Origin of the sequence: Streptomyces sp. B3I8 (assembly GCF_030816915.1) — a bacterium.
In the GTDB taxonomy this organism is placed as follows: domain Bacteria; phylum Actinomycetota; class Actinomycetes; order Streptomycetales; family Streptomycetaceae; genus Streptomyces.
The window spans coordinates 5,376,467-5,434,137 of sequence record NZ_JAUSYN010000002.1 but is presented as its reverse complement, the minus strand read 5'-3'; the positions used below and the strand labels follow the sequence as shown (position 1 = coordinate 5,434,137).

General features: G+C 72.8%; 45 protein-coding genes, 1 pseudogene and 1 riboswitch (1 of these 47 cut by a window edge). Of the genes and pseudogenes, 18 read left to right on the top strand and 28 right to left on the bottom strand.

Translation table 11 applies throughout. From position 1 onward, the window contains the following. The 8 genes from QFZ64_RS26250 to QFZ64_RS26215 form a co-directional block, all read left to right on the top strand. On the top strand, positions 1 to 4,217 hold the 3' portion of the coding sequence (locus tag QFZ64_RS26250) for a non-ribosomal peptide synthetase (RefSeq protein WP_307069774.1). The gene continues 3,016 nt to the left of window position 1, outside the view; only the last 4,217 of its 7,233 coding nucleotides appear in the window; the start codon falls outside the window, past its left edge; it ends in the stop codon at positions 4,215 to 4,217. A 5-nt stretch (positions 4,218 to 4,222) separates the two neighbouring features. Further along, complete coding sequence (locus tag QFZ64_RS26245; RefSeq protein ID WP_307069772.1) at positions 4,223 to 5,926, top strand: thioester reductase domain-containing protein; 1,704 nt, start codon at positions 4,223 to 4,225, stop codon at positions 5,924 to 5,926. After that, positions 5,923 to 7,680 carry a fatty acyl-AMP ligase gene (locus QFZ64_RS26240; protein ID WP_307069770.1) on the top strand — a complete coding sequence of 586 codons (1,758 nt, stop codon included), beginning with the start codon at positions 5,923 to 5,925 and terminating at the stop codon, positions 7,678 to 7,680. Before QFZ64_RS26245 ends, QFZ64_RS26240 begins: the two co-directional genes overlap by 4 nt. Beyond that, positions 7,677 to 9,359, top strand: coding sequence for an acyl-CoA dehydrogenase family protein (locus QFZ64_RS26235; protein ID WP_307069768.1), 1,683 nt, complete (start codon positions 7,677 to 7,679; stop codon positions 9,357 to 9,359). The genes QFZ64_RS26240 and QFZ64_RS26235 overlap by 4 nt, the downstream gene beginning before the upstream one ends. Beyond that, positions 9,356 to 11,110: an acyl-CoA dehydrogenase family protein gene (locus QFZ64_RS26230; protein WP_307069766.1), complete on the top strand. Its 1,755-nt coding sequence runs from the start codon at positions 9,356 to 9,358 to the stop codon at positions 11,108 to 11,110. The genes QFZ64_RS26235 and QFZ64_RS26230 overlap by 4 nt, the downstream gene beginning before the upstream one ends. Before the next feature lie 20 nt (positions 11,111 to 11,130). After that, on the top strand, positions 11,131 to 11,406 hold the full coding sequence (locus QFZ64_RS26225) for an acyl carrier protein (RefSeq protein ID WP_307069764.1): 276 nt from the start codon (positions 11,131 to 11,133) through the stop codon (positions 11,404 to 11,406). Between the two features lie 45 nt (positions 11,407 to 11,451). Next, positions 11,452 to 12,645: a cytochrome P450 gene (locus QFZ64_RS26220; protein ID WP_307069762.1), complete on the top strand. Its 1,194-nt coding sequence runs from the start codon at positions 11,452 to 11,454 to the stop codon at positions 12,643 to 12,645. 321 nt (positions 12,646 to 12,966) lie between these two features. Continuing rightward, a complete protein-coding gene (locus QFZ64_RS26215; RefSeq protein WP_307069759.1) occupies positions 12,967 to 13,521 on the top strand; it encodes an NADPH-dependent FMN reductase in 555 nt (184 codons plus the stop codon). Positions 13,522 to 14,062: 541 nt separating this feature from the next. Here the strand turns inward: QFZ64_RS26215 and QFZ64_RS26210 are convergent. From QFZ64_RS26210 to QFZ64_RS26200, 3 genes are all read right to left on the bottom strand, one after another. After that, entirely contained in the window at positions 14,063 to 15,391 is a 1,329-nt protein-coding gene (locus QFZ64_RS26210) for a class I SAM-dependent RNA methyltransferase (protein WP_307069757.1), read from the bottom strand. A 157-nt stretch (positions 15,392 to 15,548) separates the two neighbouring features. Continuing rightward, positions 15,549 to 17,615, bottom strand: a complete 2,067-nt coding sequence (locus QFZ64_RS26205; RefSeq protein WP_307069754.1) for an APC family permease — start codon at positions 17,613 to 17,615, stop codon at positions 15,549 to 15,551. Between the two features lie 190 nt (positions 17,616 to 17,805). Continuing rightward, entirely contained in the window at positions 17,806 to 18,720 is a 915-nt protein-coding gene (locus tag QFZ64_RS26200; RefSeq protein ID WP_307069752.1) for a lysophospholipid acyltransferase family protein, read from the bottom strand. A gap of 468 nt (positions 18,721 to 19,188) precedes the next feature. Here QFZ64_RS26200 and QFZ64_RS26195 point away from each other — a divergent pair, with 468 nt between their 5' ends. Beyond that, complete coding sequence (locus tag QFZ64_RS26195; protein WP_307069750.1) at positions 19,189 to 19,860, top strand: TrkA family potassium uptake protein; 672 nt, start codon at positions 19,189 to 19,191, stop codon at positions 19,858 to 19,860. Next, complete coding sequence (locus QFZ64_RS26190; protein ID WP_307069749.1) at positions 19,860 to 20,537, top strand: TrkA family potassium uptake protein; 678 nt, start codon at positions 19,860 to 19,862, stop codon at positions 20,535 to 20,537. The genes QFZ64_RS26195 and QFZ64_RS26190 overlap by 1 nt, the downstream gene beginning before the upstream one ends. A 131-nt stretch (positions 20,538 to 20,668) precedes the next feature. On the opposite strand, the gene QFZ64_RS26185 is transcribed toward QFZ64_RS26190, so the two are convergent. From QFZ64_RS26185 to dut, 7 genes are all read right to left on the bottom strand, one after another. Further along, a complete protein-coding gene (locus tag QFZ64_RS26185) occupies positions 20,669 to 21,382 on the bottom strand; it encodes a DUF3159 domain-containing protein (protein ID WP_307069747.1) in 714 nt (237 codons plus the stop codon). A 3-nt stretch (positions 21,383 to 21,385) separates the two neighbouring features. After that, on the bottom strand, positions 21,386 to 21,784 hold the full coding sequence (locus tag QFZ64_RS26180; RefSeq protein ID WP_307069746.1) for an OB-fold nucleic acid binding domain-containing protein: 399 nt from the start codon (positions 21,782 to 21,784) through the stop codon (positions 21,386 to 21,388). A gap of 73 nt (positions 21,785 to 21,857) precedes the next feature. After that, the gene (locus tag QFZ64_RS26175) at positions 21,858 to 22,541 is read right to left on the bottom strand and encodes a response regulator (RefSeq protein ID WP_307069744.1); all 684 of its coding nucleotides are present in this window, start codon (positions 22,539 to 22,541) and stop codon (positions 21,858 to 21,860) included. Beyond that, positions 22,538 to 25,147, bottom strand: coding sequence for an ATP-binding protein (locus QFZ64_RS26170; protein ID WP_307069742.1), 2,610 nt, complete (start codon positions 25,145 to 25,147; stop codon positions 22,538 to 22,540). The genes QFZ64_RS26175 and QFZ64_RS26170 overlap by 4 nt, the downstream gene beginning before the upstream one ends. Positions 25,148 to 25,311: 164 nt before the next feature. After that, positions 25,312 to 26,028, bottom strand: coding sequence for an ABC transporter ATP-binding protein (locus QFZ64_RS26165; protein WP_307069740.1), 717 nt, complete (start codon positions 26,026 to 26,028; stop codon positions 25,312 to 25,314). Positions 26,029 to 26,243: 215 nt separating this feature from the next. Continuing rightward, positions 26,244 to 27,023, bottom strand: a complete 780-nt coding sequence (locus tag QFZ64_RS26160) for a DUF3710 domain-containing protein (RefSeq protein WP_307069738.1) — start codon at positions 27,021 to 27,023, stop codon at positions 26,244 to 26,246. A gap of 1 nt (position 27,024) precedes the next feature. Beyond that, entirely contained in the window at positions 27,025 to 27,519 is a 495-nt protein-coding gene (gene dut / locus QFZ64_RS26155) for a dUTP diphosphatase (RefSeq protein WP_307069736.1), read from the bottom strand. Between the two features lie 135 nt (positions 27,520 to 27,654). Here dut and QFZ64_RS26150 point away from each other — a divergent pair, with 135 nt between their 5' ends. Continuing rightward, on the top strand, positions 27,655 to 28,113 hold the full coding sequence (locus QFZ64_RS26150) for a DUF3093 domain-containing protein (RefSeq protein ID WP_307069735.1): 459 nt from the start codon (positions 27,655 to 27,657) through the stop codon (positions 28,111 to 28,113). 30 nt (positions 28,114 to 28,143) lie between these two features. On the opposite strand, the gene QFZ64_RS26145 is transcribed toward QFZ64_RS26150, so the two are convergent. The 4 genes from QFZ64_RS26145 to QFZ64_RS26130 form a co-directional block, all read right to left on the bottom strand. After that, the gene (locus tag QFZ64_RS26145) at positions 28,144 to 29,076 is read right to left on the bottom strand and encodes a hypothetical protein (RefSeq protein ID WP_307069733.1); all 933 of its coding nucleotides are present in this window, start codon (positions 29,074 to 29,076) and stop codon (positions 28,144 to 28,146) included. Between the two features lie 214 nt (positions 29,077 to 29,290). Next, positions 29,291 to 29,587, bottom strand: coding sequence for a DUF4193 domain-containing protein (locus QFZ64_RS26140; protein WP_005481602.1), 297 nt, complete (start codon positions 29,585 to 29,587; stop codon positions 29,291 to 29,293). Between the two features lie 405 nt (positions 29,588 to 29,992). Continuing rightward, positions 29,993 to 31,237 carry a HAMP domain-containing sensor histidine kinase gene (locus QFZ64_RS26135; RefSeq protein WP_307069731.1) on the bottom strand — a complete coding sequence of 415 codons (1,245 nt, stop codon included), beginning with the start codon at positions 31,235 to 31,237 and terminating at the stop codon, positions 29,993 to 29,995. 5 nt (positions 31,238 to 31,242) lie between these two features. Next, positions 31,243 to 31,896: a response regulator transcription factor gene (locus tag QFZ64_RS26130; protein WP_004982445.1), complete on the bottom strand. Its 654-nt coding sequence runs from the start codon at positions 31,894 to 31,896 to the stop codon at positions 31,243 to 31,245. 475 nt (positions 31,897 to 32,371) lie between these two features. Between QFZ64_RS26130 and QFZ64_RS26125 the strand changes: the two genes are divergently transcribed. Further along, positions 32,372 to 32,545: a hypothetical protein gene (locus QFZ64_RS26125; RefSeq protein WP_307069728.1), complete on the top strand. Its 174-nt coding sequence runs from the start codon at positions 32,372 to 32,374 to the stop codon at positions 32,543 to 32,545. 359 nt (positions 32,546 to 32,904) lie between these two features. Here the strand turns inward: QFZ64_RS26125 and QFZ64_RS26120 are convergent, their stop codons facing one another. Together QFZ64_RS26120 and QFZ64_RS26115 are read right to left on the bottom strand one after the other, a co-directional pair. Beyond that, entirely contained in the window at positions 32,905 to 33,681 is a 777-nt protein-coding gene (locus tag QFZ64_RS26120; protein ID WP_307071870.1) for an inositol monophosphatase family protein, read from the bottom strand. Positions 33,682 to 33,791: 110 nt separating this feature from the next. Beyond that, entirely contained in the window at positions 33,792 to 34,919 is a 1,128-nt protein-coding gene (locus QFZ64_RS26115) for a ferrochelatase (protein WP_307069726.1), read from the bottom strand. Between the two features lie 115 nt (positions 34,920 to 35,034). On the opposite strand from QFZ64_RS26115, the gene QFZ64_RS26110 reads away from it, so the two are divergent. From QFZ64_RS26110 to sepH, 3 genes are all read left to right on the top strand, one after another. Then, on the top strand, positions 35,035 to 36,324 hold the full coding sequence (locus tag QFZ64_RS26110) for an MFS transporter (RefSeq protein ID WP_307069724.1): 1,290 nt from the start codon (positions 35,035 to 35,037) through the stop codon (positions 36,322 to 36,324). After that, positions 36,233 to 37,603 carry a D-arabinono-1,4-lactone oxidase gene (locus QFZ64_RS26105; RefSeq protein WP_307069722.1) on the top strand — a complete coding sequence of 457 codons (1,371 nt, stop codon included), beginning with the start codon at positions 36,233 to 36,235 and terminating at the stop codon, positions 37,601 to 37,603. The genes QFZ64_RS26110 and QFZ64_RS26105 overlap by 92 nt, the downstream gene beginning before the upstream one ends. 375 nt (positions 37,604 to 37,978) lie before the next feature. After that, a complete protein-coding gene (gene sepH, locus QFZ64_RS26100; protein WP_307069718.1) occupies positions 37,979 to 39,016 on the top strand; it encodes a septation protein SepH in 1,038 nt (345 codons plus the stop codon). A gap of 237 nt (positions 39,017 to 39,253) precedes the next feature. Here sepH and QFZ64_RS26095 read toward each other — a convergent pair whose 3' ends face one another. Beyond that, complete coding sequence (locus QFZ64_RS26095; RefSeq protein ID WP_307069716.1) at positions 39,254 to 40,123, bottom strand: sulfurtransferase; 870 nt, start codon at positions 40,121 to 40,123, stop codon at positions 39,254 to 39,256. A 320-nt stretch (positions 40,124 to 40,443) separates the two neighbouring features. On the opposite strand from QFZ64_RS26095, the gene QFZ64_RS26090 reads away from it, so the two are divergent. Then, positions 40,444 to 41,289 (top strand): VOC family protein, encoded by an 846-nt coding sequence (locus QFZ64_RS26090; RefSeq protein WP_307069714.1) that lies wholly within the window; start codon positions 40,444 to 40,446, stop codon positions 41,287 to 41,289. A 294-nt stretch (positions 41,290 to 41,583) separates the two neighbouring features. On the opposite strand, the gene QFZ64_RS26085 is transcribed toward QFZ64_RS26090, so the two are convergent. The 6 genes and pseudogenes from QFZ64_RS26085 to QFZ64_RS26065 form a co-directional block, all read right to left on the bottom strand. Further along, complete coding sequence (locus tag QFZ64_RS26085; protein ID WP_373430667.1) at positions 41,584 to 41,820, bottom strand: hypothetical protein; 237 nt, start codon at positions 41,818 to 41,820, stop codon at positions 41,584 to 41,586. A 109-nt stretch (positions 41,821 to 41,929) separates the two neighbouring features. After that, positions 41,930 to 42,250 (bottom strand): annotated as a pseudogene (locus tag QFZ64_RS35410) (response regulator); the annotation flags it as partial. 194 nt (positions 42,251 to 42,444) lie between these two features. Next, entirely contained in the window at positions 42,445 to 43,095 is a 651-nt protein-coding gene (locus QFZ64_RS26080; RefSeq protein ID WP_307069710.1) for a thymidine kinase, read from the bottom strand. Positions 43,096 to 43,168: 73 nt separating this feature from the next. Further along, on the bottom strand, positions 43,169 to 44,356 hold the full coding sequence (locus QFZ64_RS26075) for an alkaline phosphatase family protein (protein WP_307069708.1): 1,188 nt from the start codon (positions 44,354 to 44,356) through the stop codon (positions 43,169 to 43,171). Beyond that, positions 44,356 to 44,952, bottom strand: coding sequence for a DUF5998 family protein (locus QFZ64_RS26070; RefSeq protein ID WP_307069706.1), 597 nt, complete (start codon positions 44,950 to 44,952; stop codon positions 44,356 to 44,358). Before QFZ64_RS26070 ends, QFZ64_RS26075 begins: the two co-directional genes overlap by 1 nt. Before the next feature lie 76 nt (positions 44,953 to 45,028). Further along, a complete protein-coding gene (locus QFZ64_RS26065; RefSeq protein WP_307069704.1) occupies positions 45,029 to 47,935 on the bottom strand; it encodes a bifunctional GNAT family N-acetyltransferase/acetate--CoA ligase family protein in 2,907 nt (968 codons plus the stop codon). A 229-nt stretch (positions 47,936 to 48,164) separates the two neighbouring features. Here QFZ64_RS26065 and QFZ64_RS26060 point away from each other — a divergent pair, with 229 nt between their 5' ends. Then, entirely contained in the window at positions 48,165 to 48,446 is a 282-nt protein-coding gene (locus QFZ64_RS26060) for an HPr family phosphocarrier protein (protein ID WP_307071869.1), read from the top strand. Between the two features lie 238 nt (positions 48,447 to 48,684). Here QFZ64_RS26060 and QFZ64_RS26055 read toward each other — a convergent pair whose 3' ends face one another. From QFZ64_RS26055 to QFZ64_RS26040, 4 genes are all read right to left on the bottom strand, one after another. Continuing rightward, a complete protein-coding gene (locus tag QFZ64_RS26055) occupies positions 48,685 to 49,371 on the bottom strand; it encodes a GntR family transcriptional regulator (protein ID WP_307069702.1) in 687 nt (228 codons plus the stop codon). 227 nt (positions 49,372 to 49,598) lie between these two features. After that, complete coding sequence (locus QFZ64_RS26050) at positions 49,599 to 50,357, bottom strand: M23 family metallopeptidase (protein WP_307069700.1); 759 nt, start codon at positions 50,355 to 50,357, stop codon at positions 49,599 to 49,601. Between the two features lie 12 nt (positions 50,358 to 50,369). Then, positions 50,370 to 50,524: riboswitch (cyclic di-AMP (ydaO/yuaA leader) on the bottom strand. A 233-nt stretch (positions 50,525 to 50,757) separates the two neighbouring features. Next, entirely contained in the window at positions 50,758 to 52,146 is a 1,389-nt protein-coding gene (locus QFZ64_RS26045) for a pitrilysin family protein (RefSeq protein WP_307069697.1), read from the bottom strand. Further along, a complete protein-coding gene (locus tag QFZ64_RS26040; protein WP_307069695.1) occupies positions 52,143 to 53,519 on the bottom strand; it encodes a pitrilysin family protein in 1,377 nt (458 codons plus the stop codon). Before QFZ64_RS26040 ends, QFZ64_RS26045 begins: the two co-directional genes overlap by 4 nt. A 347-nt stretch (positions 53,520 to 53,866) precedes the next feature. Here QFZ64_RS26040 and QFZ64_RS26035 point away from each other — a divergent pair, with 347 nt between their 5' ends. Further along, positions 53,867 to 56,320 (top strand): DNA topoisomerase (ATP-hydrolyzing) subunit A, encoded by a 2,454-nt coding sequence (locus QFZ64_RS26035; RefSeq protein WP_307069694.1) that lies wholly within the window; start codon positions 53,867 to 53,869, stop codon positions 56,318 to 56,320. Between the two features lie 23 nt (positions 56,321 to 56,343). On the opposite strand, the gene QFZ64_RS26030 is transcribed toward QFZ64_RS26035, so the two are convergent. Next, complete coding sequence (locus QFZ64_RS26030) at positions 56,344 to 57,504, bottom strand: GTP-binding protein (RefSeq protein ID WP_373430666.1); 1,161 nt, start codon at positions 57,502 to 57,504, stop codon at positions 56,344 to 56,346. Positions 57,505 to 57,671 lie beyond the last annotated feature (167 nt).

Genomic DNA, 57,671 nt, shown 5'->3' with positions numbered 1-57,671 from the left:
TCAGCATCCGGCTGCGGACCGCCCTGGAACGCACCGGGCACACCTTCGACCTGCCGGACCTGTACGACGCGCCGACCGTCCGCGCCCTGGCCCGCCGCATCCGGCCGTACACCCCGGCCGCGCCGGACACCCGGCCCTTCTCCTCGCTGTCCGCGGCCGACCGGGACCTGCTGCCCGGGGGGCTGGACGACGCCCATCCGCTCAGCAGCATGCAGTCCGGCATGGTGTTCCACGCCGAGTACGAGCAGGACTCGTCCGTCTACCGGGTGGTCACCAGCATCCGCGTCGGGCTGCCCTTCGACGAGCGGCCGCTGCGTGCCGCGCTGGACGCCACTGTCCGGCGCCACCCGGCGCTGCGCAGCTCCTTCCACCTGACCGGCTTCAGTGAACCGCTCCAGCTGGTGCACCGGGACGTGTCCGTCCCCTTCGCTGTCGACGAGGCGCTGCGCGGCGCGGCCGCCGGGGAGCGCGACGCCCGGCTCGCCGAGTGGGCCGACGCGGCCAAGCACCACGGCTTCGACCTGACCGCGGCCCCGCTGCTGGCCTTCACCGCCCACCCGCTGGACGAGGACACGTTTCAGTTGAGCGTGGTCGAACACCATGTGGTGCTGGACGGCTGGAGCGACGCGGCGATGCTCGACGAGATCGTCGCCCGCTATCGGGCCGCGCTCTCGCACGAGGACCTGTTCCTGCCCGAGATCCCTTCCACCTTCCGGGATTTCGTCGCCGCGGAACGGCAGGCGGCACAGCGGCCGGAGCACCGCGTCTTCTGGGAGCGGGAGCTGGCGGGAGCCGAGCCGACGCCGCTGCCCACCCGCACCGCGGGCCGCCCGGCCGGGGCCCGGCACCGACGGTTCGACGTCCCGCTGGAGCAGACGACCGGGGCCCGGGTCGTCGAGGCGGCACGGGCCGCCGGGCTTCCCCCGAAGTCTCTGCTGGCCGCCGCCCACGCCGTCGTGCTGCACGCGGTGGCGCCGGGGGACGAGGTGCTCACCGGTGTCGTCACGCACGGGCGTCTGGAGGACGACGGCGGGGACCGGGCGATCGGCGTGTTCCTCAACACGCTGCCACTGCGGCTGGCCGTGGCCGGCGGTTCCTGGCTGGATCTGGCACACCGGATCCACGCGCACGAGCAGCGCACGCTGCCGCACCGCCGCTACCCGTTCGCCCGCGTCCTGCGCGACCACCCGGACCTCGCTCTGGACTCGTACGTCAACTTCATGGACTTCCATCAGCAGTGGGGCTCCGACGCGGCGATCCAGGACGGCTTCGGCATCGCGGAGACCAACTTCCCGCTCGCCGTGAACTTCCTGGTCGACCCGGTGGGCGGCCGGCTGCGGCTCTGGCTGGACTGCGACACCTCCCTGCTGGAAGCCGACTTCTGCGACCGCCTGGCCGGTTACTACGCGCGCGCCCTGGACGCACTCGCCACCGACCCCGCCGCGATCCCGGTCGCCGAGCTGCGCGGCGCGGACGAACGGGGTCTGCTGGACGCCTGGAACGACACGGCGGTGCCCTACGACACCGGCGCGACCGTCAGCGGGCTGATCGACCGGCAGATCGCCGCCACCCCGCGAGCCGTCGCGCTCGTCGCCGGACACGAACGCCTCAGCTACGCCGAGCTCGACGAGCGGGCCGCCCGGCTCGCCCACCGTCTGCGGGCGAACGGCGCCCGGCGCGGCGGTCGGATCGGCGTGAGCGTACGGCGCTCGGCCGACCTCGTCGTCACCCTGCTCGCCATCGCCCGCACGGGCGCCGCGTACGTCCCCATGGACCCCGGGTTCCCGGCCGACCGGCTCCGCCACATGGCCGAGGACGCCGCCCTGGACTGCCTGGTGACCGAGGCCGGCGGACCGGAGGGCCTGACCGCGGGCGCCGTCGTACGGCTCGGCCGGGATGCGCGGCGGATCGCCGGGCATCCCGCCGGGGCGCTGGACGACGGCCCGCGCGCCGACGACCCGGTGTACGTCATCTACACCTCCGGCTCCACCGGCCGCCCCAAGGGGACGGTGCTGCTGCACCGCAATGTCGCCAACTTCTTCGCCGGCATGGACCGGCGGATCGGGCTCGGCGCCGACGATGTCGTGCTCGCGCTCACCAGCGTCTCGTTCGACATCTCGGTGCTCGAACTGCTGTGGCCGCTGACCCGGGGGGCGACCGTCGTCGTGGGCGGCGAGCGGATGATCGAGCGGCTCACCCCGGCCGACGGCGAGGACTCCCTGCGGGATCTCCTCGGCCGCCACCTCGTCACCCTGGTGCAGGCCACCCCGTCGTTCCTCGCGGCGGTGGCCGCCCGGCCGGAGGCGCTCGACGCGCTGCGGCCGCTGCGGGCCCTGCTGGTGGGTGGCGAGGCCTTCCCCTCCGGGCTGGCCCGGCGGCTGCTGACGGCGCTGCCGTCGGTGCGGGTGTTCAACATGTACGGTCCGACCGAGACGACCATCTGGTCGACCGTCCACGAACTCGACCGCGAACGGGACGTCCACGCCGCGGCCCTGCCGATCGGCCGGCCGATCGCCAATACGGCCGTGCGGGTCGTCACCGGAAACGGCCGCGAGGCGCCCATCGGCGTCGCCGGTGAGCTGTGGATCGGCGGCGACGGTGTCGCGGAGGGATACCTGGACCGGCCCGAGCTGACGGCCGAGCGGTTCGTCGCGACGGCCGGAGGCCGCTGGTACCGCACCGGGGACCGGGTGCGGTGGCGGGCCGACGGGCTGCTGGAGTTCCTCGGCCGGATCGACCGCCAGGTGAAGATCCTCGGCCACCGGGTGGAACCCGACGAGGTGGAGAGCGTCCTCTCCCGGCACCCCGAGGCCGCCTCCGTCGCCGTCGTCGCCGCGCGGCGCGCGGGCGGCGGGGCGGAACTCGTCGCCTATGTGGCTCCGGCGGCGCCGAACGGGAACACCGACGGCGAGCGTGCTCACGTCGACCGCTGGCGGGACGTCTGGGAGGGGGCGTACGGCCCCGGTACGGACGGTCCCACCGGCACCGAGGACCCGGCGGCCTCCGGGACCGTCGCCGTCCCCGGGACCCCGATCGCCGCGCAGAGTCCCACCGGACCGGTCCCGGCCGGCTCCTCGGCGCAGGAGACGCGGGACTTCGCCGGATGGCTCAGCAGCTACACCAAGCGGCCCATCCCGGCGCACGAGATGCGGGAGTGGCTCGGGCACACCGTCGACCGCATCCGCCGGATCGGCGGGGCGAGCGGGACCGGTGGGGCCAGGATCGTGGACGTCGGTGTCGGCGTCGGCCTGTACCTGCGCCGGCTCGCCCCCGGGGCCGGCTCCTACCTGGGGCTCGACCTCTCCCCGGCGGCTCTGGCCACCGCCGCCGCGTCGGTCGCCGAGGGCGGCGCGCTGCCCCCACACATCACACTTCGCCAGGCCGAGGCCACAGCCCTCGCCGAGCTGCCCGAGGCCGGCGCCGACCTGGTGCTGTTCAACTCCGTCGTGCAGTACTTCCCCGGCCCGGACTACCTGCGCCGCGTCCTCACCGAGGCGGTGCGTGTGGCCGGCCCCGAGGGCGCCGTCTTCGTCGGTGACGTCCGGGACCTGGCGCTGCTGCCCGCCTTCCACGCGGACACCCAGCTGCGCCGGGCACCCGCGCTGACCCCGGCCCCGGAGGTGGCCGCCGCCTCGGCCCGGGCCCTCGCCGAGGAACGCGAACTGTGCCTGACCACCGGCTTCTTCGAGGACTTCGCCGAGGACGCCGGGCTCGGGCTGCGCATCGAGCTCAAGCGCGGCCGCACGGCCAACGAGCTGACCCGGTTCCGCTGGGACGTGACCCTGTACGGTCCCGGCCGGGCCCCGGACGACGCGGACGGCAAACAACTGCCCTGGACCGACCTGTCCGGCCTCGACGCCCTCGCGGAACTGCTGGAGGGCACCGCCCCGGACCGGGCCCTGACCGTCACCGGCCTGCCCGACGCACGTCTGGTACGTCCCCTTTCCGCACTGGACCTGCTGCACGGCGAGCAGGCCGGCGGCCGAAGCGCGTGGGAGCTGGAGCGCGCGTTGTGGGAGGCCTCGGCCGACCGGGGCGTCGCCCCCGAGGACCTCGCGGAACTGGCGGGCCGGCACGGCCGTGCCGCCCGGCTGCTGCCGTCGCGGTCCGGCGGCACCGGGGAGTTCGACGTCGTCCTCGAGCCCCGGCCCGGCACGCGGCCCGCGGCACGACGGACCGGATCCGAACCGGTGGCCCGGCCGCCGAGGAAGCAGTGAGGACCGTGAACACATCCACCCCGCCCCTGGCCAACGATCCACTGGCCCAGACGGCCTGGGCCGCCTTCCGCACCCGGCTGCGGGAGTTCGCCGCCGACCAGCTGCCGGAGGCGATGGTCCCCTCCCGTTTCGTCGTCCTGCCCGAGCTGCCCAAGCTGCCCAACGGCAAAGTGGACCGCGGCCGGCTGCCCGCGGTGCCCGACGGTGACGGTGCCGGCACCGCCTACGTGGCGCCGCGGACGCCCCTGGAGATCGAGCTCGCCGGCATCTGGGCAGATCTGCTCGGCGTCGGCCAGGTCGGCCTGAAGGACAATTTCTTCGAACTGGGCGGCGACTCCCTCGCGGCGGCGCAGATGGCGGCCCGGCTGCGTGCGGCGACCGGCCTCCAGGTGAGCCTGCGCGGCCTGTTCGACCACCCGACCCCGGAACGCCTGGCCCGCCACCTCGGCGCTCAGGACGGCCCGGCGCCCACCGCGGACAGCGGCCGGCACCCGCGGTCGATCGCCGGCGCGGACCTGGCGGCGGAGGCCGTGCTGCCCGCCGACATCGAACCGGCGGACGGCGCACTCCCGCCGGCGCCGACGCCGTACACCACCGTCCTGCTCACCGGAGGCACCGGATACACCGGGGCGTTCCTGATGCGTGAGCTGCTCGACCGGTCCGACGCCCATCTGTACGTCCTGGTGCGCTCGGACACGCCCCGGCAGGCCGCGGACCGGGTCCGGGCGGCGATGGAGCTGTACGGGGTGTGGCGGGACGGCGACGGTGAACGGTTCACCGGGGTGCCCGGCGACCTCGCCCGGCCCTACTTCGGGCTCGACCACGGCACCTACCGACGGCTCGCCCGCGACGTGCAGATGATCGTCCACAACGGTGCCTGGTCCAGCTACGCGCTGCCGTACCGGCGGCTCAAGCCGGTCAACGTGCTCGGCACCCAGGAGGTGCTGCGGCTCGCCGCACGGCACCGGATCAAGCCGGTGCACTACATCTCCTCCCTCGCGGTCTATCCGGGCCGGCCCGGGGAGCAGCGCTGGGCGGAGGACGCGGCGGCCGGCCCCGAGGGAGTGGTCGGCGGGTACCGGCAGACCAAGTGGGTCGGCGACCGCATGATGGCGCAGGCCCACGAACGGGGCCTGCCCACCTGCGTCTACCGGCCCGGTCAGATCACCGGAGCCCAGACCACGGGCGCCTGCGCCGAGGACACGTTCCTCAACGCCACCCTCAAAGGCTGCGTCCAGCTCGGCGCGGCCCTGGAGTTCGACGTGTTCCTGGAGATGACCCCGGTCGACTTCTGCGCCGCGGCGGTCGCCCACATCGCCCTCGGGGGACGGGGCCACGGCACCGCCTTCAACCTGCCGGGCGGCCATCCGCTCGCCTGGGACCGGCTGGTCGAGCTGCTCGGCGAGTGCGGTTACCCGCTGCGCGGGCTCTCGTACGCCGACTGGTACGCCGAGCTGACCCGGGCCGTCGAACGGGGCGAGGAGAACGAACTCGCGCGCTTCCTGCCCCTGTTCGACTCCGACCGGCCTGCCGAGGACCTCGGTTACCGGGGCAGCCGGCCCGTCTTCGACACCACCAACCTGCGGGCGGCGCTGGCCGGTTCGGGCATCGTCTGCCTGCCACCCGAGCGTGAGCTGGTCGGCCGCTACCTCGACCACTTCGAAGCCACCCGCTTCCTGCCCGCGCGCGCCGAGAGGACAGCCCCATGACCGACTCCTCGCTGCTGGACGGGCCCAGCGCCCTGCACCTGCTGCGCCGCCACGCCGCCGAACGGCCCGGCCGGGCGGCGGTCACCTTCGTCCACGACCACGACGCGCCCGACGGCGCCCGCACCCTCGACTACGCGGCACTCGACGCGGAGGCCCGGCGCGTGGCCTCCTGGCTCCAGGAGCGCTGCGCGCCCGGCGACCGTGTCCTGCTGCTGCACCCGCCGGGTCTGCCCTTCGTCACCGCGTTCCTGGGCTGCCTGTACGCGGGCACGATCGCGGTGCCCTCGCCGATGCCCGGACAGTTCCGGTACCAGCAGCGCCGGGTCACCGGCATCGCGCTGGACGCCGGGGTGAGCGTGGCGCTCACCGACACCGGACAGCTCGACGAGGCACGCCGCTGGATCGACGCCGAGGGCCTCGGCTTCACCGTGGCGGCCAGCGACAGTGCGGACTTCGGCGCCGCCGGCAGCTGGCGCGACCCCTCGGCCGCGGCCCGCGACCTGGTCCTGCTCCAGTACACCTCCGGGTCCACCGGCGACCCCAAGGGCGTCATGGTCGACCATGGCAATCTGCTGCACAACGCCGACAGCCTGCGCCGCGCCCTCGGGCTGCGCGAGGACACCAATTTCGGCGGCTGGATCCCGCTGTACCACGACATGGGCCTGATGGGGCAGCTGCTGCCCGGCCTGTTCCTCGGCAGCAGCTGCGCACTCATGTCTCCGATGGCGTTCCTCAAGCGCCCCCACCAGTGGCTCGGCCTCATCGACCGCTACGACATCGGATACTCGGCCGCGCCCGACTTCGCCTACGAGCTGTGCGTGCGCCGGGTGACCGACGCTCAGCTGGAGCGGCTCGACCTGTCCCGGTGGCGGTTCGCGGCCGACGGCTCCGAACCGATCCAGGCCTCCACCCTGCGCGACTTCGCCGAGCGCTTCGCCCCTGCCGGATTCCGCGCCGAGGCCCTCGCCCCCTGCTACGGGATGGCCGAGGCCACCGTCTTCGTGTCCGGCCTGGCCGGCCGGCCGCCCCGGATCACCCCCGTCGACTCCGACGCCCTGGAGAAGCACGTCCTGCAGCCCCCACCGCCCGGGGGACCGGTCCGCGAACTGGTGGGCTGCGGGAACGTGCCGGACCTCGACGTGCGGATCGTGGACCCGGACGACGGCACGGTACTGCCCGACGGCACCACGGGGGAGATCTGGCTGCGCGGTCCCAGCGTGGCCACGGGCTACTGGGGCCGGCCGGACGCCACCGAGCAGACCTTCGGCGCCCGTACCGCCGAAGGCGAAGGACCGTTCCTGCGTACGGGCGACCTGGGCGCCTTGCAGGACGGTGAGATCTATGTGACCGGACGCAGCAAGGACCTGCTGATCGTGCACGGCCGCAACCTCTACCCGCAGGACATCGAGCACGAACTGCGGCTCCGGCACCCCGCGCTCGCCACGCTGGCCGGCACCGCGTTCACCGTGTCCGTGCCGCGGGAGGAGATCGTCGTGCTGCACGAGGTCCGCGGCCGGTTCACCGAGGAGCAGTACGAGGAGCTGGCCCGGGACATGCGCACCACGGTCTACCAGGAGTTCGGGGTGCGTACGGCCGGCCTGGTCCTGCTCAGGCCCGGGTCGGTCCGCAAGACCACCAGCGGCAAGGTGCAGCGCGGCGAGATGCGCCGGCTGTTCCTCGACGGCGTCCTCACCCCCGTCCACGCCCACCTGGAACCGGTGGTGGACGCGCTGGTGAACGGGGAACCCGCGTGAGCGGCGGCGCGGCGGACTGGCCGACCGGTCTGCCCGGCATCCTGGAGACCGCCATGGACGCCGCGGCGGACGGGCCGTTCCACCCGGCGACCAGTGCCCGGCTGGACGCCCGGGAGGAATTCCCCGCCGAGGCCTGCGCGGTCCTGGACGCCTGCGGCATCGCCCGTGCCTACGTGCCGGCCGCACTGGGCGGCGCACCCGGCGGCCTGCCCGAGCTGGTCGCGGCGCTGCGCGCGGTGGCCCGCCGGGACGTGACCGTCGCCGTCGCGCACGGCAAGACCTTCCTGGGCTCGGTTCCGACCTGGGTGGCCGGCCGGGACGACCAGCGTCGGGATCTCGCCGCCGAGATCCTCGACGGCGCGGTGGTGTCCTGGGGGCTGACCGAACCCGGGCACGGCAGCGACCTGCTGGCCGGCGAGCTGACCGCCGTGCCCGCGCCGGACGGGGGCTGGCGGCTCGACGGCGTCAAGTGGCCCGTCAACAACGCCACCCGGGGTCGCCTCGTCTCGGTGCTGGCCCGTACCGCGTCCGAGGGCGGACCGCGCGGGTTCAGCCTGTTCCTCGTCGACAAGCAGGGGCTGGCGCCGGGCAGTTGGCGCCCCCTGCCCAAGGAGCCCACGCACGGCGTCCGGGGCGCCGACATCAGCGGCGTCCGCTTCGAGGGCGCGCGGGTCCCCGAGGACGCCCTGACCGGCCGGGCCGGCGACGGCCTGGAGATCGTCCTGCGCTCCCTCCAGCTGACCAGGACCGTCTGCACCTCCCTGTCGCTGGGCGCCGGGGAACACGCGCTGCGGCTGGCCCACGGGTTCGCGGCCGGGCGCGCCCTGCACGGCACCGTCCTGTCACGGCTCCCGCTGGCCCGCCGGGTGCTCGGACGGGCGGCGGCCTCGCTCGCGCTCGCCGACGCCGCCTCGCTGCTGTCGGCGCGCTCGGCCCACTGCCTGACCGGGGAGATGAGCGTGGTGTCGGCGGTCGTCAAGGCCGGTGTGCCGGACCTCGTCCAGTCGGCCATCGACGACCTCGCCGAACTCATCGGCGCGCGTGGCTTCCTGACCGACCACTACGAGCACGGCCGCTTCCAGAAACTCGAACGCGACCACCGTGTCGTCGCCATCTTCGACGGCAGCACCGCGGTGAACCGCTCCGCGCTGATCAGCCAGTTCCCCCTGCTTGCCCGCCGGATGACCACCGGCGGGCACGACAACGCGGGTCTCGCCACCGCCGTTTCCGCGGGACCGCTCCCGCCGCTCGACTTCGGGGCGTTGCGCCTGACGAGCCGTACCGGCTGCAGCGTGGTGCAGGCGCTGCCCGCCGCCGCCGGCCGGCTCTCCGCGCTCGCCGCCGCCGGCACCGTACCGGAGCGGGTCCACGACCTGGCCGGGGCCCTGGCCGAGGAGTCGGCCGCGGTCGCGGACGCCATGGCGGGCCCGTACCCGGCCGGCCGCGACACACCCCCCGAGGCGTTCGAGACCGCCCGTCGCTACGAACGCTGCTACGCGGGCGCCGCGGCCGCCCACCTGCTGCTCGCGGACCCCGGCGACCCAGAGCGCGTCACCCTCCTCACAGCCGCCCTCGAAAGGGCCCTGGAACTGCTGCGCCCGGGCCACGAGGCACCGCAGGAGGCGTACGAGCCGACAGCGGCGACGCTCTCGCGACCGGCGAAGGAGCTGATGGCATGACCTCGGCGAGCAGGGTGCACGAGCCCGGCCCGTGGCCGGTGGACAGGCCTGCCACCGATGAGGCCACCGACCACCTGGAGAGGCTCTTCGCGGACGCCGGTGACCCGGCGAACCCGGTCGGCCGCGCCGCAGTCCTCGCCGCCGACGACAGCGGCGAGATGCTTCCTGCCGGAGAGGAGCTGTTGACCTCTTACGGACTGAATGCCCACTTCGTCCCCACGGAGCTGGGCGGCCGTCTCAGCCGGCTCGACGACCTCGTCCGCGTCATGCGGGCCGTCTACCGGCGCGACCCCTGCCTGGGTCTCGGCTACGGCGCCGGCTCCTTCATGGCCGCCGTCAACGTGTGGACGGCGGGCAGCGCCGAGCAACGCGCCCTTCTCGCCCGGCGACTGCTGTCCGGCGGCCGGGCGTCCTGCGCCTACCACGAGCTCGACCACGGCAACGACTTCACCCGGGCCGGTCTCACCGCCCTGCCCGGAGCCGACGGCCGGCTCCGTCTCAACGGCCGCAAGGAGGTCGTGGCCAACCTGCGGCGGGCCGAGACCATGGTCCTCTTCGCCCGCACCGATCCGGCCCGGGGCAGCCGCAGCCACTCCCAGCTGCTCCTGGACACCGAGGACCTGCCCGCCGGGGCCGTACGGCACCTCGACCGGTTCACCACCGTGGGCATGCGCGGCGTGCAGCTCGGAGGCATCGAGTTCACCGACTGCCCGGTACCCGACGGCAGCGTCGTCGGCCGCCCGGGACAGGGCGTGGAGACCGCCCTGCGCTCCTTCCAGCTCACCCGCATCGCCCTGCCCGGCATGACCATCGGCCTGCTCGACACCGCCCTGCGCACCGCCCTGCGCGGCGTACGCGGACGCACCCTCTACGGCGGCCCCGCGGCCGATCTGCCGCTGTCCCGGTCGATCCTCACGGAGGTTTTCGCCGACCTGCTGCTCGCGGACACCTTCACCATGGTCGCCGCCCGGGCCGCACACACGGCGCCGGCGCAGACGGGCGTCTACGCGAGCGCCGTCAAGGCCTTCGTACCGACAGTTCTGATCCGTGCCGTGAGCCGTCTGTCGGAGCTGCTCGGCTCGCAGTTCTACCTGCGCGACGGCGAGCAGCCGCTCTTCCAGAAACTGCTGCGGGACGTCCAGCCGTCGGCTTTCGGGCATGCCTCCCGGGTCTCCTGCCAGTCCGCACTGCTCCCGCAGCTGCCGCTCACCGCGCGCCGCGGCTGGCGGGCCGACGCCGCAGCCCCGCTGCCCGCGGACACCTTCCGCACCGGCCGGCCGCTGCCCGGGCTGCGCTTCGCCGACCTCACCGTCTCGGCCGCCGGGCGCGATCCGCTGGCCCGCTCGCTCGTCACCGCCACCGAGGCCGCGGACACCGACGACCCCCTCACGGCGTCCGGCCGCGCCTGGTGCGCGGAACTGGCGGCGCTGACCGTGGACGCGGCCGGCCTCGCCCCCGCCCTCATCGGGCCCGACGCTCCCCCGTACGCCTTCGGCCTCACCACCCGCTGGACCGGCGTACTGGCCGCGTCGGCGTGCCTGAACACCTGGTGGTGCCGCCCGGACGGGACCACGCCCGGCGCCGCGGACCCGGCCGTCCCGCTCGCCCTTCTGCACCGGCTCGGCACTCACCTCGACCACCACCGCGAGCCCCTGCCGCGTCACCTCGCCGAGCCGCTGCACGCCGAACTCCTCCGGCGCTTCGACGCCGGCCTCACCTTCGATCTCGACAGCCGCCCCACCGGGGCCTGAACCGCCGCCAGGAGAGAACCATGTCCGACATCACCGCCGAGACCCCGCAGTCGGCTGCCACCGAGCTCGTCGAGTGGCTGCGCGGCCGGGTGGCGGCCCAGACCGGCCGCCCGGCCGAGGAGATCGCCCCCGACGTCCCGCTCAGCGAGTACGGCCTGGACTCGGTGTACGTGCTCGGCATGTGCGCCGAGATCGAGGACCGCTACGGCATCGAGGTGGAGCCGACCGTCATGTGGGACAACACCTCCCTCGCCCCGCTCGCCGACGCCCTGCTGCCGCTGATCGCCACGCGCTGAACCGTCCGCCCCCCACGTCCCGCCACCACACCCGGAGCCACCGCGATGACCGCCGTCCTGCCCGAATTCCCGATGCCGCGCGAGCACCCGCTCGACCCACCGCCCCAGTACCGCGCTCTCAGCGCCGAACGCCCGGTCTTCCAGGTGCGTACGCCTCGCGGGGACACCGCCTGGATCGTCACCCGCCACGAGGACGTGCGGGCCGTGCTCACCCACCGTGCCTTCAGCTCGGACCCCCGCACGCCCGGATTCCCCACCTATGTCACCGGAGACGTGCCCCCGCCGGCGGGCTTCTTCATGCAGGCCGACCCTCCGGACCACGGACGGCTGCGCCGCACGGTGACGCGGGAGTTCCTGATCAACCAGATGGAGGCGCTGCGGCCCACGATGCGCCGCGTCCTCGACGGACTGGTCGACCGCATGAGTGCCGACGGCCGCAGATCGGGCGATCTGGTCCGTGAGTTCGCGCTGCCCATGGCCGCCATGACCATCTGCGAGATCCTCGGCGTCCCCTTCGAGGACCACGTCCTGTTCGTGTCGCTCACCGACACCGTCCTGGACCGCACGAGCACCCCCGAACAGGCGGTGCGGGCGGCCGGCGAGCTCATGGGCTACTTCGACCGGCTGGTCACCGCCAAGGAGGAGAAGCCGTCCGAGGACCTGTTCGGGCGCATGGTCGCCCGTTCCGCCGACGGCGGCCTCACCCACGAGGAACTCGTCGGCATGGCCGCCCTGCTGCTGCTCGGCGGCTACGACACCATGGCCCAGATGATCGGTATCGGCACGGTCACTCTCTTCGAACACCCCGACCAGCTGGACGCGTTGAGGCGCGACGACGCGCTGCTGCCGGGCGCCGTGGAGGAGATGCTGCGGTACCTGTCCATCAACCACGCGGGACTGCCGCGCGGTGTCACCGAGGACGTGGTCGTCGGCGACCAGCTGATCCGGGCCGGGGACGGCGTCCTGGTGATGCTGAACGCCGCCAACCGCGACGAGACCGTGTTCGAGGACGCCGACACCTTCGACATCCGCCGCGTGAACAACGGCAAACACCTCGCCTTCGGCCACGGTTTCCACAAGTGCGTCGGAGCCACCCTTGCCCGCGTCGAACTCACCGAGGTCTTCGGCGGCCTGCTCGAACGGCTGCCCGGGCTGCGCCCGGCACGGGCTCTCGACGAACTGCCGTTCCGCCACGACATGGTGCTCTACGGCGTCCGCGAACTCCCCGTCACCTGGTGACCCGCCCGCGCCGACCGCCCGCCTCCCGAACGGACCTTCCGTGACCGCCTGTCCCCGCACCGCCGACCCCCTGTTCACCCCCGGGTCCGTCGCCCACCCCCACCCGGCGTACGCCACGCCGCACGAGGAGGGGGCGGGCACACCGCGTCACCCTGCCCGGGGGGCGCCGCGTGCACGCCCGCAGGCGCGCGTCGCGGTGCCGCCGGTGTGCGCGAAACTGCCCGTACCGGCCCTGGACGGTGAGCCGTCCTTCCGTCCCTCCACCGTCTCCCGAGCGCATTCCTTACTGCCGGTGACCTCCAGGAACGTAGGTTGATCAACATGAGAATTCTCGGTCTGTGCGGAAGTCTGCGATCGGGCTCGTTCAATGCCTCCGTGCTGCGCACGGCGGTGGATCTGACCGTCGCCCCGCGGGAACTCGTCGTGTGGCCGGACCTCGGCCGCCTGCCCTTCTTCAACGCCGAGGTGGAGGAGTCCGCGCTGCCCGGCGTCGTGGTCGAACTGCGTGCGGCGGTCGACGCGTGCGACGGTGTGCTCATCGCGAGCCCCGAGTACGCCCACGGCACTTCCGGCGTGCTGAAGAACGCGCTGGAGTGGCTGGTCGGGGGAGGTGAGATCGCCGCCAAGCCGGTGGCCCTGGTCAGCGCGTCCACCGCGATCACCGGCGGTGACAACGCCAGGGCCTGGCTGTCGCAGACCCTCGCCGTGATGGGGGTCCGGGTGATCCCCCAGCAGCTGCGCATCCCGCAGGCCGCACGGAAGTTCACGGACGGCAGGGTCACGGACGAGCCGACCGTCACCGCCCTGCGTGCCCTCCTGGACGACCTCGCCGGCGCTGCGGCCGAGGCACGCGAAAACAACGGCACCTTCGCCTGACCCGGAGGGTGTCCCCATTCGCCACGGGGACACCCTCGTTCCCTTCGAAGGGCCGGCACAGGAGTTCCCTTCTCCGCCTTTCCCGTCCCGGGCACGATGGGCTCGGCGCGATCGGAAGAGTCCTCCTCTGCTGCGGCATCCGCTTCGGACTCCGTCTCGGGAAGAGGCCGGCTTCACGGCGGGAGAGTGCGGGCCGGAACCGGGTGAGTTCGGCCTGTACGCCCAACACATGAAGGAAACCGGCGCATTGCGCCCCTCCCCGGCCGCGTAACACCCGGGTGATGCGGGACGACTGCGCCGGGCTGCGCGCACCGCCCGGATCAGCACCGTCCCTGGCCCAGGGGTTCCGGCCCCGCGCCGGGCGCGCCCCTGAAAGCCGCCGCACCGCGCCTCGCGCGTCACGCGTCCACTTCCGCCCGCCCCCGGACGGACCGCATCGCACGCATCCGGCTCACGCATCGGCGATGCCGTGCACTCGATGACGCGGACCCGAACCTCGCCGAGGCGATGTCGGATGCCTCCCACTCGGGAAAACCGTGGGTCAGGCGCCCTTCGCGGCCGGTTCGAGGATGGCGACGCACTCCACATGGTGCGTCATCGGAAACAGATCGAACGCCCGCAGCGACCGCACCCGGTAGCCGCCCTCGCGGAAGTACGCGAGGTCACGTGCGAGGGCGGCCGGGTCGCAGGCGACGTAGGCGATGCGGCGGGCGCCCAGCGAGGACAGGTGCTCCACGGTCTTGCGGCCGGCGCCGGCGCGGGGCGGGTCGAGGACGATCAGGTCGGCCTCGGTGATGCCCGTGCGCGGCAGCGCGGCCTCGACCTTGCCCATCTCGATGCGGACGCGGTCGAACTCGGCGAGGTTGTGCCGGGCGTCCTCCACCGCGCGCTTGCCCGACTCGATACCGAGGACGGCGCCCTTCTCGCCGACCCGGTCGGCCAGCGCGCCCGCGAAGAGACCCACTCCGCAGTACAGGTCGAGCGCGGTGTCGCCCTTGCGTGGGAGGAGGCCCTGCATCACGGCCGCGACGAGGGTGTCGGCGGCCTTGGGGTGGACCTGCCAGAAGCCGCCGGCGCCGACCCGGTGGGTGCGGCCGTCGGCGCGTTCGCGCACGAAGGGGCGGCCGTGGACGCGGTGCACGCCACCGGAGCGTTCGTCGACCCGGAGGACGGAGACCGGGCGGTCCAGCTCCACCAGGGGCAGCCGCGCCCCCGGCTTCGGGGTGAGGACGACCTGGCGGTCCTGGGAACCGGTCGCCGCGATCGCCTCGACGGAGTCCATTCCGGGCCACTGCCGGCGCTCGATGCCCAGTTCACTCACGCCGGGCGCGGCGATCATGCAGTGTTCGATCGGCTCGACCTCGTGCGAGCGATGGCGGCGCAGGCCCGCCCGTCCGGAGGGGTCGACCGCGTAACTCACCCGGGTGCGCCAGGCCGGGACCTCGCCCGCGGGGAGCTTGTCGCCCTCGGCGGGCAGCACCGTGCCGTCCCAGCCGGCCTCCTCCGGGGTGAGCCCGGCCAACCGCTGGAGCTGTTCGGCGATGACGTCGGCCTTGAGCCGCCGCTGGGCGCCCGGCTTGGCGTGCTGCCAGTCGCAGCCGCCGCAGAGGCCGGGGCCGGCGTAGGGGCAGGGGGCGTCGATGCGGTCCTTGGACGCCTCCAGCACGGTCACCGCGTCCGCGCGCAGGAAGCGGGCGCCCTCCTCGCCCTCGGTCACCCGGGCCACGACCCGCTCGCCGGGGAGCGTGTGCCGGACGAAGAGGACCTGCCCCTCGGCCGTGCGGGCGATGCAGTGGCCGCCGTGGGCGACGGGGCCGACCTCGACCTCGTACTCCTGTCCCACCAGCGACTTCCTCGGTTCTGCCTGCATGGGGGGAGTACTCCAGATGATCAAGAGGGGGTGCGGAGGGGCGGCACGCGTCCGTCCGCCGGTGGGCAACAGCCCACCAGTCTACGTGCCCGGGGTGGCTGCCCACGCCTCTCGGCCCCAGCCGGCCCGGCCCGGACCGGACCGCCCTGCCCCGCCCTCAGCGCTTGCTGCCGGCCTCCCGGTGGTGGTGAGCGTCCCGGTGCTCCGCCGGACCCCGGCGGACCGCGCCCGGCGCGTTCCACTCCTGGCGCCTGCGGGCCCGCAGCTTCGCCGCCTCGGAGGACTGGAGCTGGTACGGCACCGAGGTCACCATGACACCCGGCGTGAACAGCAGCCGGCCCTTGAGCCGCAGCGCGCTCTGGTTGTGCAGCAGGTGCTCGTACCAGTGACCCACCACGTACTCCGGGATGATCACCGACACCGCGTCGCGCGGGGACTCCTTGCGCAGGCTCTTGACGTAGTCGATGACCGGCCGGGTCACCTCGCGGTAGGGCGAGTCGAGGATCTTGAGGGGGACGTCGATGCCGCGCCGTTCCCACTCGGCGCGCAGCGCCTTGGTCTCCGTCGCGTCGACGTTGACGCTGAGGGCCTCCAGGCTGTCGGCGCGCAGCAGTTTGGCATAGGCCAGGGCACGCAGCGCGGGCCGGTGGATCTTGGAGATCAGGACGACGGAGTGGACCCGGCTGGGCCGGACCATGTCGTCCCTGGGCACCTCGTCCTCGGGGGCGGCGATCTCGTCGGCGACCCGGTCGTAGTGCTTACGGATCGCCGTCATCGTCACGTAGAAGATGCACATGCCGAGCAGCGCCACCCAGGCGCCGTGGCTGAACTTGGTGGCCAGGACGACGACGAGCACCAGGCCGGTGAAGAAGGCGCCGAAGGTGTTGATCGCACGGGAGCGGATCATGTGGCGCCGCTTGAGCTGGTCCTTCTCGGTGCGCAGATGCCGGTTCCAGTGCCGGACCATGCCGATCTGGCTGAGCGTGAAGGAGACGAAGACGCCGACGATGTAGAGCTGGATCAGCCGGGTGGAGTCGGCCCCGTAGATGATGAGGAGCAGCGTCGCCGCGCCCGCGAGCAGCACGATGCCGTTGGAGAAGGCGAGCCGGTCGCCGCGGGTGTGGAGCTGGCGCGGCAGGTAGCGGTCCTGGGCGAGGATCGAGCCCAGCAGCGGGAAGCCGTTGTACGCGGTGTTCGCGGCGAGGAACAGCACCAGCGCGGTGGCCGCGGCCAGCACGATGAACAGGAAGCTGCCGTTGCCGAAGACGGCCTCGGCGACCTGGGAGATCACCGGGTCCTGCACGAAGGAGGAGCCGACCGGCGAGCCGCCCCGGATCAGGTCGGCGGCCGGGTTCTCGGCCATGCGGACCTTGGTGACCATGGCCAGCGCGATGATCCCGCAGAACATGGTGACCGCGAGGAGGCCCATCATCGCGAGCGTCGTCGCCGCGTTCTTCGACTTGGGCTTGCGGAAGGCGGGGACGCCGTTGGAGATGGCCTCGACGCCGGTCAGCGCGGCACAGCCGGAGGAGAAGGCCCGCAGCAGCAGGAAGACCAGGGCGAACCCGGACAGACCCGAGTGCTCGGCCCGGATGTGGAAGCCGGCCGTCGGTGCCCGCATGGTGTCGCCCAGGATCAGGCCCCGGAACGCGCCCCACACGATCATGATGAAGACGCCGCCGACGAAGACGTACGTCGGGATCGCGAAGAGCTTGCCCGACTCCTTCACCCCGCGCAGGTTCATCAGCGTGAGCAGGACCACCACGACGACCGCGCAGATCACCTTGTGCTCGACGACGAACGGGATCGCGGAGCCGAGGTTCTCGATGCCGGAGGCGATCGACACGGCGACCGTGAGGACGTAGTCGACGAGCAGGGCGCTGGCGACGGTCAGGCCGGCCTTCGGGCCGAGGTTGGTGGTGGCCACCTCGTAGTCGCCGCCGCCGCTGGGGTACGCGTGCACGTTCTGCCGGTAGGACGCCACCACGGTGAACATCAGGACGACGACCGCGGCCGCGATCCAGGGACTGAAGTGGTACGACGACACGCCCGCGATGGAGAGGACCAGCAGCACCTCCCCCGGCGCATAGGCGACGGAGGAGAGCGGGTCGGAGGCGAACACGGGGAGTGCGATGCGCTTCGGCAGGAGCGTTTCTCCGAGCCGGTCGCTGCGCAGTGCGCGCCCGATGAGGATGCGTTTGGGCACGTCGGTCAGTTTGGACACAACAGGGGATGTTAAGGGTTCGAACACGGGGGCGCCCACCCGCCACCCCCATCGTGTCGAGGGCGGCGGATCGCCGATTCCCGCAGGAGAACGGCCCTGTGCCCGGAACGACCGGCGGCGAATTCTTAACGGAATCTTGCCGGGGATCCGGGAAGAGGGCCATGGGAACGGGTGCGGGCGGGGCTCGGCCTCAGCCGAACGGCGACTGACGGTGGGCGAGCAACTCGTTCAGGGAGTGCTGGATGGTGTCCTTCACCTCGCGGGCGAGCTTCTCCACCGTCCGCGGGTCGTCGGCGGCGTTCTCGGGGAAGCCGTCCACGGTGATCGGCGCACCGAAGCGGATGGTCCACTTGCTCGGCAGCGGGACCAGGCCGAGCACGCCCAGCAGCGGGAAGGTCGGCGTGATCGGGAAGTACGGCAGGTTCAGCAGCCGCGCGAGGGTACGGGACTCGCCGATCATCGGGTACGTCTCCTCGGCGCCGACGATCGCGCACGGCACGAGGGGCCGGCCCGTGCGCAGCGCCACCGCGGCGAAGCCGCCCCGGCCGAAGCGGCGCAGCCGGTAACGCTCCTCGTACGGCTTGCCGAGGCCCTTGTAGCCCTCGGGCATGACGCCGACGAGGTCCCCGGCGTCCAGCAGCCGGGTCGCGTTGGCCCGGCAGGCGCGTACGTGGCCCGCCTTGCGGGCGACGTCGCGGAGCAGCGGCAGCTCGAAGACGAGGTCGGCGGCGAGCAGCCGCAGCCGGCGGTGGGCGGGATGGTGGTCGCGCAGGGCGACCTGGAGCATGAGCGCGTCCAGCGGCAGTGTGCCGGAATGGTTGGCGACGAGCAGCGCGCCGCCCTCGGCCGGGACGTGCTCCAGCCCCTCCACGTCGACCCGGAAGTACTTCTCGTAGAGCGGCCGGAGGAGGGGCATGATCAGCTCGTCGGTGAGGTCGGGGTCGAAGCCGAAGTCGTCGACGGCGCCGTCGTCGGAGGCCAGCCGTGCCAGCGCGTCGCTGCCGGCGGCGAGGAACTCGCGCAGCAGGTCGGCGGTGAGCGAGGGCTCGGGCTGGGGGGCCTCGGGCTCGGGCTCGGGGGATTCGAACGGATTGGCTCCGGTCACGCATGCCTCTTCTCGGGTCGGTGTCCGTGTCGGTATCGGGGGCGGCAGGGTTACTGGTCCGGCGCGGGCCCGGGGTCCGGGACCCGTGGGCTCGTAGGTTTCGTGGGCTCGTAGGTTCGTGGGCTCGTAGGTCCGTGGGCTCGTAGGTCCGTGGGCTTGTAGGTCCGTGGGCTCGTAGGCGAACCCGCACACGCCCCGTATGAGCCCCGTGCGCGACGGTAGCGGGCGCGGGGCCGCCGGGTCGCGGGTGAGCGTGGTGGTGCCCCACGGCCCACTTGCCGCTGCCGTTACGTCGGACGCGGGGCGACGGACCGGTCCCCGGGGGAGTCCGCCACGGTGTTCCACCGGCATGATGGTGCACCGCGGCCCGCACATCGGGCCGCCACTGTTGCCGGGCGAGCCGAAAGAGAGCCATGAGCAGGACGCGTACGCGGGCCGCGAGGTCCGCGGGGAGTGTGGTGTAGGGCCGTGCACATTGTGATCATGGGCTGCGGCAGAGTGGGTTCCGCTCTCGCCCAGAACCTGGAGCAGCAGGGGCACACGGTCGCCGTGATCGACCAGGACCCCACCGCCTTCCGTCGGCTCGGCGCCGGGTTCGGCGGCCGACGCGTCACCGGGGTCGGCTTCGACCAGGACACCCTGCGCGAGGCGGGCATCGAGGAGGCCGGGGCGTTCGCCGCCGTCTCCAGCGGCGACAACTCCAACATCATCGCCGCCCGGGTGGCCCGCGAGATGTTCGGCATCGAGAACGTGGCGGCGCGCATCTACGACCCCCGGCGTGCCGAGGTCTACCAGCGGCTCGGCATCCCGACCGTGGCGACCGTGCGCTGGACCGCCGACCAGATGCTGCGCCGGCTGCTGCCCTCGGGCGCCGAGCCGCTGTGGCGGGACCCCACCGGCGGGGTGCAGCTCGCCGAGGTGCACGCCTCCCCGTCCTGGGTGGGCGAGAAGATCAGCCGGCTGCAGGAGGAGACCGGGGTACGGGTCGCGTTCCTCACCCGTCTGGGCGAGGCGATGCTGCCTTCTTCCCAGACGGTGCTGCAGGAGGGCGATCTGGTGCACGTGATGATGCGCACGGACGACGTCGAGAAGGTCGAGGCGACGTTCGCCGAGGGCCCTGAGAAGGAGGCCGGTCACTGATGAGGGTCGCCATTGCCGGGGCCGGTGCGGTGGGTCGCTCGATCGCGGGCGAACTGCTGGAGAACGGCCACGAGGTACTGCTGATCGACAAGGCGCCGACCGCGATCTCGGTGGAGCGGGTGCCGCGGGCGGAGTGGCTGCTGGCCGACGCCTGCGAGATCACGTCGCTGGACGAGGCCGCGCTGCAGCGCTGCAACGTCGTCATCGCGGCGACGGGTGACGACAAGGTCAACCTCGTCGTCTCGCTTCTCGCCAAGACGGAGTACGGGGTGCCGCGCGTCGTCGCCCGGGTGAACAACCCGAAGAACGAGTGGCTGTTCAACGAGGCGTGGGGCGTCGATGTCGCCGTCTCCACCCCGCGGCTGATGTCGGCGCTGGTGGAGGAGGCGGTGAGCGTCGGTGATCTCGTACGGCTGCTGCGCTTCAGTCACGGGGACGCGAACCTGGTGGAGCTGACGCTGCCGCCGGAGTCCGCGCTGGCGGGGACGCAGGTGGGCGAGGTGCGGTGGCCCGAGGACACGTCACTGGTGACGATCATCCGGGGGACGCGGGTGTTGACGCCGTCGCCGGAGGACGCGCTGGAGGTGGGTGACGAGTTGCTGTTCGTCGCGGCGCAGTCGCGGGAGGAGCAGCTGGAGGATCTGCTCTCGGTGCGGCGGGAGGACGCGGTCGGCTGACCGCGGGAGGGGTTTTCGCCCCCGCCGCCCCTTCCCTGCCCAACCCACGGGGGCTCCGCCCCCGGCCCTCCGAAGACACGCGGTTCCCCGCGCTCCTGAAGAACAGGGGCGCGGGGAACCGGGCGAAAGGCCTACGGCGCGCTCTGCTCCCGCGCCTCCGCCGCCTTTTCCTCCGCTTCCATCTCCGCGAAGACGTCGATCGGCGCCGGGGCCTTCGCCAGGAAGACCCACGTCAGCCAGACCGCCAGCAGGAACGGGGGGATCTTCAGCGCGATCAGGACCCAGCCGAGCTGCGCCGTGTCCGCCCACCAGTACAGCGGGAACAGCACCGCGCACTTGGCGAGCAGGATCAGGCCCCACGCCCAGCTCGCCTTGGCGTACGCCTTCTTGCGGCCGGGGTTGCGCGTGCGCCAGGACAGGTTCTCCTTGAAGACCGGCCCGAGCATCAGGCCGATCAACGGCACGCCCGCCAGCGTCGTCACGATGTACGCCAGCGCCAGGCCGAGCGTGTAGAGCATGCCCGGCAGGTAGAAGTCCTTCGCGTTGCCGGTCATCATCGCGAACACGACGCCGAAGGCGACGCCGAAGACCCCGCTGAAGGCGTGCTTGACCGTGTCCCGGCGGACCAGCCGCACCGCGACCAGCAGCAGCGACACCACGAGCGCGGCGATCGCCGACACGTGCAGGTTCTTGTTGATCGTGAAGATGCTGACGAAGAGCAGCCCCGGCAGCACCGTCTCGACCATGCCCCGGACACCGCCGAACGCCTCGAAGAGCGCGGCCTCGGTGACCGCGCGCGAATCGTGCGCGGCGTCGTCTTCGGTCGGCTTCTCGAGTGAGGTCACCGGCTACTCCCGTCCGAGCGGTCTCAGTTCGTATTTCGGGTTGAACAACACTCTGCGGCCCCGGCTCATCGAGATCCGCCCCGAGGCGATCAGTTTGCGCCCCGGTTCTATCCCGACGATGGAGCGCCTGCCGAGCCAGACCACGTCCAGCACGGCCGTGCCGTCGAACAGCTCGGCCTCCAGGGCCGGCACCCCGGCCCGCGGGCGCAGCGTGACCGTGCGCAAGGTACCAGTAACGGTGACCAGCTGGCGGTCACGGCAGTCACCGATGCGGGTGCACCCCGCGGTCTCGGTGTCCTCCCGCAGCTCCTCCGACTCCAGGTCCTCCTGCGACGAGGAGAGCCGGTCGAGCATGCGCCTGAACCGGCCCACCGGCTTCTCGGAACGCGGAACAGCATTCATACCGAAAGCGTACCGGGGGCCGCCGACACGTACGTACGGCCACTTCTCGAAGGTCACTTCTCGAAGGCATGAGCTATTTCTCGAAGCGGTACCCCATACCCGGTTCCGTGATGAAGTGCCGCGGATGCGCGGGGTCGGCCTCCAGCTTGCGGCGCAGTTGGGCCATGTACACCCGCAGGTAGTTCGTCTCCGTGCCGTACGACGGCCCCCACACCTCCCGCAGCAGTTGTTTCTGGCCGACCAGCCGACCGGGGCTGCGCACCAGCACTTCCAGCAGGTGCCACTCGGTGGGCGTGAGGCGTACGTCCCGGCCCCCTCGGTCGACCTTCTTCGCGGCGAGGTCGACGGTGAACCCCTCGGTCTCCACGACCACGTCGCCCTCACCGGCGCCCACCGGCTCCGCGCGACGCACGGCGGCGCGGAGCCGGGCCAGCAGTTCGTCCATGCCGAACGGCTTGGTGACGTAGTCGTCGGCGCCCGCGTCGAGCGCGCAGACCTTCTCGTCGGAGGAGTGGCGCGCCGACAGCACCAGGATCGGCACCCTGGTCCAGCGGCGCAGCCCCCGGATGACCTCGACGCCGTCGACGTCCGGCAGTCCGAGGTCGAGGACGATCACGTCGGGACGGCGTGCCGCCGCCAGCCGGAGCGCGGTGGCACCGTCGTGCGCCGCGTCCACCTCGTACGCGCGCGCCCTCAGGTTGATCACCAGGGCGCGCACGATACCCGGCTCGTCGTCGACCACCAGCACACGCGTCATGAGGCCTGCCTCTCCGATAGGGCGAGCGAACCGGCCGCGGCGGAACCGGCCACATCGGAGCCGACCGTAGCGGGAGCATCCGGACCGGCCACGTCCGCCGGATCCGCCGGCCGCGGGGCCGCTCGCAGGGTCAGCACCATCGTCAGCCCGCCGCCGGGGGTGTCCTCGGCGGTCAGCGTGCCGCCCATCGCCTCGGCGAAGCCGCGCGCCACCGCGAGGCCGAGTCCGACGCCGGAGCCGCGCGGGGCGTCCCCGTGGCGCTGAAAGGGCTCGAAGATGCGTTCCTTCGCCTCGTCCGGCACCCCGGACCCGCGGTCGACGACCCGCACCTCGACCCGGTCGGCCAGCGCGCTGGCGGCGACGAGGACCTGTGTCCCGGGCGGGCCGTACTTGACGGCGTTCTCGACGAGGTTGGCCACCGACCGTTCCAGGAGTCCGGGGTCGACGGCGACCATGGGCAGTGTCTCGGGGATGTCGAGCTCCACGCTGTCCTCGGGGACCCCGCCGAGCGCCATCGGCACCACCTCGTCCACGTCGATCTCACGGATCAGCGGGGTGACGGTGCCGGTCTGCAGCCTGGACATGTCGAGCAGGTTTCCGACCAGGTGGTCGAGCCGGTCGGCGCCCTCCTCGATGCCTTCGAGGAGCTCCGCCCTGTCCTCCTCCGACCAGGCCACGTCGTCCGCACGCAGGGAGCTGACCGCCGCCTTGATGGCGGCGAGCGGGGTACGCAGGTCGTGGCTGACGGCGGCGAGCAGCGCGGTGCGGATGCGGTTGCCCTCGGCGAGCCTCCGGGCCTGCTCGGCGGCCTGCCGCAGCCGCTGCCGGTCCAGGACGACCGCGGCCTGCGCGGCGAACGCGGCCAGCACCCGGCGGTCGGAGGCGGGCAGCACCCGTCCGGACAGCGCCAGCGCCATGTGGTCGCCGACGGACACGTCCACGTCGGCGTCCTCCGGCCGCGCCACGCGGGTGCCGGAGCCGACCGCGCCCGCGCAGGTCCACGGGGCGACGCCGCCCGCGCGTTCCAGCAGCGCCGCCGACTCCATGGCGAACGTCTCCCGCACCCGCTCCAGGAGCGCCTCCAGGCTGGTCTCGCCGCGCAGCACGCTGCCCGCGAGGAAGGAGAGGATCTCGGACTCGGCGCGCAGCCGGGCCGCCTGCTGGGTGCGCCGGGCCGCGAGATCCACCACGGAGGCGACCGCGAGCGCGACCCCGACGAAGATCAGGATGCCGACGATGTTCCTCGGGTCGGCGATGGTGAAGCGGTGCAGCGGGGGTGCGTAGAAGTAGTTCAGGAGCACCGAGCCGACCGCCGCGGAGGCGAGCGCCGGCAGCAGCCCGCCGAGCAGGGCGGCGGCCACCGTCAGCGCCAGGAAGAGCAGCATGTCGTTGGCGAGACCGAGGTCGACGGTGCCGAGCAGCAGGGCGAGGAGGGCCGGACCGGCGACGCCGGTGATCCAGCCGGCGACGATGCGGGCCCGGCCGAGCCGGGCGCCGCGGGCGGCCGGCAACCCGCGCCCCTTGGCGACCTCCTCGTGGGTGACGATGTGCACGTCCAGGTCGGGGCCGCAGTCCCGGGCGACCGTGGCGCCCACGCCGGGTCCGAGAACGTACTGCCAGGTCTTGCGGCGCGAGGAGCCGAGGACGATCTGTGTGGCGTTGGCGCCGCGCGCGAAATCGAGCAGCGCGGCGGAGACGTCGTCGCCGATCACGTGGTGGAAGGTGCCGCCGAGGTCCTCGACGAGGGTGCGCTGGACGGCGAGTTCCTTGGGCGAGGCGGAGGTCAGCCCGTCGCTGTGGGCGACGTAGACGGCGAGCACCTCGCCGCCCGCCCCCTTCTCGGCGAGCCGTGCGGCGCGGCGGATCAGGGTGCGTCCCTCGGGGCCGCCGGTCAGTCCGACCAGGATGCGCTCCCGGGAGCCCCATATCGTCGAGACCCGGTGGTCGCTGCGGTACTGGGTGAGGTGTTCGTCGACCCGGTCGGCGACCCACAGCAGGGCCAGCTCGCGCAGGGCGGCGAGGTTGCCGGGGCGGAAGTGGTGCGACAGGGCGGCGTCGACCTTCTCCGACCGGTAGATGTTGCCGTGCGCCATACGGCGGCGCAGCGCCTGGGGCGACATGTCGACGAGCTCGACCTGGTCGGCGCGGCGCACGAACTCGTCGGGGACGGTCTCCCGCTGCCGCACCCCCGTGATCGACTCGACGACGTCGCCGAGTGACTCCAGGTGCTGGATGTTGACGGTGGAGACGACGTCGATCCCGGCGGCCAGCAGTTCCTCCACGTCCTGCCAGCGCTTGGCGTTGCGCGAGCCGGGGACGTTGGTGTGGGCGAGTTCGTCGACCATGACGACGGCGGGCGCGCGGCGCAGTACGGCGTCGACGTCCATCTCGGTGAGGACGCCGCCCCGGTACTCCAACTCCCGGTGCGGCACCTGCTCCAGGCCGTGCAGCAGCGCCTCGGTGCGGGGGCGGCCGTGGGGTTCGACGTGGCCGACGACGCAGTCGGTGCCGCGTTCGACACGGCGCCCGGCCTCGCAGAGCATGGCGTAGGTCTTGCCGACGCCCGGTGCCGCCCCGAGATAGATCCGTAGTGTGCCGCGTCCCATCGCCTCATCGTCCCTCCGTGCCGCACCGCGCCGCCATGTCCCACCGCGTGCGCGGCGTCGAACCTACGGCTCATGATTGTGGCGAAACGAGCGGTGGGCACGGTTCACGGCGTCCTTGACGCAACGCTGACGGCGGTCACGCCCACGGGGTCGGCCGCGAGCGTTCAGCCTTCGGTCAGCTCGCCGTCGCCGAGTTCCAGTACCCGGTCCGCCAGCCCCAGCAGCGTCGCGTCGTGCGTGGCGACCACGGCCGTGACGCCCTCGCTGCGCACCACCGCGCGCAGCAGTTCCATCACCGCGAGCCCCGTCTCCGCGTCGAGCTGTCCGGTCGGCTCGTCCGCTATCAGGAGCGACGGGCTGTTGGCCAGCGCCCGTGCGATGGCCACCCGCTGCTGCTGTCCCCCGGACAGTTCGCCCGGCCGCTGCTCCGCTTGGTCGGCGAGTCCGACGAGCGACAGCAGCAGCGCCACCCGCTCCTCCCGCTCCCGGCGGGCCGCACGGCGCAGCCGCAGCGGCACCCCCACGTTCTCGGCGGCGGTGAGGATCGGTATGAGGCCGAAGGTCTGGAAGACGAAGCCGATCCGGTCCCGCCGCAGTGCGAGCAGGTCCTCCTCGCCGAGGTCACCGAGGTCGAGTCCGGCGACGGTGATCCGGCCCGCGTCCGGCTCGTCGAGCCCGCCGATCAGATTGAGCAGGGTGGTCTTGCCGGACCCGGAACGGCCTTTGAGGGCGACGAGCTCGCCCCCGGGCACGTCGAAGGAGACGCCGCGCAGCGCGTGCACGGCGGCGGCGCCGGTGCCGTACGACTTGTGGACCTCCTCGACGCGCACCATCGTCCCGGTCTGCGCCCCGGTACCGTTTTTGGTGACGACCAGGCTCATGAACCCTCCCCCGTGTGCCGACGCGTCCGGCGTTCTCACCGGATTCCCACCCGCGATCCCCATCCGCGCTCGCCCGTCGAACGGCCGGGAGGCGGCCCGGGTTCCCGGGTCGCCGGATGTCCCCCGTACGGGTGCGGACAGGCGAAAGGGCCGCACCCCACCAGGGATGCGGCCCCCGTACGAAGCGGAGCGGGCACGCTCGGCGGACGGCGTCCTCAGCGGACCTCGGTGATCTCCGGTCCGCGTTGGAGCTGCCCCATGCCGCCGGAGAAGCGCGAGCCCTCCTCCTGCTGCTGCACGCTCTCGGGCACCATCTGCGCGTCGTTGGGCAGCTTGAGGACGATCGGGTCGCGGGGCGCCATCGGGCCCTCGCCGCGGACCACGACCGTGTCCCTGAAGATCTGCTCAAGGAGCCCGGCCGCCTGCGGCTGCACGGCGCCCTGCCCGGAGATCACCCCGCGCAGGAACCAGCGGGGGCCGTCCACGCCGACGAACCGCACCACCTGGAAGCCGCCGGTGCCGTCCGGCAGCTGCACGGGCACCTGGGCCCGCAGCTCCCAGCCGAGCGGACCCTCGACCTCGTCGACGATGCCGCCCTGCTGGGTGATGCCGCCGGCGATCTCCTCGCGGACCTCGCCCCAGATGCCCTCGCGCTTCGGGGCGGCGAAGCCCTGCAGCTGGATGGCGCTGTCGCGCAGTACGACGGTGGCGGCGACGATCGCGTCACCGGCAACCTCGACCCGCAGTTCCATGCCGTCCACACCGGGCACGAACAGACCGCCGAGGTCGACCCGGCCCTCGGCGGGGTCGCGCACCTCGGACTCGTCCCAGGGGCCGTCGGGCCGCGGTCCGGGTGCGAGTCGTACGCGCTCACGCCCGCCCTCGGCCTGTTCGTCGTCCGCCTCGGTGTCGACGCCGTCGACGACCTGCTCGGCCTCGCCCGTCGCGTCCGCCACGTCGTCGGCGGACCCCTTCTTCTTGCGACGTCCGAACACGTCACTGTCCTTCCCGGTCGGATACGACCGAAGCGTATCGATTCCCACCCGTTGTGCCGCCCACGGCGGCATGACCGCCGGTGGACCCGAAGCCCCCCTCGGCCCGCGCCGAGCCGGGAAGTTCCGCGACCTCCTGGAAGCGGACCCTCTCGACCTGCTGGACGACCAATTGGGCAATCCGGTCGAAGCGCTCGAACCGCACGCTCTCGCGCGGGTCGAGATTCACCACGATCACCTTGATCTCCCCACGGTACCCGGCATCAACCGTCCCCGGGGCATTCACCAGAGCGACACCGCAGCGGGCGGCGAGGCCGGATCGCGGGTGCACGAAGGCCGCGTACCCCTCGGGGAGCGCCACAGACACCCCGGTGGGCAGGACGGCCCGTTCGCCGGGCGCCAGCTCGCACGCCTCGACGGTGCGCAGGTCGGCCCCCGCGTCGCCGGGGTGCGCGTACGCCGGAAGCGGTACGTCGGGATCGACGCGCCGGACGAGCACCTCGAGCCCGTGCCCGGGGGCGCCGCTCGCGTCTTTTGGGGGCCGCGGACTTGGGGAACTGGGGGAAGCACCACTCACAGGCGCAGACCTTACCCGCGCGTCGGCCCCGCTCCGACACCGTGCCAAGCTTGGCCCATGCAGCTCTCCGCGCCCGCGTACGAAGAACGTCTCACCGCGCCCCGCTCCTGGTGGCTGATGTGCCTCCTGATGGGCATCGCGGTGGCCCTGGTCCTGCTCCCGTTCGGCACCCTGCCGATGCTGGGCGGCCTGGTGGGCGGTACGGCGGTCTCGGCGGTCGTGGTGAGCGCGTACGGCTCCCCGCGCATCCGCGTGGTCGGCGACGCGCTGATCGCCGGCGACGCGCGCATCCCGGTCTCCGCGCTGGGCGAGTCCGAGGTGCTGGACCAGGAGGAGGCGCAGGCCTGGCGCACGCACAAGGCCGACACACGTGCCTTCATGCTGCTGCGCGCCTATGTCCGCACAGCCCTGCGCGTCCAGGTGACGGACCCCGAGGACCCCACCCCGTACCTCTACCTCTCCACCAGGGAGCCGGAACGCCTGGCAGCCACCCTCGAGGCAGCCCGCACGCGATAGCACCTTTTTGTGGGGCGCGGCGAACCCCGGTCACCCCTCCAGCGCGTCCCAGGAAACCTGGACGCGCCGCAGATCCGCCCGCACCCGCTCCCCGAGCCGCCTGGTCTCGCGCCGGTTCAGCATCGCCCCCACCGCCGCCCCCACCAGGAACGGAATCAGGTTCGGCAGGTCCCGCACCAGCCTCTTGGTGATCTGCTGCCGCAGCTCCCGCTTCATCTGCCCGCCGAGCGCCGCGTTCAGCGACGTCGGCTTCGCGATGTCGATGCCGCGCTCACCGGACCACGACCGCACGTACAGCGTGCTGCGCTGCGCGAGCGTCCCGGGCGGCCGTACGCCGTACACCTCGTGCAGTTCGGCGATCAGTTTCAGTTCGACGGCCGCGACGCCGGTGATCTCCGCGGCCAGTTCGGCCGGCATGGCCGGCGGCGTCGGCAGCATCGCGGCGGCGCCCACACCGGCGCCCACCGTCGCGGTCGCGGCCGCCGCGCCGGCGACGAGTCTGTCGGCGAGCTCCTCGGGGCCGAGTCCCGGGAACTGCCGGCGCAGGGCCGCAAGGTCACGCACGGGCACGCGCGGGGCGAGGTCCATGATGCGGTCCGCCAGGAAGCTCAGTCCCAGCCGGACCCGGTGGTCGCCCTTGCGGAAGCCCGCCCGGACCCCCGTACGCACGGACCGCATCGCGGCGGCCCGGCGCCCCTGTACGGCCCGCGCGGACGCTACGGGCACGGGCAGCCCGCCCACCGCCGCGGCGGCCTCGAACGCCGCGGCGTCCGTGGATCCCGAAGAGCCCGAGGGCTCCGAAGAACGCGAGGGCACCGCGGAGTCCGCCGACCCCGCGGGCCCAGAAGGCCCAGAAGGCCCAGAAGGCCTCGCAGAATCCGCAGGAGCCGCGACCCCCGCAGAAGCCGCAGGCGCCGCGGATTCCGTGGACGTGACGGAATCCTCCGGCGCCGGAAGATCCATGGGCGTGCCGTCCGAAGCGAGCGAGGCCCCCCTGTGCCCCGGGGTGCCCTTCTCCCCGGGATCTCCCGGGTGTTCGGGCACTCCGGGGCCCGAGGGGCCCCGCTCGTCGTCACGCACGCCGTGAGGGCCGTCATGCGGCCCCGGGTCCGCCTCCGCCTTCTTGTGGAAGCGGCGCTTCCAGGGAGGGGTCGAGCCGGTCACGGCCGACCCCGCCTCAGTCGCAGTCGCGGCAGATCGGCTGGCCGTTCTTCTCACGGGCCAGCTGACTGCGGTGGTGCACCAGGAAGCAGCTCATGCAAGTGAACTCGTCCTGCTGCTTGGGCAGTACCCGAACGGCCAGCTCCTCATTGGAAAGGTCCGCTCCGGGCAGTTCCAGGCCTTCCGCGGCCTCGAACTCGTCGACGTCGACGGCCGAGGTCGACTTGTCGTTCCGCCGGGCCTTGAGTTCCTCCAGGCTGTCGGAATCGACATCGTCGTCGGTCTTGCGTGGGGTGTCGTAGTCGGTTGCCATTTCGCTCTCCCCCTCTGGGTGTCTGCGGGTGTCTCCAGCGCACGTAACGCGTGGGAGGCCGGACTTGTGCCCGCCTCGAGGCGGAGATTTTGCCTCACATCAAGGTCTGTTACTCAATCGACACCCAACCGGAGTCCTCGTGAGTGATCGGGTTGGATGGCGAACCGGACCGTACACGGTCCGCACGGCGCCCTCCAAAGGCGTCTCACCGTGTACTTCCCGTGATACCAGCACCGGAAAACCCGTATTTTCCGGCTTTGTCGACGCCCAAATGATCACGCAGCGTAGACAGTCGAAAAAGAAGTCCTGTGATCGATCACACATGTGACCACCGGATGACCGGTTCGGGAATTACGCCCAAAGCGAAACAATTTCCGTACCGGTCGTGCGAGCGGCGACATGATGTCAGATCGGCAGGGTGACGCGCATCACGAGGCCTCCCCCTTCCCTCGGCCGGGCGGAGATGTGCCCGCCGTGCGCCCGGGCCACCGACCTCGCGATCGACAGCCCGAGCCCCACCCCCTTGTCGCTGCCCGTACGTTCGGTACGGAGCCGTCTGAAGGGTTCGAAGAGGTTGTCGATCTCGTAGGCCGGCACCACCGGCCCGGTGTTCGACACCACGAGGACCGCCTGGCCGTGCTGCACCTCGGTGGTGACCTCCACCCAGCCCCCCTCCGGCACGTTGTAGCGCGCGGCGTTCTGCACCAGGTTCAGGGCGATCCGCTCCAGCAGGACGCCGTTGCCCTGCACCACCGCGGGCGCGCAGGTGCTGCGGATGTCCACGCCCTTGGCCTCGGCCTCGGCGTGCACCTGGTCGACGGCCTGGGCGGCGACCTCGGCGAGGTCGACGGGTTTGCGCTCGACGATCTGGTTGTCGCTGCGGGCGAGCAGCAGCAGGCCCTCCACGAGCTGCTCGCTGCGTTCGTTGGTGGCCAGCAGCGTCTTGCCGAGCTGCTGCAGCTCCACCGGTGCGCCCGGGTCGGAGAGGTGGACCTCCAGGAGCGTGCGGTTGATCGCGAGCGGCGTGCGCAGTTCGTGCGAGGCGTTGCCGACGAAGCGCTGCTGGGCGGTGAAGGCCCGCTGCAGCCTCTCCAGCATGTCGTCGAAGGTGTCGGCGAGCTCCTTGAGCTCGTCGTCCGGGCCGTCCAGCTCGATGCGCCGGGACAGGTCCGAGCCGGCCACCGCGCGGGCGGTACGGGTGATCCGGCCGAGCGGCGACAACACGCGGCCCGCCATGGCGTAGCCGAACGCGAACGCGATCACGGCGAGGCCGAGCAGCGCGAGCAGGGAGCGGCTGAGCAGGTGGTCCAGGGCCACCTGGCGCTGGTGGTCGGTGCACGCGCTGATCGCGTCGTTGAACTCGGTCAGCGACAGCTTGTTGTTGACGCCCGGGCAGTCGTTGCTCGTGACCTTGAGGTCGTTGAACTCGACGATCTTGAACAGCGGTTCGCTGCCGGTGCGCAGCGCCTGCGCGGCGAGCAGGTAGATGATCGACAGCAGCAGGATGCCGGCGATCAGGAACATGCCGCCGTAGAGCAGCGTGAGCCGTATGCGGATGGTCGGGCGCAGCCACGGGAAGGGCGGTTCCGGCCGGTTGGGGTCCCAGGTGGGTTTCGGGGGCGCCGCGGGGGGCGCGGGCGTGGCGGCCACGCGGATCAGATCCGGTAGCCGGAGCCGGGCACGGTGACGATCACCGGGGGCTCGCCGAGCTTGCGGCGCAGGGTCATCACGGTCACCCGGACGACGTTGGTGAACGGGTCCGTGTTCTCGTCCCAGGCCTTCTCCAGGAGCTGTTCGGCGGAGACGACGGCGCCCTCGCTGCGCATGAGGACTTCGAGCACCGCGAACTCCTTGGGGGCGAGCTGCACCTCCCGCCCGTCCCGGAAGACCTCGCGGCGGTTGGGGTCGAGCTTGATCCCGGCGCGCTCCAGGACGGGCGGCAGCGGCACACTGGTGCGCCGGCCGAGCGCGCGCACGCGGGCGATGAGCTCGCTGAACGCGAACGGCTTGGGCAGGTAGTCGTCGGCGCCGATCTCCAGGCCCTCGACGCGGTCGCTGACGTCGCCGGAGGCCGTGAGCATCAGCACGCGCGTGGGCATGCCGAGCTCGACGATCCGGCGGCACACGTCGTCGCCGTGGACGAGCGGGAGGTCGCGGTCCAGGACGACCACGTCGTAGTCGTTGACGCCGATGCGTTCCAGCGCGGCCGCGCCGTCGTACACGACGTCGACGGCCATGGCCTCCCGGCGCAGTCCGGTGGCCACCGCATCGGCGAGCAGCTGCTCGTCCTCGACGACGAGTACGCGCACGTCGTTTGTCCTTCCTCGGGGCCTGCCCGCGCGGCACACAGCAGGGGTGCGCGGGCAGGGGTCTGTTCGTGGATGAGAGCTACATCCTGCCCTTTTCGGCCATAAGTCGGCTGTAAGACGGCCGGGAGCACGGCCCGGAAGGGGGCGTGCGGCCGGAGGACGTCCCGTGGAGCGGCGGGCGGGCGGAAGATCCTGTCCCCCGGGGTTTTCTTCGCCCGCCGAGATTTCTTCTCCCCCTGAGGTTTCTCCGCGACGCGGCATGGGGAGGACGGCTTTACACCCCGCGATCACACTCTGCTTGGGCACGTCACTCCCATGTGGCGGGCCGGCGGCCGCTTTGCGCAGAGCGGACGTGGGTGTCCGGCACCGTCGCCGCCCGGCGGGAGTGCGCCGGGCATCCGCCGGAGCCGTGATCGTCCCTTCCGAATGGCACCCCGGTGCCACCGACCCACGACCCAGGACGAGGGGGCGCAGCATGGACGCATTCACCGCAGGACTTCTGCAGCGCATAAGGACGACCGAGTCCGACCTGACGCGGGCCCGCGAGACCGGCGACGACTTCCTCGTGGAGGTCGAGGAGTCGGAACTCGACGACCTGCGTCGTCTGGCCGCCGAGCACGGCGTCGAGGTAGGAATGACGCACGCCTGAGCCGCCCGCGTACGGCGTTCGAGCGTCGCCGTACCTCGCGTACGGCATGTGGAACGGGGCCCCGGTGGATCCAGACCGGGGCCCCTCCGCATGTCTTCGGTGCCCGCGGAGCGGTTCTGGGGCCTGTTGCGAAAGTCCCGTCGTCCACCCGGAGGGCGGGCCCTGCGGCGTCAGGTGCGTGCTCCGGGGGTCCCCCTGCCCGAAAGAGCTCGGGGGAAGTGCCGGGCCCAGGCCCTCGTACCGGATGTACTCGGGTCTGGGCCCGGTACGGCGAGTGGGGGTCCCCCGCCCGAGCGAAGCCGAGAGCTCGGGGGAGCGCGCATGACGTCGCGGGGCAGGCCGGACTCTCGCAACAGGCCCTAGTCGTGCCAGGCGCCCAGGGCCTCCAGGCGGTCCTGGAGCGGCTCGAAGAGGCCGGGGGGTGCCGCGAGCGTCAGTTCGGGCGAGACGGGCTCTCCCGGGCGGCCGCCGGTCAGCGCTCCCGCCTCCCGGGCGACGAGGTCGCCGGCCGCGTAGTCCCAGGGATGCAGTCCACGCTCGTAGTACGCGTCGAGCCGGCCCATCGCCACGTCGCACAGGTCGATCGCGGCCGAGCCGCCGCGGCGGATGTCGCGCACCTCGGGCACCAGGAGGCGGATCACCTCGGCCTGCCGGGCGCGGCGCTCTGCGAGGTAGCCGAAGCCGGTGCCCACGAGGGCCTGGCCGAACGCCGGGGCGGGCCGTACCCGAGCGGGGCGGTCGTTGACATAGGCGCCCTCCTCCAGGACCGCGTGGTAGGTCTCGCCGCGCAGCGGCGCGTACACGACGCCCACCACGGTCTCGCCGTCCACCCGGGCGGCGATGGACACCGCCCAGCTCGGCAGCCCGTACAGGTAGTTGACCGTGCCGTCGAGGGGGTCGATCACCCATTGCACTCCGCTGGTGCCCTCGACGCTGGCGCCCTCCTCGCCGAGGACGCCGTCGTCGGGCCGGGCGTCGGCGAGCAGTCCGGTGATCAGCTTCTCGGAGGCGATGTCCATCTCGGTGACGACGTCGACCGCGCTGGACTTGGTGGCGGCCACCCCGAGGTCGTCGGGTCGGCCGTCCCGCAGGAAGGTGCCGGCGCGGTCCGCCGCGTCGAGGGCGATCCGCAGCAGTTCGGCCTTGAAGGAGGCCTTGTGGGACTGGTGCGCCGGGGGGCTTGCCTCGGGACTCTGTTCCGGCTGGTGTGCCAGGGGGTTGTGTTCCGGCTGGTTCACGCCGCTCCTCACGCGTAGGGGCTGTCGGCGCCCGCGACGGCGGGCTTGGGGGCGCGGGCCGGGCAGCAGCCCACCGGGCAGACGTCGTGGCTCGCGCCGAGCGCGCCGAGGGCGCACGGGGTGACCGGCCTGCCCCGCTCGGCGGCGGCACGCTCGGTCACCAGGTCCCGCACGGCGGCGGCGAAACGCGGGTCGGCGCCGACGGTGGCGGACCGGCGCACCGGCAGGCCCAGCTCCTCCGCCTTGGCCTTCGCCTCGGTGTCGAGGTCGTAGAGGACCTCCATGTGGTCCGACACGAACCCGATGGGTGCCATCACCACGGCCGGCACGCCCTCGCCGTGCAACTGCTCCAGGTGGTCGCAGATGTCGGGCTCCAGCCACGGGATGTGCGGGGCGCCGGAACGCGACTGGTAGACGAGCCGCCACGGATGGTCGACGCCGGTCCGCTCGCGTACGGCGTCGGCGATCAGCCGGGCCACGTCCAGGTGCTGGCGCACGTACGCGCCGCCGTCCCCGTGCTGCTCGACGGGGCCCGAGGTGTCGGCGGCCGTGCCGGGGACGGAGTGGGTGCTGAACGCGAGGTGGGCGCCGTCGCGGACGTCCTCGGGGAGGTCGGCCAGCGACTCGAGGACGCCCTCGATCATGGGTTCGACGAAGCCCGGGTGGTTGAAGTAGTGCCGCAGCTTGTCGACCTTCGGCAGCTGAAGCCCTTCCGCCTCCAGGGCGGCCAGCGCGTCGGCGAGGTTCTCGCGGTACTGGCGGCACCCGGAGTAGGAGGCGTAGGCGCTGGTGGCGAAGACCAGAATGCGGCGGCGGCCGTCGGCGACCATCTCGCGCAGGGTGTCCGTCAGGTACGGCGCCCAGTTGCGGTTGCCCCAGTAGACGGGAAGGTCGAGGCCGTGCTCGGCGAAATCCTTGCGCAGGGCGTCGAGCAGCGTGCGGTTCTGGGCGTTGATGGGGCTCACGCCGCCGAACAGGAAGTAGTGCTGCCCCACCTCCTTCAGGCGCTCCCTGGGGATGCCGCGGCCACGGGTCACGTTCTCCAGGAACGGAACGACGTCGTCCGGGCCTTCGGGGCCGCCGAACGAGAGGAGCAGCAGGGCGTCATAGGGGGCGGGATCGAGTACGTCGGGCATGTCTTCGATCCTCCCACGGGCTACCGCACGGCGAGGACCCGCGTACATTGGGCCTGCCTTGGTCGTAAGGCGTATCCCTCGCATCACGCCTTACCGCGTTCCCCGGAGAGCCCCCGTGCCCAGCCCCTACCGCGCCCTGTTCGCCGCTCCCGGCTCCGCCGCGTTCTCCGCCGCCGGGCTGGTCGGGCGGATGCCGCTGTCGATGATGGGCATCGGCATCGTGACGATGATCTCCCAGCTCACCGGCCGCTACGGGCTCGCCGGCGCGCTGTCGGCGACGCTCGCGCTGTCCGCCGCGCTGCTCGGGCCGCAGATCTCGCGCCTCGTCGACCGGCACGGGCAGCGCCGGGTGCTGCGTCCGGCGACCCTGGTCGCGCTGTCCGCCGCGGCCGTGCTGCTGCCGGCCGCGCACCGCGGATGGCCGGACTGGGTGCTCTTCGTGTGCGCGGCCGGGATCGGCACCGTGCCGAGCCTGGGCGCGATGATCAGGGCGCGCTGGGCGGCGATCTACCGCGGCACCCCGCAGCTGCACACCGCGTACTCGTTCGAGTCGGTCGTCGACGAGGTGTGCTTCATCTTCGGGCCGATCCTCTCCATCGGGCTGTCCACCCGCTGGTTCCCCGAGGCCGGTCCGCTGCTCGCCGCGTGCTTCCTCGCGGCCGGCGTCCTCTGGCTGACCTCGCAGCGCGCCACCGAGCCGGCCCCGCATCCGCGCACCACCCACGGCGGCGGCACGGCCCTGCGCGCACCGGGTCTGCAGGTGCTGGTAGGCACCTTCGCCGCGACCGGGGCGATCTTCGGCGCGGTCGACGTGGTGACCGTCGCCTTCGCCGACGAGCGGGGCCACAAGGGGGCCGCGAGTGTCGTCCTCGCCCTCTACGCGACCGGTTCCTGCGCCGCCGGACTCCTGTTCGGCCTGATCCGCTTCGCCGGGGCACCGGAACGCCGCTGGTTCCTGGGCATCTGCGCCATGGCCGTGAGTATGATCCCGTTCCTACTGGTCGGAAACCTGCCGTCTCTGGCCGTGGCGCTGTTCGTTGCGGGCCTGTCCGTCGCTCCGACGATGATCACGACGATGGCCCTCATCGAGCAGCACGTACCCCGCGCGAAACTGACCGAGGGCATGACCTGGGTGAGCACCGGGCTCGCGGTCGGCGTCGCGCTCGGCTCCTCGGTGTCCGGATGGGTGATCGACGCCTCCGGGGCCCGGGCCGGGTACGGGGTCCCGGTGGTCTCCGGGGCCGTCGCGGTGGCGGTCGGTCTCCTCGGGTACCGCCGGCTGTCGAGGCCGGTCACGCGGCGGGAGGGGCCCCATGAGCAGCACGGCGAGCGGGAACGACGGCACGGGGAACGGCGGGACGGGCCCGGGGAACGGCGGGACGGGGAGAACCGCCCCGTGGCGTAACTGGTCGGGCAACGTCACCGCGCGCCCCGCCCGCGAGGTGGCCCCCGCGTCGGTGGAGGAGGTGTCCGCCGCCGTGCGCCGCGCGGCCGAGGACGGGCTGCGCGTCAAGGCGGTGGGCAGCGGTCACTCCTTCACCTCGGTGGCCGCCACCGACGGCCTCCTGATCCGCCCCCACCTGCTGACCGGCATCCGGAGCATCGACCGCGCGGCCGGCACGGTCACCGTCGAGGCCGGCACCCCGCTCAAGCGTCTGAACGAGGCCCTCGCGCGCGAAGGGCTGTCGCTCACCAACATGGGCGACATCATGGAGCAGACGGTGTCCGGGGCGACGAGCACCGGCACCCACGGCACCGGACGCGAGTCCGGCTCGATCGCCGCCCAGATCAAGGCACTCGAACTGGTGACGGCCGACGGTTCGGTGCTGACGTGCTCCGCCGAGGAGAACGCGGACGTGTTCGCCGCCGCCCGGATCGGGCTCGGCGCCCTCGGCGTCGTCACGGCGGTCACCTTCGCCGTGGAGCCGGTCTTCCTGCTCAGCGCGCGCGAGGAACCGATGCCGCTGGACCGGGTCCTGGCCGAGTTCGATCAACTCTGGGCCGAGAACGAGCATTTCGAGTTCTACTGGTTCCCGCACACCGGCAACACCAACACCAAGCGCAACAACCGCAGCGCCGGCCCGCGCCGCCCGGTGCCCCCGGTGAAGGGCTGGTTCGAGGACGAGTTCCTCTCCAACGGCCTCTTCCGCGCGGTCAACCACCTGGGGCGCGCAATTCCCGCGACGGTCCCGGGCATCGCCCGGATCAGCAGCCGGGCGCTGTCCGCGCGGACGTACACCGACCTTCCCTACAAGGTGTTCACCTCCCCGCGCCGCGTGCGCTTCATGGAGATGGAGTACGCCGTCCCGCGCGCCGCCCTCGCCGACACGCTGCGGGAGCTGAAGGCGATGGTGGACCGCTCGCCGCTGCGGGTCAGCTTCCCCGTGGAGGTCCGCACCTGCCCGGCCGACGACATCGCGCTGTCCACCGCCTCCGGCCGGGACAGCGCCTACATCGCCGTGCACATGTTCCGCGGCACGCCCTACCGGTCGTACTTCACCGCCGCCGAGCGGATCTTCACCGCGCACGAGGGGCGTCCGCACTGGGGCAAGATCCACACGCGTGACGCCGGCTACTTCGCGGCGGCCTATCCGCGCTTCGGCGAGTTCACCGCGCTGCGGGACCGACTGGACCCGGAACGTCGGTTTCAGAACGACTACTTGCGGCGTGTGTTGGGGAGATAGGTACCTGGCTGCCGGACCGTCGGAGCGCCCGGCCGCCGGGCCCTCGGAGCACACCGTTCCCGAGAAGTCCGACGGCGTGGTGATCCACGAAGGTGGTCCGAATGGAGTACTGTTGCGAGCCCTGGGTCCCGGGTCCCATCAGGGTGTCCGGGACCGTGCTGGACCGCCGGGAGGGAGAGTGCGTTGCACAGAGTGACTGAGCTCGTCACTCAGCGTTGCGATCAGGTAACCGTGCCATAACGGCGTTTCAGGGCTCGCGCTCGACACGCCGGGCAACTCGGCAAGGTTGTGGCAGGCTGCACCCGGGCAGGCCACACTCGACTAGCGGAAGCAGCGACGCACGTGACGTCGGCAGGCACCACCCGGGAGGTCCCCATGCCCGAACTGCGTGTCGTGGCCGTCTCCAATGACGGCACACGGCTGGTGCTGAAGGCTGCGGACAGCACGGAGTACACGCTTGCGATCGACGAACGGCTCCGCGCCGCCGTGCGCGGCGACCGTCCCCGCCTCGGCCAGATCGAGATCGAGGTGGAGAGCCATCTCCGCCCCCGTGACATCCAGGCGCGTATAAGGGCCGGTGCCTCCGCGGAGGAGGTCGCCCAGCTCGCCGGCATCCCCGTCGACCGCGTACGGCGGTTCGAGGGTCCGGTACTGGCCGAGCGCGCTTTCATGGCGGAGCGGGCCCGCAAGACCCCCGTCCGCCGCCCCGGCGAGAACGCCGGCCCCCTGCTCGGCGAGGCCGTCCAGGAGCGGTTGATGCTGCGCGGCGCCGAGAAGGACACCATCCAGTGGGACTCCTGGCGCCGGGACGACGGCACGTGGGAGGTCCTGCTGGTCTACCGGGTCGCGGGCGAACCGCACTCGGCGAGCTGGACGTACGATCCGCCCCGCCGCCTCGTCCAGGCCGTCGACGAGGAGGCGCGCTCGCTGATCGGTGAGTCCGAGGACCTCGCGGCGCCCGAGCCGAGCTTCCCGTTCGTGCCGCGGATCGCCCGGCTGCCGCGCGACCGTCCGCTGGACCGCGCCCTGGACCGGCAGACGGACCGCCCCGTGCTGCCCGCGCAGATGGCCGAGCCCGCCGAGGAGAGCGCCGGCGAACGCGACTCGCTGACCAGCCTGTTGGAGGCGGTGCCGAGCTTCCGGGGCGACATGGTGGTCCCGGAGCCGCCCGCGGAGCCCGAGGACGAGCCCGCCGACGAACCGGCCGCGGAGGAGCCCCCGGCGCCCGCGGCCTCGGCCGGCTCGGCGTACGCGGACGTGCTGATGCCGCGCTCGGTGACCAGCCATCGCGACCGGCTGGTCGGCTCCACCGACCGGCAGGCCGAGGCCGACGGCGTCCGCCCGGGCCGCAGAGCGGCCGTGCCCAGCTGGGACGAGATCGTGTTCGGTACCCGCCGCAAGAAGCAGGACTAAGGGCTGTCCCGTAATCCCCGGCGGGAGCAGCGGGACCCGTTCCGGCCCCGACGAGGCGTCACCGACGGAGCAGTCACCGACGCCCGGTCAACCGAGCGCCGCGGTGGCCACGTTCGTGTGCGGGCCGATCCCGGCTGACCGCCCGGCAAGCCCCGGGTGACGGCACGTCAAGTACGAACGACGCGGGGCCCGTACCGCTTCCGGTACGGGCCCCGCGTATGCCGCCGCGTCCCCGGGTCACTGCGGGTCGGGGCCCACCGCCACCGGGCGGTCGGAGTCGGCGCTCCACTCCGACCAGGAACCCACGTACAGCGCGGCCGGGACGCCTGCCACGGCGAGCGCCAACACCTGGTGCGCGGCGGAGACGCCGGAGCCGCAGTACACGCCGACCTCCGTGTTCTCCGTGACGCCCAGCGCCTCGAAACGGTCGGCGAGTTCGGCGGCGGGCAGCAGCCTGCCGGAGGCGGTCGCGTTCTCCGTCGTCGGCGCCGACACCGCACCCGGGATGTGGCCGCCGACCGGGTCGATCGGCTCCACCTCGCCCCGGTACCGCTCCCCCGCCCGCGCGTCGAGCAGCAGTCCGGTCCGCGCCAGCGCCGCCGCCCCGTCCGCGTCGAGCAGCGGGAGCGCCCCGGGCCGCGGCCGGAAGTCGCCGGGCTCCGGTTCCTCGGCCCCGGTGACCAGCGGCCCGTCCCAGGCCGCGATGCCGCCGTCCAGGACGCGCACGTCCGGGTGGCCGGCCCAGCGCAACAGCCACCAGGCGCGCGCCGCCGCCCACCCCTGGCCGCCGTCGTACACGACCACGGGGCGCTCCGCGCGGACTCCGGCGGCGCGCATGGCCGCGCCGAAGTGCTCGACGTCGGGCAGCGGATGCCGGCCGGCCGGTCCGGGCGGCCCGGCGAGATCCGCGTCCAGGTCGACGTAGACGGCGCCCGGCAGGTGGCCCGCCGCGTGGGCGGCCCGGCCGTCGAACGGGGCCTGTCCGGACGCCGTGGCGGTGCTCAACTGCCAGCGGACGTCGAGCAGCACGGGCGCGGCGGAACCGGCCGACCGCTCCGGCGGCAGGTCGGCCAGCTCGGCGGCGGAGATGAGAGGCATGGCATTCATGGCCTCATCCTCCCGCATGAGGTGGCCACTTCGTCCCGTTCCGGCTACCCTTCCCGCCGAACGGTTCCGATCACCCCGCGTACGGGTTCGGACACCATCTGTACTGCCGAGTGTCATCGCGCGGCCATCGCCCGGCAACGGACGGGACACCGCACCCCGGAGGTCCCCCGCGGTGACGTGCCGACGACGGCGCGGCCCGTGCCGGGACGCGTCGGGGTCGGTGCGACCATCGGCACGAAGCGTGCACCGACGCGACCGCGACAGGCCGCACGCAGGCGAAGCGGACCGGCCACCGCCAAGGGGCCGAGAAGAGAGTGACCATGACCGAGGCAAGCCGGCCGGCCGACCCGAACGGCACCGCGCACGCCCGCCCCGCCCCCGGCACACCCTGCTGGGTGAGCCTGATGGCGCACGGTACGACCGCGACCCAGGACTTCTACCAGGAGCTGTTCGGCTGGGAGTTCCAACCCGGTGCCGGGCAACCCGGCCCGTACGTACGGGCGCTGCTCGACGGCCGCCAGGTGGCCGGCGTCGGGCACATGCCGCCCGACCAGGAGCTGCCGGTGGCCTGGACGCCGTACTTCGCCTCCGACGACGCCGACGCGACGGCGGAGACCGTGCGGCACTGCGGCGGCACGGTGGGCGTCGGCCCGCTGGACGCGGGCGCGGACGGCCGGATCGCCGTCGCCGTCGACCCGACGGGCGCGGTCTTCGGCATCTGGCAGCCGACGGCCCACTTCGGCGCGGAGCCGACGGGGGCGCCCGGCACCCCCGTCTGGAACGAACTCCTGACCTACGAGTCCACCGGCGTGACGAAGTTCTACCGCAACGTCTTCGGCTACGAGGACGACCCGACGGCGGACGCGTCGGAAGCGGCCGGCCCCTCCGGCCTCACCCACCACGACACCCTGGTCGACCAGGTACTCCTGCGCCGCCGCGGCCGTCCGGTCGCCGCCGTGCGCGGCGTGGGCCAGGCCCTCCCCCGCGACCGGGGCGCGCACTGGCTGACGTACTTCCGGGTGGCCGACGTCGACGCTGCGACGGCCCGGGTGACGACCCTGGGCGGCCGCGTCCTCACCCCGCCCCACGACACCCCGCACGGCAGGACCGCCACGGTCGCCGACCCGGAGGGCGCACGGTTGGCACTGCTGGAGCGGGCGGGCTGACAACCGGTCGCGCCGGGACAGGGGCCCGTAGCCCGTCCACAGCGCTCCGTTGGACGCCCGAGCGGCGGCCGGCCGGCCGCCGCAGCGGCACGTCCGACGCCCGTAGCGGCACCGGCCGGGCCGTCCGCCGGCCAGGAGGCGACGGGAACACCAGCGCCGGCACACGGACGTCCGGGTCCGACTCGGTGCCGTCCGAGCGGAGGAATGCCGACCAGCTCAGGGCGAACAGGGCCGACAGGGCGGCCGCCGCGCGGGACAGCCCGCACTCCACCGTGTACCGGTAGGACCCCGGCGTCAGGGGTCGGTCCCTTCCCCCGGGTCCGGGCGCGAGTCGATGTGTCCGTCGGTCACGGCCCGGTACACGAGCTGTCCGGTGCCTTCCACCTGTCCGGTGCCTTCCACCCGCTCGTCGGCCACCTTCGCGTAGGCCTCCGCCGCTCGCTTGCGGTGGGTGTGCAGGGTGTCCTCGGGGACGTTCATCCTGCGCGCGATGTCCGCGTAGGGCAGCCCCCGGGCTATCAGCTCCAGCACCTTCAACTGCTGGGGGACAGGCGCACTCTGCCCCGTCTGTCCGCCACGATCGAGTGGGCGAGGCGGCTGAGACATACACCTCGCCCGTGTCCGCGGTACGGATCGCCTCGACCAGTCGGCCCTGCGGGTCCTGCTTCAGCACCAGCCCCGACGCCCCTTCGTCGAGGGCCCGCCGCACCAGGGCGGGGCGCTGTTCGCCGGTGAAGACCAGCACGCGTGCTCCGGTGGCCCGCAGCCGACGGACGTTCGACGCGACGTCGCTGCCGTCGCGCAGCCGCAGGTCGAGCAGGACGACGGACGCCACGTCGTCGCCCGTGCCCGCTTCGAGCAGCGAGCCCACGTCCTCGGCCGTGGCCACGAGCCGGATGTCGGGCGCGTGGCGGGCGAAGTGAGCCGCGCTGCCGTCGAGGAGGATGGGGTGATCGTCCACGGCGTGACCCTGATCGACGGACCGTCGCCACTTCCCGTGTCCGAACCCATGTCCCCGCCCCGGCGTGCGTCAACGCATGGCCTCGGGTCAGGGGCGCGTGACGCTTGCCCGCATGCAGGGTAGGCGCGGCGCCACGCCTGCGTCGGGTGTTCCAGGAAGCTTCCCGAGCTTCGGGAGGGAGGACAGGGCGACGTTCAGGCCGGAGACACCGGCAGCACGTCCGGCGACAGTACCCCCGCCCGGGACGACGCGGCCGTCATGCGGCGGCGGTGGTGGCGGCGGCAGAGGACCTCGTAGCCGATCTCGTCGGGGGACTGGGCGACGTCGCCGACGACGACCTGGGCGCCCTCGACGACCATGACGCCGCCGACCGTGCGCGCGTTGTGCGTGGCGCGGGCGCCGCACCAGCACAGGGCCTCGACCTGGAGGACCTCGACCCGGTCGGCGAGTTCGACCAGGCGCTGGGAGCCGGGGAAGAGCTTGGAGCGGAAGTCGGTGGTGATGCCGAAGGCGTAGACGTCGATGTCGAGGTCGTCGACCACGCGGGCGAGCTGGTCGATCTGTTCGGGGGCGAGGAACTGGGCCTCGTCGGCGATGACGTAGTCGGCGCGGCCGCCCTGGGAGAGGTGTTCGACGAGGTACGCGTACAGGTCCCGGCCGTCCTCGACCTCGACCGCGTCGGTGACCAGCCCGAGGCGCGAGGACAGTTTGCCCTCGCCCGCGCGGTCGTCCCGCGTGAAGATCACGCCCTGCAGTCCGCGCGCCGAACGGTTGTGCTCGATCTGGAGGGCCAGCGTCGATTTCCCGCAGTCCATCGTTCCGGAGAAGAACACCAGCTCGGGCATGGGGGAACGGGCGCCTTTCGATGGGAGGTGCGAGGGGGGATGCGGTGGCAGGCGCGGCGGGCGTGCCACTGGGTCAGGAGCGTACTTCGAGCAGGGGGACCCACTGTTCGGCCGGGGTCATCGAACCGTGGTTGCCGGCCATCGCCGACTCCTTCGGTTCCCGTTCCGAGGCGATGAGCAGGACGTCGTCGTGTGCGGCGGCGATGACGTCGCCGAGGCGGGGGCGGACCCGTGCCTCGACCTCGGGGCCGAACCAGCCGGCCGCGATCGCCTCCTCGCGCGAGGCCACCCAGAACTGCTCGCCGAGCACCTCGCGCCAGCAGGCCAGGACGTCCTCCTGGGCGCCGGGCACCGCGTAGACGTGGCGGGCGCGGCCCTCGCCGCCGAGCAGGGCGACGCCGGCGCGCAGTTCCCAGTCCTCGTCGAAGTCGACGCGGTGCTCCTCGTCGAACGGGATGTCGACCATGCCGTGGTCGGCCGTGATGTACAGCGCGGTGCGCGGCGGGAGTTGCTCGGCCAGGCGCTGGACCAGGCGGTCGACGTACATCAGCCGGCCGCGCCAGGCCTCGGAGTCGATGCCGTAGCGGTGGCCGGCGCCGTCCACCTCGGAGTAGTACGTGTAGACGAGCGCGCGGTCGGCCGCGGCGAGCTGCTCGGCGGCCAGGTCCATGCGTTCCTCGCCGTGGAGCCGGCCGAGGAAGGTGCCGCCGCTGAGCGCGACCTTGGTCAGCGGGGTGTTCTCGAAGTTCGGCGCGGAGACCTGCGCCGCGTGCACACCCGCCGCGTGGGCGAGCTGGAAGACCGTGGGGTACGGCTGCCAGGCGGCGGGCGGCGCCCAGGGCTGCCAGCGGAGCTGGTTCATCAGCGCGCCGGTGTCCGGATTGCGCACCGTGTAGCCGGGCAGTCCGTGCGCGCCCGGGGGCAGGCCGGTGCCGACCGAGGCCAGGGAGGTGGCGGTGGTCGCCGGGTAGCCGGCGGTGAGCGGGCGTCCGGTGCCGCCGCGGGAGGTGCCGAGCAGGGAGGTCAGGAACGGGGCCTCGTCCGGGTGGGCCTTGAGCTGCTCCCAGCCGAGGCCGTCGATGAGGAAGACGCAGGCGCGGTCGGCGGGGGTCAGCTCGGTGATCGCCGCCGTCGTGCCGGGTACGCCCATGCCGGCGGCCAGGGTGGGCAGCAGATCGGCGAGCGAGCCCGAGCCGTACTCGGGGACGGGCGCGGTGCTCAGGGCGAGCGGTTCGGGGTGGTCCCAGGCGGGCAGTGCCATTATCGGGTCGGGTCCGCGGTCGCCTCGGAGAGGGACTGCGCGAAGGCGAGCGCCTGCGCCACCGTCTCCGGGCCGTCCCCGGCCTCGCTCACGCGCAGGCTCAGGTCGTCGGCGGTCGAGCTGCCGGTGTAGCCGTGGTCGGCCTCGCAGTTGGGGTCGCCGCAGGCGGCGGGCTCCAGGTCGATGCGGGAGACGGCACCCCAGCCGATGGTGAGCACGACCTCGCGGGGCGGGGTGCCCGGCTTGTACGACTCGGGGTTGGCGACGACGCGGCTGACCACGACGGACGAGATCCGGTCGATCTTCACGGACTCCGTGGAGGTGGTGGCGTACGGCGTCGGGGAGGTGTCGTCGGCGGCCTGCTCGTCGGTGTGACTGACGATGAAGCGGTTGCCGGTGAGGACAAGCACCGTGACGTGCCGGCGGACCTCGTTCTGGTCGAACGTCGTCTCCTGGTGGACCAGGTACGACCGGATGGGCTCGCCGCCCACGGCGGCCTCCACCGCCTCGGCCACGAGGGCCGGGTAGTAGCCGCTGCGCTCGATCGCCGTTCGCAGCCCCTGGGTCGTCGTACTGGTCTTGGCCATGACGTCCATCCTACGGGGGCCCGCCCACTGCGAAGCACCGCTCGTCGGTCCGCTTCGACGGGCGGTGGGGCCTCGGCCTGCCGGTTCAGTACACCGGCAGGGTGCGGGGGCCGAGGTCGTCGCGGGCGGGCGGGGGTGCGAGGCGGACGGTGGCACCGAGCACGGCGGCACCGTGCGGGGCGACCACGACCGGTTCGAGAGCGACGGCGACCACCTCGGGGTGGTCGTCGACCAGGCGGGACAGGCGCAGCATGAGCTCCTCCAGCGCCGGGGTGTCCACCGGGGCCGAGCCGCGCCAGCCGAACAGGAGCGGTGCGGTGCGGATCGCACGGACGAGCGAGGAGGCGTCCCGGTCGGTGACCGGGACCAGCCGGTGCGCGGTGTCGCCGAGGAGTTGGGAGGCGGCCCCGGCGAGCCCGAAGGAGAGTACGGCCCCGGCCGCCGGGTCCAGCACCGCCCGTACGACGGTGTCGACGCCGCGCGGTGCCATGCCCTGCACTACGGGGCGCAGTTCCCCGGGGCCGCCGAACAGTTCGGTCAGTTCCGTGTACGCGTGGCGCAGCTGGGCCTCGTCGGCGAGGTCGAGGCGGACGCCGCCGAGGTCGGCGCGGTGGCGCAGGTGCGGGGCGGTGGCCTTGAGGGCTACGGGGTAGCCGAGGGTCCGGGCGGCCTCGGCGGCGGCATCGGGGGTGGGGGCGGGCAGCGCGCGGTGCACATGGATGCCGTAGGCGGCGAGCAGGTCGCAGGTGCGGTCGGGGTCGAGGGTGCGTCCCTGGCCGTCGCTGAGCAGCCGGGTGATGAGCCGGGCGGCGCCCTTCTCGTCGATGTCGTCGTACTCGGGCACCCGTCCCGGCTCGGCCGACTCCCGCCGCCACTGGGCGTACCGCACGGCCTCGGCGAGCGCCCGCACGGCCCGCTCGGCGGCGGGATAGGCGGGGATGAGCCGGGAGCCTGCGAGGGGTGCGGGGACGCCGGGGGGCGCGGAGGCGGTGCGGGGACCGGAGGCGGTGGGGGGCTCGGAGACGGTGTGAGGAGCGTGGGCGGTGCGGGACGGTTGCGGGCCCGTGCCGGCCGCCGCCGAGAGGGCCTCCGCCAGGCCGCCCAGTTCCACGTGCACGACGAGGACCGGCTTCGCGGGTGCCTCGCCCGTGGCGGAGCGGAGCGCCTCGGCCAGTGCGGCGTCCGCCGACGCGCCCTCCCCCACCGCGGGGATGGCCGTGACGACCACCGCGTCGCACGCGGGATCGGCCAGCGCGCGGGACAGGGCGGCGTGGAAGTCCGCCGCGCTCGCGCCCGTCGTCAGGTCGAGCGGCGGCAGCGGGCGCAGCCCCTCGGCCAGGCACGCGTCGTAGGTCAGCAGCCCCAGGGACTCGGAGTTGCCGAGGATGGCCACCCGGGGGCCCGCCGGAAGCGGCTGCCGGGCGAGCAGCAGCCCGGCGTCGACCAGTTCGGTGATGGTGTCGACCCGGATGACGCCCGCCTGCCGCAGCAGCGCGGACACCGTGGCGTGCGGCAGCCGGGTGCTCCGCACCGCGTGCCCGGTGGGGGTGCCGCCGTGCCGGGCGCCCTGGACCACCACCAGGGGCTTGACGGCGGCGGTGCGCCGGGCGAGCCGGGTGAACTTGCGGGGGTTGCCGATGGTCTCCAGGTACATGAGGGCGACGTCGGTGTCCGGGTCGTCGTACCAGTACTGGAGCACGTCGTTGCCCGAGACGTCGGCGCGGTTGCCTGCGGAGACGAACGTCGAGACACCGGAGACACCTGTCGCATCCGACGGGTTCGAGGTATTCGGCGCACTCGGCGCACTCGACCCGCCCGTCACCCCGGTGACCCCACCGCCGCGGCGGTGCAGCCGGGCGAGCAGGGCGATGCCGATGGCGCCGGACTGGGCGAACATGCCGATCCGGCCGGGGCGCGGCATCTCGGGTGCGAGGGAGGCGTTGAGGCGGACCCCGGGCGAGGTGTTGACGATGCCGAAGGCGTTGGGGCCGACGATGCGCATGCCGTACGTGCGTGCCTGGCGCACCAGCGCGCGCTGCCGTTCGCGCCCCTCGGGGCCGCTCTCGGCGTACCCGGCGGAGAGGACGACCAGGCCCTGCACGCCGTGCTCGCCGCACTCGGCGACCACCTCGGGGACCCGCTCGGCGGAGACGGCGACGACGGCGAGGTCGACCGGTCCGTCGATCTCGCGCACGGAGCGGTGCGCGGGGACTCCGTCGATGTCCTTCAGGTCGCCGGCGAAGGCCGTGTTGACCGCGTGCAGCCGGCCGGTGAAACCGGCGTTCCTGAGGTTGTCGAGCACGCTGCGGCCCACTCCGCCGGGCGCCCGGCCGACGCCGACGACCGCGACGGAGCCGGGCGCGAGCAGCCGGTGCACGGAGCGTGCCTCGGCGCGCTGCTCCCGGGCGCGCTGCACGGCCAGCGAGCGGTCGGTCGGCTCCAGGTCGAACTCCAGCCGGACGACGCCGTCCTCGAAGCTGCGCTTCTGGGTGTATCCGGCGTCCGTGAACACCTTGATCATGCGGCTGTTGGCGGGCAGCACCTCGGCGGCGAAGCGGCGGATGCCGCGCTCGCGGGCGACCGCGGCGATGTGCTCCAGGAGGGCGGAGGCGACGCCCCGGCCCTGGTGCGCGTCCTGCACCAGGAAGGCGACTTCGGCCTCGTCGGCCGGGCCGGTGGCGGGCCGGCCGTCGGCGTCGATGCGGTCGTACCGCACGGTGGCGATGAACTCGCCGCCGACCGTGGCCGCGAGCCCCACCCGGTCCACGAAGTCGTGGTGGGTGAAGCGGTGGACGTCCTTGGCGGACAGCCGCGGGTACGGCGCGAAGAAGCGGTAGTACTTCGACTCGTCGGACACCTGTTCGTAGAAGCTGATCAGGTGCTCGGCGTCGTCGACCGTGATGGGCCGGATCCGCGCGGTGCCGCCGTCGCGCAGCACCACGTCGGCCTCCCAGTGGGCGGGGTACGCGTGCCGGTCCGACGGGATCTGCATGGGCCCCAGCGTACGGCGAGGGTCCGACATCGGCGTGCGGCCGGATCCGATCACCGAGTCGGCCACCGAGACGATCGGCACGCCGACCACTGAAGCGGCCACGGAGGCGACAACCGAACGGGCCACCGAGCCGACGGCCGAACCGGCCACCGGGCCGGCCTCCCGCCCGGGACCGGCGTTGTGGAACACTGGTCTAGACAACCTGGCACACCTGAAGGGCAGCATCACCATGGCTGAGCGCCGCGTCAACATCGGCTGGGCCGAGGGCCTCCACGCCCGCCCCGCCTCCATCTTCGTCCGGGCCGCCACGGCCTCCGGCGTTCCCGTGACGATCGCCAAGGCGGGCGCCGCCCCCGTCAACGCCGGCTCGATGCTGGCCGTGCTCGGCCTGGGCGTCCAGGGCGGCGAGGAGGTCGTCCTCGCCTCCGACGCCGAGGGCGCGGACGCGGCCCTCGACCGCCTGGCCAAGCTCGTCGCCGACGGCCTCGAGGAACTGCCCGAGACGGTCTGAACCGGCGGTTCGGGTCTGCGGGAAGCGGGCCGGTGACTCAGGGGCGCCCGTACGGCCACGGGCGGTACGGGCACCCCTGAGCACGCGTTCGTACGGCGACCGACAGCCGGTATGCGTGTCGGTACTCGTTTTCCGCTCCGGGTTCCGCGAATTCAGCGGCCACGCGAACAGGGGGCGGCAATTCGATTCCCCGGCCGCGCCCCCCGCATTATCTCTTTGTACTTGTACGCCGCCCCTGTTAATTTCGTGGGCCCGTGATGTTTACGGCTTGTTGCGAAGTGCTCACGGCGGTGACCGGTCCGGCGGGGCGGAGGCGGTGCGTCGCGGCCGACCGCTCGGTGTGCAGGGCGGTGAGGGTGCGGGCGCGTTCGCCGTCGCCGCGGGCGATCGCGTCGACGACGGCGCCGTGTTCCGCCCAGTCCGTCAGCGGGTCCGCCGGCTCCCCCGTGACGTACATCCACGCGATCTTGTGCCGCAGCTGGGCCAGCGTGGTGCTCAGCGCAGGGCTCCCGGCGGCCTGGGCGAGCGTGTCGTGGAACCAGCCGTCCAGGGAGCGCAGGTCGTCGCTGTTGCCCCGGCCCGCCCGCTCCCTGCCCAGCCTGACCAGGCCACGCAGCACCTTCAGATGCGCCTCGGTGCGCCGCCGGGCGGCCCTGGCGGCACCGAGCGGCTCCAGCAGGACGTGCATGTCCAGCAGATCGGCGGCCTCCTGCGCGCCGGGTTCGGCCACGCACGCGCCCGCGTGCCGGCGGGTGACGACGAACCCCTCGGCCTCCAGCGTGCGCAGCGCCTCGCGCACGGGGACGCGGGAGACGCCGTAGCGCCGGGCGAGCACCTCCTCGGTGAGCCGGCTGCCGCGCGCGTGGACACCGGCGACGATGTCCTCGCGGATCGCCGTGCATACCGAGTGCGCCGGAATACGCATGTCCGACCTCCGCCTGATTCCCGTGCAAACACCGTCGGCCGGCGCATTGCTCGACCGACTCTATTGCAGGCGAGGGGAATTTCCGACGGCGAGATACCGCTCATGGTTATTTTTTGGCCAGCGGCGGAACAAAACCGGAACGGCCCCGGCTTCGGTGAGCCGGGGCCGTCACGTGCGGGCGAGCGGGAAGGCGGGCAGGCAAGTGGAGCGGGACGTGTACGTGTACGTCAGACGTTGACACCGTGGCCGCGCAGGTACGCCACCGGGTCGATGTCCGAGCCGTACTCCGGGCTCGTACGGGCCTCGAAGTGCAGGTGCGGGCCGGTGACGTTGCCGGTCGCGCCGGACAGGCCGATCTGCTGTCCGGCGGTGACCTGCTGGCCCACCGTGACGCCGATGGACGACAGGTGGCCGTACTGGGTGAAGGTGCCGTCGTTCATCTTGATGACGATCTGGTTGCCGTACGCCCCGCCCCAGCCCGTCTCCACGACGGTGCCGACGCCGACGGCGTGCACGGAGGTGCCGGTGGCGGCGTGGAAGTCGATGCCGGTGTGGCTGCCGGAGGACCACAGGGAGCTGCTGGCCTGGTAGCCGGTGGAGACGTAGGAGCCCGCGATCGGCGCGACGAACGTGTTGAGCCGCTTGCGCTCGGCCTCGCGGGCGGCGCGCTCCTTGGCCTCGTGCGCCCGCTTCGCCTGCTCGGCGGCCTCCTTGCGCGCGGCCTCCTCGGCCTCCTTGCGTGCGGCGGCCTTCTCCTGGGCCAGGGCCTGGGCGTCGATCCGCGCGGCGACGCTCTCGCCGATACCGGCGGCCTTCAGGAGTCCGGTCTGCCCGACCGAGGCGGGCGGTTCGGCGGCGAACGCGGGGGCGGCCAGGGTGCCGACGACGCCGGTGGTCGCGAGTGCCGCGACGCCCACGGCGCCGGTCGTCGTGCGCTTCGAGCGATCGGCGCGGCGGTGCTTCCCGGGGGCGCGGGTGAACGCCATGTAGGGGGTCGTCCTTTCCTTCCCTCTCGCCTACCGGGTTAGCTGACGGGTTCGGAGCAGGAAGGTCTCCTACGGACACCCTTCATGGGGGTGTCCGATTCACCCCAGGGACATGGGTCCCCGGCTCCCCTGGCTCGCGCCGTACGGGGACTCGGCGATGGCTGCCCGCTGCCGCGGATGCGGCGCGCTGCCTGACGGACAGCCGGGAAGACGCTAAGCGGACGCCGTTTCAGCGGGCAAACGAGGTCACGTTTTTGTTGCGTATCCCACACGTGCGAAGCGCCATCTCCCATGGCAATACGGACGAATTCGAGCCCGCGGGTGGGCACCTGCGGGTGAACGGAGGCCCCGGTGACATGACACGTCACCGGGGCCTCCCCCACCTCACGCGCGGCGCGGGCTACTCGGCGGCCACCACGGTGACCTCGCCGATGCCCAGCGCCCGTACGGGCTCCGCGATCCGCGCGGCGTCGCCCACCAGGACCGTCACCAGGCGGTCGGGCGGGAAGGCGTTGACGACGGCGGCCGTCGCCTCCACCGTGCCGGTGGCGGCGAGCTGCTGATAGAGCGTCGCCTGGTAGTCGTCGGGCAGGTGCTGCTCCACCTGGTCGGCGAGCGAGCTCGCGACGGCGGCCGCGGTCTCGAACTTCAGCGGGGCGACGCCCACCAGGTTCTGCACGGCGACATCGCGCTCGGCGTCGGTCAGGCCCTCGGCGGCGAGGGTGCGCAGCACCTTCCACAGGTCGTCGAGCGCGGGACCGGTGTTCGGCGTGTCGACGGAGCCGCTGATGGCGAGCATCGCGGCACCGCTTCCGTCGGGTGCGGAGCGCAACACCTGGGCGAACGCGCGCACTCCGTAGGTGTAGCCCTTCTCCTCGCGCAGCACACGGTCCAGCCGCGAGGTGAGGGTGCCGCCGAGGCAGTACGTGCCGAGCACCTGGGCGGGCCACACCCGGTCGTGCCGGTCGGCCCCGACGCGGCCGATGAGGAGCTGCGTCTGGACGGCTCCGGGGCGGTCCACGACGATCACGCGGCCGGTGTCGTCGGCCGTCACCGAGGGCACCGGGCGCGGCTGTCCGGGCGCCCCGGTCCACGCGCCGAGCGTGTCCGCGAGGAGCGCGTCCAGGTCGACGCCGGTGAGGTCGCCGACGACGACCGCGGTGGCCGTGGCGGGCCGTACGTGCCGCTCGTAGAAGGCGCGTACGGCGGCGGAGTCGATGGCCGCGACGCTCTCCTCGGTGCCCTGACGGGGCCGGGACATGCGGGAGTCCGCAGGGAAGAGCTGCCGGGACAGCTCCTTCGCGGCGCGCCGGGCCGGGTTGGCGGTCTCGTGCGGGATCTCGTCGAGCCGGTTGCGCACCAGGCGCTCGATCTCGCCGTCGTCGAACGCGGGGGCGCGCAGCGCGTCGGCGAGCAGACCGAGCGCCTTGGCGAGCCGCGAGACGGGCACCTCCAGGGAGAGCCGTACGCCGGGGTGGTCGGCGTGCGCGTCGAGAGTGGCGCCGCAGCGCTCCAGCTCGGCGGCGAAGTCCTCGGCGGAGTGCTTGTCGGTGCCCTCGGAGAAGGCGCGCGCCATGAGGGTGGCGACGCCCTCCTGCCCTTGCGGCTCGGCCTCCAGGGGCGCGTCGAGGAGCACCTCGACGGCGACGACCTGCTGGCCCGGGCGGTGGCAGCGCAGCAGCGTCAGGCCGTTGTCCAGGGTGCCGCGTTCGGGCGCGGGGAACGCCCAGGGCTTGGCCTCGCCGGCCGAGGGCTGCGGGTGGAATTCCATGGTCGCGAGCTCGGTCACTTCGCCGACTCCTCGTTCTCGTCGGTGACTTCGGCGGCTTCTGTGCCTTCGGGCTCCTCGGAGTCCGTCGGCGCGACCGGCTCGTAGACGAGCACCGCGCGGTTGTCGGGCCGCAGCCGGGCCCGGGCGATGTCGCGGACCTCCTCGGGGGTGACCTCCAGAACGCGCCGGACGGCGGTCAGGGCGAGCTGCGGGTCGCCGAACAGGACGGCGTACCGGCACAGTTCGTCGGCGCGGCCGGCGACCGTGCCGAGCCGGTCCAGCCACTCGCGCTCCAGCTGCGCCTGGGCGCGCTCCATCTCCTCGGCCGTCGGGCCCTCCTCGGCGAACCGGGCGAGCTCCTCGTCGACGGCCGCCTCGATGACGGGCACCTCGACGTCGCCGGAGGTCTTCACGTCCAGCCAGCCCAGCGAGGGCGCCCCGGCCAGCCGGAGCAGACCGAAGCCGGCGGCGACGGCGGTGCGGTCGCGGCGGACCAGGCGGTTGTAGAGCCGGGAGGACTCGCCGCCGCCGAGCACGGTCAGGGCCAGGTCGGCGGCGTCCGCCGCGCGCGTGCCGTCCTCCGGGAGGCGGTAGGCGGCCATCAGCGCACGCGCGGGGACCTCCTCCTCGACGACCTCGCGGAGCTGCTCCCCGATGACGTCGGGCAGCGAACCGTCGCGCGGGGCGGGCTTGCCGTCGTGCGAGGCGATGGAGCCGAAGTACTTCTCGACCCAGGCGAGCGTCTGCTCCGGATCGATGTCGCCGACGATCGACAGGACGGCGTTGTTCGGCGCGTAGTACGTCCGGAAGAACGCGCGGGCGTCCTCCAGAGTGGCCGCGTCCAGGTCCGCCATGGAGCCGATCGGGGTGTGGTGGTAGGGGTGGCCCTCGGGGTAGGCGAGCGCGGTCAGCTTCTCGAACGCGGTGCCGTAGGGGACGTTGTCGTAGCGCTGGCGGCGCTCGTTCTTGACGACGTCGCGCTGGTTCTCCATGGACTCCTCGTCCAGGGCGGCCAGCAGGGAGCCCATGCGGTCGGCCTCCAGCCAGAGGGCGAGCTCCAACTGGTGGGCGGGCATGGTCTCGAAGTAGTTGGTGCGTTCGAAGCTCGTGGTGCCGTTGAGGGAGCCGCCGGCGCCCTGCACCAGTTCGAAGTGGCCGTTGCCCTTCACCTGGCCGGAGCCCTGGAACATCAGGTGCTCGAAGAGGTGGGCCAGTCCGGTGCGCCCCTCGACCTCGTGTCGCGAGCCGACGTCGTACCAGAGGCACACCGCCGCGACCGGGGTCAGGTGGTCCTCGGAGAGCACCACGCGCAGACCGTTGGCCAAACGGTGCTCGGTCGCTGTCAGGCCGCCGGAGCCTGCCTCGGCGGTGGCCGTGTGACCCATGGGCATGTACGTCCCTTCACCTACGAGAAGCGGCTGTGACCAACCGCGGAGTTCCTGCCAATCCTGCCACTGTATGCGCCCTCCCAAGGGGCGCGGGGAACCGCGCGACAAGCCCCCACCGGCGGTCGGCGGACCACGCGCCCCGGGGGTCCGGGGACGCGGCTCCCGGGGACGGGAAGGGCAGGGGCGGTGGGGGCGGGATCCCTCCGGGGAGCACGGCGCCCCGGGCCGAAGCGGACACCCCGGGGCGGGCCTTCGGCCCTCCGGACCGGGTCCCGCGACACGTTGTCGGTCCCCCGGTCCACAATGGTCCGCACAGAACCCGCCCACGCCCACGCAAGGAGCCGGCAGCGATGGCCCGCCGCAGCACCAAGACCCCGCCGCCCGACGACTCGTACGAGGAGCGGATCCTCGACATCGACGTCGTCGACGAGATGCAGGGCTCCTTCCTCGAGTACGCGTACTCGGTCATCTATTCCCGCGCCCTCCCCGACGCCCGGGACGGCCTCAAGCCGGTGCACCGCCGCATCGTCTACCAGATGAACGAGATGGGGCTGCGCCCCGACCGCGGCTACGTCAAGTGCGCCCGTGTCGTCGGGGAAGTCATGGGCAAGCTGCACCCGCACGGCGACGCGTCGATCTACGACGCCCTGGTCCGCATGGCGCAGCCGTTCTCGATGCGCGTCCCGCTGGTCGACGGCCACGGCAACTTCGGCTCGCTGGGCAACGACGACCCGCCGGCCGCCATGCGGTACACCGAGTCCCGGATGGCCGAGGCGACGAGCCTGATGACGGAGTCCATCGAGGAGGACACCGTCGACTTCGGGCCGAACTACGACGGCCAGGAGCAGGAACCGGTGGCGCTCCCCGCCGCCTTCCCGAACCTGCTGGTCAACGGCGCGTCCGGGATCGCCGTCGGCATGGCGACGAACATGCCGCCGCACAACCTGCGCGAAGTGATCGCCGCCGCCCGGCATCTGATCCGGTATCCGAGCGCGGACCTGGACGCCCTGATGAAGTACGTCCCGGGTCCTGACCTGCCGACCGGCGGCCGGATCGTCGGGCTGTCCGGCATCAGGGACGCGTACGCGACGGGCCGCGGCACCTTCAAGATCCGCGCCACGGTGGAGATCGAGACCGTGACGGCCCGCCGCAAGGGCCTCGTCGTCACCGAACTGCCGTTCGCGGTCGGCCCGGAGAAGGTCATCTCGAAGATCAAGGACCTGGTCGGCGCCAAGAAGATCCAGGGCATCGCCGACGTCAAGGACCTCACCGACCGCGAGCACGGCCTGCGCCTGGTCATCGAGATCAAGAACGGCTTCGTGCCGGAGGCGGTCCTGGAACAGCTCTACAAGCTGACCGCCATGGAGGAGTCCTTCGGCGTCAACAACGTGGCCCTCGTCGACGGTCAGCCGCTGACACTGGGGCTCAAGGAACTGCTGGAGGTCTACCTCGACCACCGGTTCAACGTGGTGCGGCGGCGCAGCGAGTTCCGGCGCGGCAAGCGGCGCGACCGCCTCCACCTGGTCGAGGGCCTGCTCACCGCCCTGATCGACATCGACGAAGTGATCCGCCTGATCCGCTCCAGCGAGAACTCCGCGCAGGCCAAGGAGCGCCTGATCGAGCGGTTCGGGCTGTCGGACGTGCAGACCCAGTACATCCTGGACACGCCGCTGCGCCGGCTGACCAGGTTCGACCGGATCGAGCTGGAGTCGGAGAAGGAGCGGCTCAACGCCGAGATCGAGGAGCTGACCCGGATCCTGGACTCCGACGCGGAGCTGCGCAAGCTGGTCTCCACCGAACTGGCCGCCGTGTCGAAGAAGTTCGGCACCGACCGGCGGACGGTCCTGCTGGAGTCCTCGGGGGCGCCGGCCGCCGTGCCGCTGCAGGTGGCGGACGACCCGTGCCGGGTGCTGCTGTCCTCGACAGGGCTGCTGGCGCGGACGGCGGACGCGAACCCGTTCGAGGACGACGGCACGGGCCGGCGCGTCAAGCACGACCTGATCGTCTCCGCGGTCCCGGCGACGGCCCGCGGCGAGGTCGGCGTGGTCACCTCGGCCGGCCGGCTGCTGCGGGTCAACGTGGTCGATCTGCCGCAGCTGCCGGAGCAGACCGGCACGCCCAACCTGTCGGGCGGCGCCCCGCTGGCCGAGTTCGTCTCCCTGGACGCGGACGAGACGGTGGTGTGCCTGACGACGCTCGACGAGTCCTCCCCCGGTCTGGCCCTCGGCACCGAACAGGGTGTCGTCAAGCGGGTGGTGCCCGACTACCCCTCCAGCAAGGAGGAGCTGGAGGTCATCACCCTCAAGGAGGGCGACCGGATCGTCGGCGGGGCCGAGCTGCGTACGGGCGAGGAGGATCTGGTCTTCATCACGGACGACGCCCAGCTCCTGCGCTACCAGGCATCCCAGGTGCGCCCGCAGGGCCGCCCGGCCGGCGGCGTGGCGGGCATCAAGCTCACGCAGGGCGCCAAGGTCATCTCGTTCACGGCGGTGGACCCTGCCGTCGACGCGGTGGTCTTCACGGTCGCCGGCTCACGCGGCACGCTCGACGACTCCGTGCAGACGACGGCCAAGGCCACGCCGTTCGACCAGTACCCGCGCAAGGGGCGGGCGACGGGCGGGGTGCGCTGTCAGCGGTTCCTGAAGGGCGAGGACTGCCTGTCCTTCGCCTGGGCGGGCCCGGTCCCGGCGCGGGCGGCCCAGAAGAACGGCGCACCGGCCGAGCTGCCGGAGATCGACCCGCGCCGCGACGGCTCGGGCGTGTCCCTGGCGAAGACGGTGGCGGTGGTGGCGGGACCGGCCTGACCGGCCCGACAGCGACAGGCTGACTACACGGGGCCCGGGGCCGCGTCCGGGTCCCGGGCGTCCGGGTCCCGAGCTTCCGGGCCGTTCGGGATGTCCGGGGCGTCCTCCGGGTCGGGCACGTAGCGCAGGACGCCCCACAGGGCGTGCTCGTCGACGTGTGCGGAGCCGTCCTCGCACGCCTGCAACTCTTTGCGCAGTGCGGGGGCGTCGAGGCCGGTGCCGATCAGCACGAGCCGGGTCAGCCGTGCCCCGGTCCCCGTCCCGGACTCCGGCCCGGAGTCTGGCCAGGGTTCCGGCCAGGGTTCCGGGGTGAAGCGCAGGAACCGTCCGACAGCGTGCACGGCATAGCGGTTGCGGCGGTCGTGGGCGCCGAAGTCGACGTACCCCTTGATGCGGTACAAGCCCTCGGGCCGGCTGTCGAGGAAGGCCAGCAGCCGACGCGGGTCGAGCGGCACCTCGGAGACGAACGACAGGCTGTCGTAGCCGGAGTGGAGATGCGTGGCGTGGTCGTCGTCCTCCCTGGGGAGGTCGTCGAAGGAGAGCTGCCCGATCCGCTCCTCGGAGGGCCGGCAGTCGAAGAGGAACTCCGGGCCGACGCGCCCGTACGACGCGGGGACCACGGCGGCCCGGTCGGTGAGCGACCGCACGGTCTCCAGCACCCGCGTCCCGTCGGCGGCCCGGTCGAGCTTGTTGACGACGACCAGGTCGGCGAGGGCGAGGTGCCGGTCGAGCTCGGGGTGCCGGACACGTGTGGCGTCGAACTCGGCGGCGTCGACCACCTCGACGAGTCCGCCGTAGACGACGTCGGAATTCTCCCCGGCGAGCACCATCCTGACCAGTTCCTGCGGCTCGGCGAGCCCGCTGGCCTCGATCACGATCACGTCGACGCCGACCGAGGGGCGGGTCAGCCGCGCCAGGTAGACGTCGAGTTCACCGGCGTCGACGGCGCAGCACAGGCAGCCGTTGCCGAGCGAGACGGTGGAGTCGCCGAGCGCCCCGGCCACGGCCATGGCGTCGATCTCGACGGCGCCGAAGTCGTTGACGACGGCGCCGATGCGGCTGCCCCCGCTGTGGTGCAGAAGGTGGTTGAGCAGTGTGGTCTTGCCGGAGCCGAGGAACCCGGCGAGGATCACGACCGGTACCTGCCGCCGACTCCGGCTCCGCTTCACCGGGCTGTGGTCCACCGTGCGACCCCTCCGTGCCGATGCGCGGCCCGGAACGCTCCGGGAGACGCGCGAGAACTGCGCTGCCGCACCAGGATACGAGCCCCTCGGCACGCCCCGGGGCGCACGGTGGTCCGCGGCGCGCGCAGGGCAGACGTTCCGCTCGGCGCCGGTCCGTGCGACCCTCG

What these genes read in the sequence shown, in the direction of transcription:
- QFZ64_RS26240 (WP_307069770.1), top strand. Translation starts at nt 5,923, where the DNA reads ATGACCGACTCCTCGCTGCTGGACGGGCCCAGCGCCCTGCACCTGCTG.
- QFZ64_RS26230 (WP_307069766.1), top strand. Translation starts at nt 9,356, where the DNA reads ATGACCTCGGCGAGCAGGGTGCACGAGCCCGGCCCGTGGCCGGTGGAC.
- QFZ64_RS26225 (WP_307069764.1), top strand. Translation starts at nt 11,131, where the DNA reads ATGTCCGACATCACCGCCGAGACCCCGCAGTCGGCTGCCACCGAGCTC.
- QFZ64_RS26220 (WP_307069762.1), top strand. Translation starts at nt 11,452, where the DNA reads ATGACCGCCGTCCTGCCCGAATTCCCGATGCCGCGCGAGCACCCGCTC.
- QFZ64_RS26215 (WP_307069759.1), top strand. Translation starts at nt 12,967, where the DNA reads ATGAGAATTCTCGGTCTGTGCGGAAGTCTGCGATCGGGCTCGTTCAAT.
- QFZ64_RS26210 (WP_307069757.1), bottom strand. Translation starts at nt 15,391, where the DNA reads ATGCAGGCAGAACCGAGGAAGTCGCTGGTGGGACAGGAGTACGAGGTC.
- QFZ64_RS26190 (WP_307069749.1), top strand. Translation starts at nt 19,860, where the DNA reads ATGAGGGTCGCCATTGCCGGGGCCGGTGCGGTGGGTCGCTCGATCGCG.
- QFZ64_RS26180 (WP_307069746.1), bottom strand. Translation starts at nt 21,784, where the DNA reads ATGAATGCTGTTCCGCGTTCCGAGAAGCCGGTGGGCCGGTTCAGGCGC.
- QFZ64_RS26175 (WP_307069744.1), bottom strand. Translation starts at nt 22,541, where the DNA reads ATGACGCGTGTGCTGGTGGTCGACGACGAGCCGGGTATCGTGCGCGCC.
- QFZ64_RS26170 (WP_307069742.1), bottom strand. Translation starts at nt 25,147, where the DNA reads ATGGGACGCGGCACACTACGGATCTATCTCGGGGCGGCACCGGGCGTC.
- QFZ64_RS26165 (WP_307069740.1), bottom strand. Translation starts at nt 26,028, where the DNA reads ATGAGCCTGGTCGTCACCAAAAACGGTACCGGGGCGCAGACCGGGACG.
- QFZ64_RS26150 (WP_307069735.1), top strand. Translation starts at nt 27,655, where the DNA reads ATGCAGCTCTCCGCGCCCGCGTACGAAGAACGTCTCACCGCGCCCCGC.
- QFZ64_RS26145 (WP_307069733.1), bottom strand. Translation starts at nt 29,076, where the DNA reads ATGGATCTTCCGGCGCCGGAGGATTCCGTCACGTCCACGGAATCCGCG.
- QFZ64_RS26140 (WP_005481602.1), bottom strand. Translation starts at nt 29,587, where the DNA reads ATGGCAACCGACTACGACACCCCACGCAAGACCGACGACGATGTCGAT.
- QFZ64_RS26125 (WP_307069728.1), top strand. Translation starts at nt 32,372, where the DNA reads ATGGACGCATTCACCGCAGGACTTCTGCAGCGCATAAGGACGACCGAG.
- QFZ64_RS26115 (WP_307069726.1), bottom strand. Translation starts at nt 34,919, where the DNA reads ATGCCCGACGTACTCGATCCCGCCCCCTATGACGCCCTGCTGCTCCTC.
- QFZ64_RS26105 (WP_307069722.1), top strand. Translation starts at nt 36,233, where the DNA reads ATGAGCAGCACGGCGAGCGGGAACGACGGCACGGGGAACGGCGGGACG.
- sepH (WP_307069718.1), top strand. Translation starts at nt 37,979, where the DNA reads ATGCCCGAACTGCGTGTCGTGGCCGTCTCCAATGACGGCACACGGCTG.
- QFZ64_RS26095 (WP_307069716.1), bottom strand. Translation starts at nt 40,123, where the DNA reads ATGAATGCCATGCCTCTCATCTCCGCCGCCGAGCTGGCCGACCTGCCG.
- QFZ64_RS26090 (WP_307069714.1), top strand. Translation starts at nt 40,444, where the DNA reads ATGACCGAGGCAAGCCGGCCGGCCGACCCGAACGGCACCGCGCACGCC.
- QFZ64_RS26080 (WP_307069710.1), bottom strand. Translation starts at nt 43,095, where the DNA reads ATGCCCGAGCTGGTGTTCTTCTCCGGAACGATGGACTGCGGGAAATCG.
- QFZ64_RS26075 (WP_307069708.1), bottom strand. Translation starts at nt 44,356, where the DNA reads ATGGCACTGCCCGCCTGGGACCACCCCGAACCGCTCGCCCTGAGCACC.
- QFZ64_RS26070 (WP_307069706.1), bottom strand. Translation starts at nt 44,952, where the DNA reads ATGGACGTCATGGCCAAGACCAGTACGACGACCCAGGGGCTGCGAACG.
- QFZ64_RS26065 (WP_307069704.1), bottom strand. Translation starts at nt 47,935, where the DNA reads ATGCAGATCCCGTCGGACCGGCACGCGTACCCCGCCCACTGGGAGGCC.
- QFZ64_RS26060 (WP_307071869.1), top strand. Translation starts at nt 48,165, where the DNA reads ATGGCTGAGCGCCGCGTCAACATCGGCTGGGCCGAGGGCCTCCACGCC.
- QFZ64_RS26055 (WP_307069702.1), bottom strand. Translation starts at nt 49,371, where the DNA reads ATGCGTATTCCGGCGCACTCGGTATGCACGGCGATCCGCGAGGACATC.
- QFZ64_RS26050 (WP_307069700.1), bottom strand. Translation starts at nt 50,357, where the DNA reads ATGGCGTTCACCCGCGCCCCCGGGAAGCACCGCCGCGCCGATCGCTCG.
- QFZ64_RS26040 (WP_307069695.1), bottom strand. Translation starts at nt 53,519, where the DNA reads ATGCCCATGGGTCACACGGCCACCGCCGAGGCAGGCTCCGGCGGCCTG.
- QFZ64_RS26035 (WP_307069694.1), top strand. Translation starts at nt 53,867, where the DNA reads ATGGCCCGCCGCAGCACCAAGACCCCGCCGCCCGACGACTCGTACGAG.